General features: G+C 40.1%; 51 protein-coding genes (1 of these 51 running past the window's edge). 30 read left to right on the top strand and 21 right to left on the bottom strand.

Annotated features, from left to right (window positions below):
• On the top strand, positions 1-1,630 hold the 3' portion of the coding sequence (locus H5119_RS00255) for a SurA N-terminal domain-containing protein (protein WP_182700786.1). The gene continues 272 nt to the left of window position 1, outside the view; 1,630 of the gene's 1,902 nt are visible here — the last part of the coding sequence; its start codon lies beyond the left edge, outside the window; its stop codon occupies positions 1,628-1,630.
• Positions 1,631-1,697: 67 nt separating this feature from the next.
• Here H5119_RS00255 and H5119_RS00250 read toward each other — a convergent pair whose 3' ends face one another.
• The 7 genes from H5119_RS00250 to pspF form a co-directional block, all read right to left on the bottom strand.
• Positions 1,698-2,183: a VOC family protein gene (locus H5119_RS00250; RefSeq protein WP_182700785.1), complete on the bottom strand. Its 486-nt coding sequence runs from the start codon at positions 2,181-2,183 to the stop codon at positions 1,698-1,700.
• Positions 2,184-2,272: 89 nt separating this feature from the next.
• A complete protein-coding gene (locus tag H5119_RS00245) occupies positions 2,273-3,034 on the bottom strand; it encodes an ATP-binding cassette domain-containing protein (protein WP_077537401.1) in 762 nt (253 codons plus the stop codon).
• Positions 3,034-4,026, bottom strand: coding sequence for an oligopeptide/dipeptide ABC transporter ATP-binding protein (locus H5119_RS00240; protein ID WP_182700784.1), 993 nt, complete (start codon positions 4,024-4,026; stop codon positions 3,034-3,036). Before H5119_RS00240 ends, H5119_RS00245 begins: the two co-directional genes overlap by 1 nt.
• Complete coding sequence (locus tag H5119_RS00235; protein WP_024612314.1) at positions 4,027-4,920, bottom strand: ABC transporter permease subunit; 894 nt, start codon at positions 4,918-4,920, stop codon at positions 4,027-4,029. It abuts the gene before it with no gap.
• A complete protein-coding gene (locus H5119_RS00230) occupies positions 4,907-5,941 on the bottom strand; it encodes an ABC transporter permease subunit (RefSeq protein ID WP_182700783.1) in 1,035 nt (344 codons plus the stop codon). Before H5119_RS00230 ends, H5119_RS00235 begins: the two co-directional genes overlap by 14 nt.
• Positions 5,941-7,548, bottom strand: coding sequence for an ABC transporter substrate-binding protein (locus H5119_RS00225; RefSeq protein WP_182700782.1), 1,608 nt, complete (start codon positions 7,546-7,548; stop codon positions 5,941-5,943). The genes H5119_RS00230 and H5119_RS00225 overlap by 1 nt, the downstream gene beginning before the upstream one ends.
• Before the next feature lie 17 nt (positions 7,549-7,565).
• Positions 7,566-8,627, bottom strand: a complete 1,062-nt coding sequence (pspF, locus tag H5119_RS00220) for a phage shock protein operon transcriptional activator (protein WP_182700781.1) — start codon at positions 8,625-8,627, stop codon at positions 7,566-7,568.
• Between the two features lie 186 nt (positions 8,628-8,813).
• On the opposite strand from pspF, the gene pspA reads away from it, so the two are divergent.
• From pspA to H5119_RS00180, 8 genes are all read left to right on the top strand, one after another.
• Entirely contained in the window at positions 8,814-9,473 is a 660-nt protein-coding gene (gene pspA, locus H5119_RS00215) for a phage shock protein PspA (RefSeq protein ID WP_077537406.1), read from the top strand.
• Positions 9,474-9,546: 73 nt separating this feature from the next.
• A complete protein-coding gene (pspB, locus tag H5119_RS00210; RefSeq protein ID WP_011328706.1) occupies positions 9,547-9,780 on the top strand; it encodes an envelope stress response membrane protein PspB in 234 nt (77 codons plus the stop codon).
• Positions 9,777-10,178 (top strand): envelope stress response membrane protein PspC, encoded by a 402-nt coding sequence (pspC, locus tag H5119_RS00205; protein WP_182700780.1) that lies wholly within the window; start codon positions 9,777-9,779, stop codon positions 10,176-10,178. The genes pspB and pspC overlap by 4 nt, the downstream gene beginning before the upstream one ends.
• Positions 10,179-10,241: 63 nt before the next feature.
• Positions 10,242-11,660 (top strand): YcjX family protein, encoded by a 1,419-nt coding sequence (locus H5119_RS00200; RefSeq protein ID WP_182700779.1) that lies wholly within the window; start codon positions 10,242-10,244, stop codon positions 11,658-11,660.
• Positions 11,657-12,682 carry a TIGR01620 family protein gene (locus H5119_RS00195; protein ID WP_138584312.1) on the top strand — a complete coding sequence of 342 codons (1,026 nt, stop codon included), beginning with the start codon at positions 11,657-11,659 and terminating at the stop codon, positions 12,680-12,682. Before H5119_RS00200 ends, H5119_RS00195 begins: the two co-directional genes overlap by 4 nt.
• 150 nt (positions 12,683-12,832) lie before the next feature.
• Complete coding sequence (megL, locus tag H5119_RS00190) at positions 12,833-14,014, top strand: methionine gamma-lyase (protein ID WP_182700778.1); 1,182 nt, start codon at positions 12,833-12,835, stop codon at positions 14,012-14,014.
• A 237-nt stretch (positions 14,015-14,251) separates the two neighbouring features.
• On the top strand, positions 14,252-15,049 hold the full coding sequence (gene phhA / locus H5119_RS00185; protein ID WP_077537410.1) for a phenylalanine 4-monooxygenase: 798 nt from the start codon (positions 14,252-14,254) through the stop codon (positions 15,047-15,049).
• A 38-nt stretch (positions 15,050-15,087) separates the two neighbouring features.
• A complete protein-coding gene (locus tag H5119_RS00180) occupies positions 15,088-15,432 on the top strand; it encodes a 4a-hydroxytetrahydrobiopterin dehydratase (protein ID WP_182700777.1) in 345 nt (114 codons plus the stop codon).
• A 61-nt stretch (positions 15,433-15,493) separates the two neighbouring features.
• Here H5119_RS00180 and H5119_RS00175 read toward each other — a convergent pair whose 3' ends face one another.
• The 8 genes from H5119_RS00175 to map form a co-directional block, all read right to left on the bottom strand.
• Positions 15,494-15,931: a hypothetical protein gene (locus H5119_RS00175; protein ID WP_182700776.1), complete on the bottom strand. Its 438-nt coding sequence runs from the start codon at positions 15,929-15,931 to the stop codon at positions 15,494-15,496.
• A gap of 8 nt (positions 15,932-15,939) precedes the next feature.
• Positions 15,940-18,300, bottom strand: coding sequence for an ABC transporter permease (locus H5119_RS00170; RefSeq protein WP_182700775.1), 2,361 nt, complete (start codon positions 18,298-18,300; stop codon positions 15,940-15,942).
• The gene (locus H5119_RS00165; RefSeq protein WP_182700774.1) at positions 18,300-18,980 is read right to left on the bottom strand and encodes an ABC transporter ATP-binding protein; all 681 of its coding nucleotides are present in this window, start codon (positions 18,978-18,980) and stop codon (positions 18,300-18,302) included. Before H5119_RS00165 ends, H5119_RS00170 begins: the two co-directional genes overlap by 1 nt.
• Positions 18,977-20,218: an HlyD family efflux transporter periplasmic adaptor subunit gene (locus H5119_RS00160; protein WP_182700773.1), complete on the bottom strand. Its 1,242-nt coding sequence runs from the start codon at positions 20,216-20,218 to the stop codon at positions 18,977-18,979. Before H5119_RS00160 ends, H5119_RS00165 begins: the two co-directional genes overlap by 4 nt.
• Positions 20,219-20,402: 184 nt before the next feature.
• Positions 20,403-20,744, bottom strand: a complete 342-nt coding sequence (locus H5119_RS00155; RefSeq protein ID WP_182700772.1) for a glutaredoxin family protein — start codon at positions 20,742-20,744, stop codon at positions 20,403-20,405.
• Between the two features lie 613 nt (positions 20,745-21,357).
• Complete coding sequence (gene dapD, locus H5119_RS00150; protein WP_138584315.1) at positions 21,358-22,185, bottom strand: 2,3,4,5-tetrahydropyridine-2,6-dicarboxylate N-succinyltransferase; 828 nt, start codon at positions 22,183-22,185, stop codon at positions 21,358-21,360.
• A gap of 9 nt (positions 22,186-22,194) precedes the next feature.
• On the bottom strand, positions 22,195-24,813 hold the full coding sequence (gene glnD / locus H5119_RS00145) for a [protein-PII] uridylyltransferase (protein ID WP_138584316.1): 2,619 nt from the start codon (positions 24,811-24,813) through the stop codon (positions 22,195-22,197).
• A gap of 81 nt (positions 24,814-24,894) precedes the next feature.
• Positions 24,895-25,680, bottom strand: a complete 786-nt coding sequence (gene map, locus H5119_RS00140; protein WP_077537415.1) for a type I methionyl aminopeptidase — start codon at positions 25,678-25,680, stop codon at positions 24,895-24,897.
• A 271-nt stretch (positions 25,681-25,951) separates the two neighbouring features.
• Here map and rpsB point away from each other — a divergent pair, with 271 nt between their 5' ends.
• The 14 genes from rpsB to H5119_RS00070 all read left to right on the top strand — a co-directional run bounded on the left by rpsB (position 25,952) and on the right by H5119_RS00070 (position 39,316).
• Positions 25,952-26,680: a 30S ribosomal protein S2 gene (rpsB, locus tag H5119_RS00135; protein ID WP_077537416.1), complete on the top strand. Its 729-nt coding sequence runs from the start codon at positions 25,952-25,954 to the stop codon at positions 26,678-26,680.
• 104 nt (positions 26,681-26,784) lie between these two features.
• Positions 26,785-27,636 carry a translation elongation factor Ts gene (tsf, locus tag H5119_RS00130; RefSeq protein ID WP_008168613.1) on the top strand — a complete coding sequence of 284 codons (852 nt, stop codon included), beginning with the start codon at positions 26,785-26,787 and terminating at the stop codon, positions 27,634-27,636.
• Positions 27,637-27,793: 157 nt separating this feature from the next.
• The gene (gene pyrH, locus H5119_RS00125; protein WP_077537417.1) at positions 27,794-28,543 is read left to right on the top strand and encodes a UMP kinase; all 750 of its coding nucleotides are present in this window, start codon (positions 27,794-27,796) and stop codon (positions 28,541-28,543) included.
• A gap of 49 nt (positions 28,544-28,592) precedes the next feature.
• Entirely contained in the window at positions 28,593-29,114 is a 522-nt protein-coding gene (gene frr / locus H5119_RS00120) for a ribosome recycling factor (protein WP_220492750.1), read from the top strand.
• Positions 29,115-29,172: 58 nt separating this feature from the next.
• On the top strand, positions 29,173-29,952 hold the full coding sequence (locus tag H5119_RS00115) for an isoprenyl transferase (RefSeq protein ID WP_182700771.1): 780 nt from the start codon (positions 29,173-29,175) through the stop codon (positions 29,950-29,952).
• A gap of 18 nt (positions 29,953-29,970) precedes the next feature.
• Positions 29,971-30,837: a phosphatidate cytidylyltransferase gene (locus H5119_RS00110; protein ID WP_182700770.1), complete on the top strand. Its 867-nt coding sequence runs from the start codon at positions 29,971-29,973 to the stop codon at positions 30,835-30,837.
• Positions 30,834-32,039: a 1-deoxy-D-xylulose-5-phosphate reductoisomerase gene (gene ispC, locus H5119_RS00105; protein WP_182700769.1), complete on the top strand. Its 1,206-nt coding sequence runs from the start codon at positions 30,834-30,836 to the stop codon at positions 32,037-32,039. The genes H5119_RS00110 and ispC overlap by 4 nt, the downstream gene beginning before the upstream one ends.
• 1 nt (position 32,040) lies before the next feature.
• Positions 32,041-33,393 carry a sigma E protease regulator RseP gene (gene rseP / locus H5119_RS00100; protein WP_182700768.1) on the top strand — a complete coding sequence of 451 codons (1,353 nt, stop codon included), beginning with the start codon at positions 32,041-32,043 and terminating at the stop codon, positions 33,391-33,393.
• Positions 33,394-33,491: 98 nt separating this feature from the next.
• Positions 33,492-35,963 (top strand): outer membrane protein assembly factor BamA, encoded by a 2,472-nt coding sequence (bamA, locus tag H5119_RS00095; protein ID WP_182700767.1) that lies wholly within the window; start codon positions 33,492-33,494, stop codon positions 35,961-35,963.
• Positions 35,964-35,974: 11 nt separating this feature from the next.
• Complete coding sequence (locus H5119_RS00090; RefSeq protein ID WP_077537424.1) at positions 35,975-36,493, top strand: OmpH family outer membrane protein; 519 nt, start codon at positions 35,975-35,977, stop codon at positions 36,491-36,493.
• Between the two features lie 7 nt (positions 36,494-36,500).
• Positions 36,501-37,523, top strand: a complete 1,023-nt coding sequence (gene lpxD, locus H5119_RS00085) for a UDP-3-O-(3-hydroxymyristoyl)glucosamine N-acyltransferase (RefSeq protein WP_182700766.1) — start codon at positions 36,501-36,503, stop codon at positions 37,521-37,523.
• A 27-nt stretch (positions 37,524-37,550) separates the two neighbouring features.
• Entirely contained in the window at positions 37,551-38,003 is a 453-nt protein-coding gene (gene fabZ, locus H5119_RS00080; RefSeq protein ID WP_077537426.1) for a 3-hydroxyacyl-ACP dehydratase FabZ, read from the top strand.
• A gap of 2 nt (positions 38,004-38,005) precedes the next feature.
• Complete coding sequence (gene lpxA, locus H5119_RS00075) at positions 38,006-38,776, top strand: acyl-ACP--UDP-N-acetylglucosamine O-acyltransferase (protein WP_039484358.1); 771 nt, start codon at positions 38,006-38,008, stop codon at positions 38,774-38,776.
• A gap of 147 nt (positions 38,777-38,923) precedes the next feature.
• On the top strand, positions 38,924-39,316 hold the full coding sequence (locus H5119_RS00070; RefSeq protein ID WP_182700765.1) for a septal ring lytic transglycosylase RlpA family protein: 393 nt from the start codon (positions 38,924-38,926) through the stop codon (positions 39,314-39,316).
• Here the strand turns inward: H5119_RS00070 and cydC are convergent.
• From cydC to H5119_RS00045, 5 genes are read right to left on the bottom strand one after another with little or no spacing between them, the layout of a single operon-like run.
• The gene (gene cydC, locus H5119_RS00065; protein WP_182700764.1) at positions 39,299-41,044 is read right to left on the bottom strand and encodes a thiol reductant ABC exporter subunit CydC; all 1,746 of its coding nucleotides are present in this window, start codon (positions 41,042-41,044) and stop codon (positions 39,299-39,301) included. The two genes, H5119_RS00070 and cydC, sit on opposite strands and share 18 nt — an antisense overlap.
• On the bottom strand, positions 41,037-42,830 hold the full coding sequence (gene cydD, locus H5119_RS00060) for a thiol reductant ABC exporter subunit CydD (RefSeq protein ID WP_182700820.1): 1,794 nt from the start codon (positions 42,828-42,830) through the stop codon (positions 41,037-41,039). The genes cydC and cydD overlap by 8 nt, the downstream gene beginning before the upstream one ends.
• Complete coding sequence (gene cydX, locus H5119_RS00055; protein ID WP_182700763.1) at positions 42,820-42,984, bottom strand: cytochrome bd-I oxidase subunit CydX; 165 nt, start codon at positions 42,982-42,984, stop codon at positions 42,820-42,822. The genes cydD and cydX overlap by 11 nt, the downstream gene beginning before the upstream one ends.
• Before the next feature lie 12 nt (positions 42,985-42,996).
• Entirely contained in the window at positions 42,997-44,136 is a 1,140-nt protein-coding gene (cydB, locus tag H5119_RS00050; RefSeq protein WP_182700762.1) for a cytochrome d ubiquinol oxidase subunit II, read from the bottom strand.
• Positions 44,133-45,716 (bottom strand): cytochrome ubiquinol oxidase subunit I, encoded by a 1,584-nt coding sequence (locus H5119_RS00045; protein WP_182700761.1) that lies wholly within the window; start codon positions 45,714-45,716, stop codon positions 44,133-44,135. The genes cydB and H5119_RS00045 overlap by 4 nt, the downstream gene beginning before the upstream one ends.
• A gap of 299 nt (positions 45,717-46,015) precedes the next feature.
• Between H5119_RS00045 and lpxB the strand changes: the two genes are divergently transcribed.
• The 6 genes from lpxB (at position 46,016) to H5119_RS00015 (ending at position 53,958) form a co-directional block, all read left to right on the top strand.
• Positions 46,016-47,173 (top strand): lipid-A-disaccharide synthase, encoded by a 1,158-nt coding sequence (gene lpxB / locus H5119_RS00040; RefSeq protein ID WP_182700760.1) that lies wholly within the window; start codon positions 46,016-46,018, stop codon positions 47,171-47,173.
• Positions 47,163-47,765: a ribonuclease HII gene (gene rnhB / locus H5119_RS00035; RefSeq protein ID WP_182700759.1), complete on the top strand. Its 603-nt coding sequence runs from the start codon at positions 47,163-47,165 to the stop codon at positions 47,763-47,765. Before lpxB ends, rnhB begins: the two co-directional genes overlap by 11 nt.
• A 2-nt stretch (positions 47,766-47,767) precedes the next feature.
• Positions 47,768-51,259, top strand: coding sequence for a DNA polymerase III subunit alpha (gene dnaE, locus H5119_RS00030; RefSeq protein WP_182700758.1), 3,492 nt, complete (start codon positions 47,768-47,770; stop codon positions 51,257-51,259).
• Between the two features lie 16 nt (positions 51,260-51,275).
• Entirely contained in the window at positions 51,276-52,232 is a 957-nt protein-coding gene (gene accA / locus H5119_RS00025; RefSeq protein WP_077537435.1) for an acetyl-CoA carboxylase carboxyl transferase subunit alpha, read from the top strand.
• A gap of 82 nt (positions 52,233-52,314) precedes the next feature.
• On the top strand, positions 52,315-53,619 hold the full coding sequence (tilS, locus tag H5119_RS00020; RefSeq protein WP_182700757.1) for a tRNA lysidine(34) synthetase TilS: 1,305 nt from the start codon (positions 52,315-52,317) through the stop codon (positions 53,617-53,619).
• Entirely contained in the window at positions 53,620-53,958 is a 339-nt protein-coding gene (locus H5119_RS00015; protein WP_077537437.1) for a hypothetical protein, read from the top strand.
• Positions 53,959-54,378: 420 nt separating this feature from the next.
• On the opposite strand, the gene H5119_RS00010 is transcribed toward H5119_RS00015, so the two are convergent.
• Positions 54,379-55,275 carry a GGDEF domain-containing protein gene (locus H5119_RS00010; protein WP_077537438.1) on the bottom strand — a complete coding sequence of 299 codons (897 nt, stop codon included), beginning with the start codon at positions 55,273-55,275 and terminating at the stop codon, positions 54,379-54,381.
• Positions 55,276-55,408: 133 nt separating this feature from the next.
• Between H5119_RS00010 and H5119_RS00005 the strand changes: the two genes are divergently transcribed.
• The gene (locus H5119_RS00005; protein WP_182700756.1) at positions 55,409-57,382 is read left to right on the top strand and encodes a monovalent cation:proton antiporter-2 (CPA2) family protein; all 1,974 of its coding nucleotides are present in this window, start codon (positions 55,409-55,411) and stop codon (positions 57,380-57,382) included.
• Positions 57,383-57,671 lie beyond the last annotated feature (289 nt).

Here is a 57,671-nt window from a genome sequence, read left to right as displayed (position 1 = left end):
CATTGACCGTTTAGTACAACAAGAACTGCAAACACAACTAGCGGCAGAATTGGGTCTTCGCGTAAGCGATGCAAGTATTCGAAAAACAATTTTAGAGTTACCGTACTTTCAAGTAGGCGAGCAGTTTAATAACGACCGTTACTTACAAGTTATTCGTCAAATGAATTTTCAACCAGATGCATTTCGTGAATATCTACGTAAAGATATGACTCGTAGCCAGCTTGTATCAGCAGTCGCAGGTACTGACTTTGCACTAGACAGTGAGCTTAAAAGTGCAATTGCCCTACAACAGCAAACGCGTAGCATTGACTACTTAGTTGTAAACAAAGAAGCATTAGCGGCTGATATCGTAATAACTGATGAGCAAGTATCTGACTACTATGAGCTAAATGCATCGCAGTTTTTGTCGCCAGAGCTTATCTCGGTAAATTATATTGAGCTTAAAGCTGAAGATATCACTGTTGAGTCGGTTACTGAGGATGATGTAAAAGCATACTATGAACAAAATAAAGCACAGTATGTAGAGCCTGAAAAGCGCCGCGTTTCACACATCTTAATTGATAACAGCGAAGATGACGATGCCGCAAAGGAAAAAGCGGATACGCTTTTAGCACAGTTAAAAGAAGGTGCAGATTTTGCTGAGCTTGCACAATCATCATCGGATGATATTGTCAGTGCAGAACTTGGCGGAGATCTTGAATGGATCGAACGCGACGTAATGGATCCTGCTTTTGAAGATGCTACATTTGCTCTTAAAAACAAAGGTGAGTTTTCAGATGTTGTTGTTTCAGAGTTTGGTTATCACATAATCAAGTTAACTGATATTCAGCCACAGCAGGTAAAAGCCTATGATGATGTTAAAGCTGATTTACGTGCAGAGCTTGAACAAGCTGAAAAAGTTGACGCATTTTACGAAAAGCAAACAGAAATGGGTGCGCTTGCGTTTGAAATTTCAGACCGTTTAGATGATGCTGCTGAAGCGGCTGGTTTAGAGATTAAATCAACATCACTTTTAGCACTTAATGCATTACCAGAGCCATTAAATAATGCGTCGGTTATAACCGCGTTATCGTCAGTTGATTTACTTGAAGATAAAGTAAACTCTGAGGTTATAGAGCTTGGTAATGAGCATGCCATTGTTGTTCGTGTTAATGAACACAAACCTGCTACGACTAAACCATTAAGCGAAGTAAGTGAGCAAATTAAAACCCGCTTAGTTAACGAACAGTCATCAACACTGGCTAAAAGTAAAGCACGTAGCTTATTTGCAGAAGTGCAAGCAGGTAAGGGCTTAAATGATGTAGCGAGCGAGCAAAGTTTAACTGTTCGCCAAGAAGCGCAGTTAACACGTCAAAGCTACACGGTATCACCTGCGATTGTGACTCAAGCTTTTAAAATGGCTCACCCAGTAGATTCTGCAGTGGTAGACGTTGTTGATTTAAATAACGGTGATGCAGCGATTGTCGCGCTTAAGTCGGTAACTGATGCACAAGTTGCAGCTGATATTGATCCACAAGCCAAGCAAAGCATTACTATGGCGCAAGCAAATAAAAACTACATGGTATTTATTGAAGCGCTTAAAGCGAATGCTGAGCTTAACTTACCAACGGTTACACAATCTGTTGAGTAATTAACTTTAGCTCATAAAGAAAGGTGCTTTTAAAGCGCCTTTTTTATTGTCTTGAATAAAGTTGGTATTAATTACCTCTGGCAATAAACTCAATCCGATTACCACTAGGCTCCCTTATCATCATATGCTGCGTTGGGCCCTTGCCTAAATTCTCTGGTGCAAATTCAATTTTAACATTACTTTGCGTTTTTAAATGATCGTGTAGCTGCGCTAACTTTTCAATACTCTCAACACTGAGTGCTAAGTGGTGTAAGCCCACATTTTCTGCTCGATTAAACTCCACACGTTTTTGATCATTTTTAACTCGCCACAATGTAATGGTTATTTTATTGTTTGATAAAAAATAAGCGGGATAGGTTGAATCGCTTCCTAGCGTTTTAAAACCAAGTACGTCAGTAAAAAAAGCTTGAGACGAATCAAGGTCTGACACGGTTAATCCTAAGTGGTCAACTCCGCCAACCCAGTTTTTAACGTCTTTTGGTGTATCAGCAATAGCAGAAACGGATAGAAGTAGTAGGGGAGAAAGACTAAGTAATAACGTTTTTTTAAACATGATATCTCTTGTTAATTAAAAGCAGTTAACAATAAGACCTATCTAAATACGGTTATCTCACAAAAAAGGTATAAATCTATAAGCTGCTTTTAGCAGCTCAGTAAACGCTGCGTTACTTTTGACTGTGGGTTTTGAAAAACGACTTCGGTGGCACCGTATTCGACTACTTCGCCTTTGTCGAGCACCACAACGTGGTCGCTAATATGGCGTACTAAACTCAAGTGGTGGGTGATCATGATATATGTCAGTCCTGTATCACGTTGTAACTTTAGTAGTAAATTAACTATCTGCGCACGTATAGAAGGGTCTAATGATGATACTGCTTCGTCGAGTACAACAACCTTGGGATCCAAAATTAATGCACGAGCGAGTGCTACACGCTGTAATTGACCTACGCTAAACATATGCGGATAGTAATGCTGATGATCTCTTAATAATCCAACTTTAGACAGTGTGGTATTTATTTTTTCGATGCGCAGTGCCTTATCAAACTCAGTATTATATAAAAGGCAGTCATCAAGCATATCGCCAATGGTTAATCCTGGATTTAGTGACGCCCCTGAGTCTTGAAAAATCATTCGAATATGACGACATTGATCATCGCGAATGCCGTTGTCTTCAATAATATTACCTTCTAGCAAAATTTGTCCGCTATCAGCATGATCAGCGCCGGCGAGTAACTTAGCTAGCGTACTTTTACCAGCGCCCGTTTCACCAATTACAGCAAGAGTTTCACCTTTACCTATACAAAACGAAATATTTTTGAGTACTTCAAATTTCTTTCGATTAAATAAGCCAGCCCGTACATTAAATGTTTTAGATAAAGCTTGTACTTTTAATACCGGTTGCATTATCTCATGTCCTTAATAAGTGGAAAGTGACACGCATAACTGTGGCCATTGTGCTTGGTAAGTGGAGGGGTAACAACACATGCTTTTTGTGCTTGTGGACAGCGTGGTCCTAGTCGACAACCTATAGGTAAATGCTGCAACGTAGGAATGCTTCCTTTAAGTGCATAAAAAGGCTCTTTATGAGAGAGGCCTTGCTCGTAATCCGGTAAGCTTTTTAATAAAGCTTGTGTATAAGGGTGACGAGGCTGGGTAAAAATTTTGTGAGTAGGTCCCGCTTCGACCATTTGTCCGCAATATAAAACATGAATACCATGCGACCAATGTGCAATTTCTTCGAGTTCATGAGAAATCATCAAAATAGACATGTTTTTTAATTGATTTAAGCTTTTTAATAACCTAAATACTTGTGCACGCGTGGTACTTTCAAGCGCCGTTGTTGGCTCATCTGCAATAAGCAGCTTTGGCGTTCGGGCTATGGCCATCGCAATCATTACTTTTTGGCACACGCCTTCTGAGAGCTCATGGGGGTAACTATCGAGTACGGATTCATGATTTTTAATCCCAACTTTATGGATAAGTGCCTTTACCCTATCTTTTCGCTCGCGATTGCGTTTTAAGAAAAACCCTTTACTTGCGACTTCCGGCAATGTTTCAGCTATTTGATCGAATATTTTTGCGGTTGGGTCAAGGCTGCGACTTGGATCTTGGTAAATCATCGCAATATCTTGGCTCACTGTTTTACGGCGTTGCTCGGGTGTTAAACGCATTAAATCAACACCACGCCAGTGAATTCTATCTGCGGTGATGTCCCAGCGTTCGTTTAAAACACCGACAATGGCTTTTGCTATTAGGCTCTTGCCAGAGCCAGACTCGCCTACAAGTGCGTGTACCTCGCCTTCTTTTAAACTAAAGCTGACTCTGTCTACGGCTCTAATTACCGTTTCCGAGGTGCGTAGCTCAATAGTTAGGTTTCGAACATCTAGTAATTGCATTTAATCAGCCTTACGTTCTTTTAACACCTGTCGCAGTCCGTCGCCCACCAAATTGGTTGATAGTACCGCTAAAAATAATAATACGCCTGGTAACGCAACAGTCCAAGGCGCTAAATAAATCAGGCCAAGGTTTTCGGCTAAAATTGCACCCCACTCTGTGGTGGGAGGCTGAGCGCCTAATTTTAAAAAGCCCAGCGCTGAAATATCTAATATTGCAGTCGATAGCGCCATAGTAAAAATAACAACAATATGTTCGTAAATATTGGGGAATATCCCGCGCGATATTATATGCCAGTTAGACGCACCATCAAGCTTAAAAGCGGTAATGTAATCTTTATTTAATTCATCAACAATCAGGCTTTTTATTGAGTGAATAAATTGCGGTAGCAGAGCTAAAATAATAGCCCACACTGTATTCATTAAACCAGGCCCAAGTACCGCAATAATAATAATCGCTAATAATAAAGAAGGAATAGACAGTGTTATATCAAGTAAATGATTTAAAAAACTTGATCGTAGCCCACGGCTAATACCAGCAAAAGTGCCCACCAGAACACCAATAATAGTGGTAAGGAGCGCCGCTACAACCGACAGTCCGAACGTATAAGTAGCGCCATTCATTAAGCGCGAAAGTACATCTCTACCTAAATCATCGGTACCTAAAATAAAACGTACATCGCCCATTTCTCGCCATGACGGTGGAATAAGCAGTGCATCACTATGCTGTTGGTTTACGCCATAAGGCGCTAAAAATGGTGCGCTGGCGGCAAGCAAAGCAAAGGCTAAAAATATCCACAAACCAACTAATGCAGGGTGATTATTTTTAAACTTTCGCCAAAATCGCGCCAGTGGCGATGTATTCGACTCTTCAGAAAATAAATTAAACTTTGCCATGAGCTTGGTTCCGTGAAATTGGGTCGAATAAGGTGTAAGTAAGTTCGGTAATAATAGTGGCTAAAATAACAAACAACGATACGGCCATTAACCCACCTTGAATCGCGGGAAAGTCGCGCTGATAAATACTATCGATTAACCAACGACCAACACCAGGCCATGAGAATATAACCTCTGTTATCATGGCAAGTGTGATAAGCGTACTAAACTGCAAGCCAATTTGTTTAATGACCGGCAGCAATGCATTACGCAGTGCATGGTGCATTATAAGTTGTCTGCGATTAAGCCCTTTTGCTCGGGCTGTTTTTATAAAGTTTTGGTCCATTACCTTGAGCATTGACTCCCGTGTAAAACGTATTAAAACGGTGGTTGGATACATAGCGAGTACAATAGTTGGCAATGTTAAATGGCGCAGAGCATCTAAAAATGCAATTCCTCGATAAGGAAAGTTGGCTAATGCAATATCAATTAAAATAAAACCGGTTACAGATGGGATTTCGTAAAGTAAGCCCATTCTCCCCGACATTGGAAACCAGCCTAGTTTTAATGAAAATACCATAATGAGTAACAGAGCTAACCAAAAAACAGGCATTGAATACCCAATCATGGCGCTAGAGTTAATGAGCTTATCTGGCCAACGCTTATAATAAACAGAAGCTAAAATACCAACGGGTACGCCGACTACAACCGATACAATAAGTGCATAAATACTCAGCTCTAATGTGGCGGGTAATAAAGCAATAATATGTGTAAATACATTTTGCCCAGAGGCAAACGACACGCCCCAATCGCCTTGTAAAATTCGCCCTAAAAAGGCGAAATATTGCATAAAGTAATTACTGTTATATAAGTATTTATCTTCAAGCGCACTGTGCTGAGCAAAGTTATTACTCGGTATGCCACTTAAGTTACTGAGCGGCTCACCAGGAAATAAATAAGCAAGTGAGAAGGTGAAAACACTGAGCATAAACACCATAAAGACAAGCAAACCAAGGCGTCGAAAAATATAATCTAGAATCATTATTTCTTCCTTGCATTAGCTAATGAAATAGCACCAAACGGGCCCAATGTTATACCTTCTACATCTGCGCTACTTGCTTGAAAACGCAAGCCATGAGCAAGAGGTAACAATGGGAGCTCATCTATAATCATGTTTTGCGCTTGTACGTAGTATTTTTTACGCAGATTGAGATCTGTGGTATCGAGAGCTTGAGTCAGCAGTAAATCAAATTTAGGGTTGCACCAATTAGCTGGGTTTTTACCGCTAAAAGTGGCGGAGCAACTGAGCAATGGACTAAAAAAATTATCCGGATCGGGTGTATCTGCGGCCCATCCGAGTAAAACACTGTCGTGGCGATGCTCGCCAATGCGTTGTATAAATGTATTCCATTCGTACTCTACAATACTGACATTAACACCAATTTTGCGTAAATCACTTTGCATAAGCTCAGCCATTTTACGTGCATTAGGGTTATAAATTCGACTTACTGGCATTGCCCAAATATTCATATCAAATCCATTTGGTAAGCCAGTTTCAATCAATAATTTTTTAGCAAGCTCGGGATCAAACGTAGGCATATTTTTTTGTGACTCGAACGCCCATGATGTTGGCGGTAAGATTGATTGTGCACGCGTACCGTTACCGTAATACACAGCTTGCATTATTTTATCTATGTCGATGGCATGAGCCAGTGCTTGGCGCACCTTTATATTGTCAAATGGAGCACGTTCGGTATTAAAGGCCCAATAACCCACATTTAAATTGGTTTCTTTTTCAATATTAATATCATCACGTTGCGCTAAAATACTCAACTGGGCACTGCTTGGGTGGGCCGTTACATCACATTCTTTAGTCAACATCTTTGCAATACGTGCAGTCCCATTTGGTGTTATATCGTAAACCAACTGCTCTAGTACCACATCGTGTTTCCAGTACAGCGGGTTTCTATAAAAACGCACCAGATGATCGCGGCGATATTCTTTATAAATATAAGGGCCGGTGCCAACAGGGTATTGATCGAATAAATTGGTTTGCTCATTTGCTTTTAACTTCATTGCATATTCTTGCGAGAGCACAACCGCAAAGTCGGTTGCTATATTGGCTAAAAAGCTACTTTCAGCATTAAATAGCTCAAATCGAACTTGATAGTCAGATACTCTAACAATGTTTTGAATAAGCTGGTCAAGGCCTACGCTCTGAAAATACGGATAATTAGCTTCGCCTACAAAATGGTAAGGGTTATAAACATCAAACAGTCGACTAAACGTAAAAATAACGTCATCAGCATTAAAGTCACGAGTAGGAGTAAAGTAAGATGTGGTGTGAAATTTTACACCCTTGCGTAACGTAAACATGATTGATTTACCATCTTTACTGATTTTCCAGTCGGTAGCTAACTCGCTTTGAAACTCTGCTGTAACAGGGTCAATACTAATTAAGCGGTCGTATAACTGGTTGGCAATTATATCAATAGTGGAACCCGTAGTGGTCACTTGCGGATTAAACGACACAGGATTAGCTTCAGCGCAATAAACTAAGCCTTGGTTTTTTTCTTCGATGACTTCTTCTTTACTATCTATGCAACCAACTAATGTAGCCGCTAGCAAAATAAGTAATAATTTATGCACCCGCATAACCTCTACTATTATTGATCCAACAAGTTGTATTTTTTAAGATAACCACGTAATTGATGATACGTTAAACCAAGTACTTCTGCAGTTTTCTTTTGATTAAATTGGCTATGCTCGAGCGCTTTATTAATCATGTTTATTTCAAAGTCGTTTGAGCGCTCTTTGAGATTACACGGAAATTGAATATCAACGGCTATATCAGTGCTCGCTTGAGTAATAGGTGGAGCAATAACAATAGGGTCAGCGTTAACGGTTTGAGTCGCTAGTGGCGCTTTTACACGTGCTTTTGGCCTAAAAGGGCTGTCAAATGGGTCTAAAATAATCTGGTGAACGGGAATATGTTCACTCCCATGGCGATACAAACTACGCTCAACAACATTTTTAAGCTCACGAATATTACCAGGCCAATCATAACTAAGCAGTGTGTCGGTCGCGCTGCGGGTAAAGCCGCTAAATAACGCCCATTCTAAATCTCGCGCCATATTCATCGCAAACTGTTCAGCAAGGAGCATAATATCGTCTTGGCGTTCGCGCAGCGGCGGTAGGGTAATTACGTCAAATGCAAGGCGATCGAGTAAGTCACTTCTAAATTCACCTTGCTCAGCCAAATAAGGGAGGTCTTCGTTTGTTGCACACACTAAGCGTGTATCTACTTTTACAGTTTGTTTGCCGCCAACACGTTCAAACTCACCGTATTCTATAACGCGTAGCAGTTTTTCTTGTACCATAGCGGAAGTATTGGCTAGTTCATCTAAAAATAACGTCCCGCTGTTAGCGCGTTCAAAACGACCTTCGTGGCGTTTACTTGCCCCCGTGAACGCACCGCTTTCATGGCCAAATAATTCACTTTCGAGTAGGTTTTCGTTAAGCGCTGCACAGTTGAGCTTTACGTAGTTTTGCTCCCAACGTTTAGATAAAAAATGTAAGCGTGCTGCGATTAGCTCCTTACCTGTGCCGCGTTCACCAATAATAAGCACTGGCTTATCTAAATTAGCTAGCTGCGATACCTGATCTAATACAGATAAAAAGCTATCTGATTGGCCGAGTAAATTATCCTGTTGGCGGTATTGGCTCATATTTCCTAACTCTTGGTCATTTTTACTAACAGTTAGTGTATTTCATAATCGGGGAGAACTAAAGAAATTTGTATATATAGTTTAACTTAATGAAAATAAAGTGTATTTTATCTTTTAAAAAGTTGGCAAGTATATTGATACTAGTTATAGCAGACTAACTACGTTTTAATTACAGAGGTAAATGTTATGGGAATTTTTTCACGTTTTGCAGATATTGTTAATTCTAATATCAACGCCATTTTAGATAAAGCAGAAGACCCAGAAAAAATGGTTCGTCTGATTATTCAAGAAATGGAGGATACGCTTGTAGAAGTGCGTTCTACTTCAGCTAAAACACTGGCTGAGAAAAAAGAAATTGTACGTCGTGTAGACACTTTAAAAGCGCAAGTAACCGATTGGCAAGAAAAAGCAGAACTGGCTTTAAGTAAAGATCGCGACGATTTAGCGCGCTCAGCATTACTTGAAAAACAAAAGTCGGCTGATGCCGTTGCTACAGTAACAAGTGAACTTGAACATGTAGAATCTCACATAGAAAAACTTCAACAAGAAGTAACGACACTACAAGAAAAGCTAGCAGATGCGAAATCTCGTCAAAAAGCCATTATACTTCGTCAACGTTCGGCTGAGTCGCGCCTTGAAGTGAAAAAAGCACTTGATAGCTCAAAAGTAGAAGATGCACTTAATCGTTTTGAACGTTACGAAACTAAAATTGATGGGCTAGAATCTCAAATTGAGTCTTACGATTTAGGTAAAAAGACGTTAGCGGACGAAATTGCTAATCTACAAAAAAATGAAAAAATAGATGATGAGCTCGCCGAACTTAAAAAGAAGCTAGCTGATAAATAATTGCATATAAAAATAGATGGGGCCATGTGCCCCACTGCTTAAAAACATCAAAACGGATTGTTAGGAGAGGGTTATGTTTGATCCAGAGATATTAGTTGCACCATTTATCTTATTTATGATTTTTGTTGCACCGCTGTGGTTAATTTTACACTACCGTAGCAAAAAACAAGTCAGTCAAGGGTTGAGTGAGCACGAACATCGTCAGTTACTGGAGCTTGCACAAAAAGCCGAAAAAATGGCTGACAGAGTAGAAACGTTAGAAGCACTACTTGATCAAGAGTCACCACAGTGGAGGCGTAAAGTATGAGTACCAAACGCGAATTATTAAGAGACCCACAGCGCGGTAAAATAGCGGGTGTATGTGCGGGATTAAGTGACTACTTTAATATGGAGTTATGGTTAGTTCGCATTATATTTGTTAGTGCGGTACTGCTAACAGGTGGTCCACTATTTGTGGTAGCGTATATTGCTGCTTGGTTTATTTTGGATAAAAAAGAGCCAACTACAGCTAATAATACAAGCTCTGCTAAACATGACGACCCACTAGAAGTAAAATTTAAAGTATGGCAAAAAGGCGAGCCACCGCGCCGCGCTTTGCAAGATTTAAAAGAGCGTTTAACGCGCGTAGATACTCGCCTTCAAGATATGGAGCGCCATATTACTTCAAGCGAGTTTACGGTGAGCCGTGAAATCAACAAACTTTAAAGGATTTAATAGCACCTTATTTGCAGCGTGATAAATTACGGCAAATTAGGTGCAAGACACTTTATGAGCCAATCATTTGCAAAAAAGACCTTTAAAAGCATTAAAGGCAAAGCACAAAAAGCCCTCCATCGTAGTTTAAATCAGCATGTAAAGCTGGCCGTAACGGGCCTAAGTGGCAGCGGTAAAACAGCGTTTATTACCGCGCTTGTTAAACACTTAACAACCCAAGCGGACGATAAAAACTTACCTTTTTTTGATGTAATGCGTGAGCATCGCCACGTTGCCACCAAAGTTGTGCCGCAAGAAGCGTTAAAAGTCCCTACATTTAATTATACACGCGCGTTAAATTCATTATTACCCAGCGATGGCGATCCCTCATGGCCAGCATCAACCGAGCGTATTAATACACTACGCTTGGCAATAAAGTATCAAAGTAATGCGGGGCTGCGTGGGCACTTTTCGCCGCAATCAACGCTTTATTTAGATATTATTGACTACCCGGGTGAATGGCTCCTTGATTTACCTATGCTTGAGCAAAGCTATAGGCAGTGGTGCGAGCAGCAATATCCGTTATTAACTCAGCCTTCGCGCGTAAACACATCAAGTGATTTTTTAATAGCCGTTGAGCAACTTGACTTAAACGCTCCCGTTGATGAAAACGCACTTGCTCATATTGCTCAGCTTTATCAAAGCATGTTAGTCGGGCTTAAAAAAGACACCAAACTTGCCATGTTGCAACCTGGGCGCATGCTTATGCCAGGTGATTTACAAGGCGCGCCATTGTTATTGTTTTTTCCGGTATCGGGTGAGATAAATAGTGACGATGTCGTTGCAGGTTCTAATTTAGCGCATTTAATTAAGCGTTTTAACGGCTATATTAAAGAAGTCGTAAAACCATTTTATAATGAGCATTTTAGGCACTTTGATCGCCAAATTGTACTTGTCGATGTACTTAGTGCATTAAACGAAGGGCACGAAACCCTACAAGAGCAAAGCAGTGTAATAAACCAATTACTCGCGCACTTTAATTACGGTGAGTCGGGCTTTTTTAAACGTTTATTTAAGCCCAACATAGACAAAATATTATTTGCAGCTAATAAATCTGATCATATAAGTGCAAAGCACCATAAAGACTTAGCACTGCTACTAGATTCGCTCGTGCATGAGCAAAGTAATCATTTAAAGTTTGATGGTGTGCAAATAGAAACCATGGCTATGTCTTCAATTACAGCCACGCAGCCACGCCAAATTACCGACAAAGGCCAAACGCTTGATTGCATTTATGGCAAACCTTTAAACGAGTCTGATTGGCTTACGTATTTACCACCGCAACCACCCACGCGAATGCTTAATAAACGTGAGTGGCCGGCACAGGGATTTGAGTTTTTATCGTTTTCTCCAATGCCGAGCCCCGATAAACAACTAAAACACATTCGATTAGATCATGTCATGCAGTACCTGCTAGGAGACAAATTAACATGAGTGAGTCAAGCCAAAAATTTCAAGCAGGGCGTCGTATAGATACGCAAAGCATTGAGCAAAAGGAGCCCGTTTTAGCACCTGCAAAAATTATTCAGCACGGACAAAGTGATTACGAAGAACTTGAAGATGAAGCACTAGAGCCAGAAATAGATCTGGAACCTGTGTACAAAAAGTCAAAGTGGCAAACACTTAAAGGTGTTTTTGCTATTAGTTTTATAGTGCTGGTGCTTTTAGAGTTTGCATACTCGTTAGTATTTGCTTTCGAGCAGTCAATTATTTTAGGCAGTGTTTATTTAACTGCGGTTGTAAGTGGCGTACTGCTAATAGGGCGCTTATTGTGGCGAGAGTACCGAATGCTGCGCAGTTTAAAGCGTAACCAATTGCACCGAGTTGAAGCCGACAGGCTTTTAAACAGCGAGCAAGTAGGAGGTGCACTCCCTTGGCTTGAAAAGCTCAATAAACACCAGCAACTCGATAACTTTGAAACCTTCAAAAACCAAGTAGCTACGCATCACAGCGATAAAGAAATAATGACGCTGTATGCCAATAGTCTATTAATAACTCAAGATACCAAAGCCAAAAAGCTTATAAATCGTTTTGCGACTGAATCCGCATTGCTAGTTGCCCTAAGCCCACTTGCGCTGGTGGATATGATGGCTGTGCTTTGGCGCGGGACTAAGTTAATAGAACAAATTGGTAAAATTTACGGCATTGGTTTTGGCTACGCAAGCCGTATAAAGTTATACCGTATGCTGATAAAACAAGTGATGTTTGTAGGCAGTGCTGAGCTTGTCTCTGACCTTGCTGCAACTGCATTGAGTGCTGAGCTTTTAGGTAAGCTTTCTGGACGGGCTGCGCAAGGGGTCAGCGCCGGTATTTTTACAGCGCGTATTGGTTACAAAGCAATGGAGCTTAGTCGCCCATTACCAAGGCTTGAAAACAAACGCAGTTTATTAAAAGGGACTGTGCAAAGTATCGCAGGTAAAATAATGAGCCGTAAAAAGGCTGAACCAACACACTAGATTAGCAGTGGCAATATTTGTGTACAAACGTGCGCTGCATGGTTTTTACACAAATAGCCATCTGAGCATCCGGCATGCTTGCTGTTTGTAAGCGCATACGTTTTGATTGTTGAATCGCAAAAACATAATAATCAAAAAAATGAGCCTACAATGAGCAAGCATCATATAAACACCCAGTGTATTCACGGACCACAAAAAGCAAACGACCCGCACGGCGCACTCACTTCTCCTTTGTATCAAACCTCTACCTTTCATTTTGAAAATGCCGCACAAGGTGCTGCGCGTTTTGCAGGCGACGAACCAGGCTATATTTATACGCGCTTAGGAAACCCTACAACCACAGAGCTTGAGCAAAAAGTTGCTCAACTCGAGAGCTGTGAAGCAGCAGCGGCAACCGCAACAGGTATGGGGGCTGTATCTGCCTCAGTACTGAGCTTTTTATCGCAAGGAGATCACCTTGTTGCCTCAAGTGCTTTGTATGGCTGTACCTTTGCGTTTTTCTCGCATATGTTGCCGCGCTGGGGGATCGAAGTCACCTTTGTTGATATGACCAACGAGGACGAACTACGCGCTGCCATCAAACCTAATTCAAAAATGATATTTGTAGAAACGCCAATCAACCCCACTATGGCGGTTATTGATTTGGCACTCATTGGCGCAGTTGCTAAAGAGCACAGTTTAATTAGTGTGGTCGACAACACCTTTTTAACGCCGCTACTGCAATCGCCTAAAAAATATGGCATCGATATAATAATGCACAGTGCGACCAAGTACTTAAACGGCCACGGAGACGTAGTAGCAGGTATTGTATGTGGATCGCTTGAGCACATAACACACATTAAAATGACCGTACTAAAAGACATTGGTGCAACCATAAGCCCGCACGACGCATGGCTAATTAATCGAGGTCTAAAAACACTCGCTATTAGAATAGAGCGCCATTGTCAAAGCGCACAAACAATAGCCGAATATCTAGAATCGCATCCACAAGTAAGCACCGTATATTACCCCGGGCTTAAATCGCACCCAGGTTATAAGTTTATTGGTAACCAAATGAAAGCTGCTGGTGGTGTTATTGCATTTGAAATAAAAGGCACGCTACAAGATGGCGCACAATTTATTGATAGTATGAAACTTTGCACACTTGCAGTAAGCCTAGGCGACGCGGAAACACTGATTCAGCATCCTGCATCTATGACTCACTCACCTTATACGCCAGAGGAGCGAGCTGCTGCTGGAATAAGTGATGGGCTGATCAGACTTTCGGTTGGGCTTGAAGATGTTAACGACATTATTAGTGATTTAAACCAAGCTTTTACTAAAATTGGGTAGGTGTATTTAATTGTATACACATAAAAGTGAGCTGCAGGCCTTTATTTAAAGGTCTGTATTTTTATTGTGCCGCAGGTGTAATTTTAAGTTTACGATTTTGATGATCGCACCAAATACTGATGTTAGCCTATCTATTAAACTTTTCTTCACTTTTGCATAGTATGGGGTCATTCGATATTCAACAGGTTTGAGTATCACACTGACACCGATTTAGGGCTCACACCCAAGAAGGTACTTATGGCTAAAGCAAGTAAATACACATCCAAAACACCAGACGAAAATGGTGTTATACATTGGAGTGATGAAGAAAATAAAATTTGGTCTGAGCTTGTAGCACGCCAACTTGCATGTATTGAAGGAAAAGCCTGCAACGAGTACATGCAAGGGTTAAAAAAGATTAACCTGCCACACGATCGTATTCCGCAGTTAAGCGAACTAAATGACGTATTACTCGCCACTACAGGTTGGCAAGTAGCGCCAGTACCTGCGCTTATCGACTTTGATGAGTTTTTTAGACTATTGGCTAACAAGCAGTTTCCGGTAGCCACGTTTATTCGTAGCCGTGAAGAATTTGACTACCTACAAGAACCAGACATTTTTCATGAAATATTTGGCCACTGCGCCATGTTAACTAACCCTGACTTTGCCGAGTTTACGCACAAGTACGGGCAATTAGGTTACGCAGCGCAGAAAAAAGACCGTGTATACCTTGCGCGTATATACTGGTTTACGGTTGAATTTGGTTTAATGCAAACCGAAGACGGTCTGCGTATTTACGGCGGCGGTATTTTATCAAGCCCAGGGGAGACTCAGTACGTATACTCGAATACGCCAGAAATCAGCCCAATGAATGTGCTTGATGTACTGCGTACTCCGTACCGTATTGATATTATGCAACCACAGTACTACACCATAAATTCGATTCATGATCTGTTTGATATATCGCAAATGGATATTATGACTTTGGTTGAGCAAGCTAAAGAGCTTGGTTTGCACGACCCAAAATTTCCACCAAAAGAAAAATTAGCCAGTTAAACATTAATGCTCAAAAAGCTAAAAAGTAAGGATTTAGAATGTCTTCATTAAGTGCACAAAAATGCGAAGCCTGTCATGTAGATGCGCCAAAGGTATCTGACGAAGAGTTAGCGCAATTAATTACTAATATCCCAGACTGGGTACCAGAAGTACGCAACGGCATTATGCAGCTTGAGCGTGTTTATAAATTTAAAAACTTTAAACAGGCTATCGCGTTTACTAACAAAGTAGGCGACATGGCAGAAGACGAAGGCCATCACCCAGGTTTATTAACCGAGTGGGGCAAAGTAACCGTTACGTGGTGGAGCCATTCAATTAAAGGCCTACACAAAAACGACTTTATTTGCGCAGCTAAAACAGACGACGTATTTAACGCGCTTTAAACTTTTTAAAGGTTTAACCTTCGCAACAAACAGCCCGCTAAAGTTATTTAGCGGGCTTTTTTTATATACCGTTGTCACTGGCATTTATGGAAATTGAATGGACCTTTAGCTGCTTATCTGAAAACTTACTTTTAAGCATGTCGATAGTTTTTTCTTGTTGCCTACAAGGCGGACAGGGGCCTACATCTTCATCTATTGAGGTGTAAAACAACGTATACTTTTGCTGGGTAAAATCGGGCAATGTTGTTAATAGCTGCTCTAGATTACTTTTAATCAAATCAGAATCAGGATGGCTTTGATTATTCTTAAAAATGGATAAAATATTAGGTAAATATTTATCAGAGTAATACATCAACTCGCCTTTGCTGTTAAACAAAAACATTTGCGGTGCGGTATTATTAATGGTCGATTTAACTATTTGGTAATGAGAGAAACTGTACTGCTCAGCGTATGTATTTCCACCATATATAAGTAGTGTAGCCAGTAGTAATTTGTACATGCTTATCCTTAAGTTAAGTTATTCCACGAGTTGTTAAGTGTTTTTTTAATCTCTATAGCAATAATACATATAACCGCTAACAAAATGACTAAATGCACTGTAAGTATCGTGTTTAGGTCAAAAACGGATTGTTGAAATAAAAAAGTTTGTAGTTTTTCATGTTGGGTGAAAAATAACGCAATAATAACTATGTGAGTTATCACAAATGCAGTGAAAAAGAGCTTTAAAAATAAATAGCATATTTGGTAGCTGCGAGCTCCCATAGCACGTCTTAATGCAAGCTCTGTGGATGATTTAGCCGTAAGTTGTTTAATACTGCTGTAGTTGTATAAAAACGCAGAGAGTAGAAGAATTGAGGAACACACAACGGTAATTATAAGTAATGCATTTCTAGGGGCTTGCTCATTTTTTACTAAAGACGAAAGGGAGGTAAGTGATAAATCGTTAAAGTTTACACTTAATGCTTTTACTGCCGTTTGGAGTTCATTTTCAACTTGTGTGATGGGCACATAAGTTTTAATTATAATTGTTTCAAAGCCTGTCAGGGCACTTATTACATTATATACAGTTGGCTGAACCGGTGTGTCGGCTCCTTCATTATAAATATCATTAACAACGCCAACTACTTTATGTTTTACTTTTCCAGTATCAAATTGGGCTAATAAATAAGCTTGGCTTAGTTCTGTGCCTGCAAAGTATTGATCCCATAAAGCGCTGTTAACGACAATGTTTTGGTACTGTTGCCATTGCACGCTTTGCCCAGAGATAAGCTTAGCGCCAATAGTTTTAAAGTAATGCGGGCTCACTCTATGGCTTGCGGTACTGGCGCTTTTACCCGAACTGATAGCTTGTCCGGTAACGGTGTACCATGCACTAAAACCACTTCGATCTGATAGGGGCGGGGCTGAGCTAAGTGATACTTCTTCAATAATGGGCAGTGAATTTAATTGCTGAATTAATTGTTGAGCGGAGTTGTTTGCATTAAAGGCCTCGTTAGGTGATTGTGGAAAACTAAAGCTGGCAATTAGAATATTATCTGAATTAAAACCCATACTTTTATTATTTAAATTAATCTGGCTGTAAATAACCAAACTACTAATGTAAACACTTGTAATAGCAAGGCTAGTAAGTAATGAAAGCAATGAGAACACTTGTATTTTTTCGCTTGCTGTTGCGCTTTGGCCGCGTCCAATACTGCTGTGTATCCATCTTCGTTGAAAATAACTAAGCGCCGATAAAAAAGTAATAATAACAATGTAAAATACCGCCAGCGTAAATAATGAAAAAGAGCTGCTTAGCTGATTCAGACTTGGTAATAAAATTGTGCTGATACGGTCGCTCAGTGGATACAAAGCGCACATTACAATAATAAGTAGTAGGCTTGTGAGTGCGATATCAATAATTTGCTGCACAAAAATGTGTTTGTTATTGGCTCCACATAGTTTGCGTATAGTTTCTTCTTGTTGCTTTTTAATTGACTCTGCACAGTAAAATGCACAAAAGGCTATAAAGCTAAATGTGAGTAAAATATAATAAAGTAACTGCAATAAGTTTAGGCGCTTCAATATTTTATTAAAGTGAGTAGGGTTAACGCCAATACCATCACTAAACTTAAGTTCGGTATTATCAAATATGAACATTTCGTTTTGTAAGTGATTATTTATAAAGCTTAAAAAGAGTATTTTATCTTTAACGTCTCCTAGAATATACGTAAATGTATCTGGGGTCAGGCTACTTTCTTGAGGCAAAATACGCTTGAGTTGCGAGTAAGGAATAACGAGTTTAGGTTCATAGGCACGTTTAAAGCTTTTAAACTCTTTTGGCATTACAGCAACAATGTTTATGCTTTTATTATTAACAACAAGCTGTTTGCCAATAATATCAGTGACACCTTTAAAATGAGTATGCCAAAACGAATAGCTAATGGCGGCACTTAGTGCGCTGCCTTGTTTTGGGAAGTCTAATTGATTAAAGCTGCCTAAGGCAGGAATGATACCTAATTGTTTATAACCCCCCGATATAAAGCTTACCTTAACAGACTCACTATCATGATTAACCGAAAGCTTTAATGATAAATCAATAGAACGCTCAAAAACGCCGACTAAATCTTGGTGCAATACGGTTATTTCATCAAAAATGTATTCATCAACGGGTAAGTCATTTTGAGTATCACTTAAGTAAACTTGTTTAATGTTGTGGATGTTATTTATTGCCGTGTAATCGGCAGACAAAAACTGACTATGAATATTACTTATATTTAAAATTAAACATAAAGGAATACTCAGCAACAAGCAGCTAAGCCATAATTTAGTATTTTGCTTAGCATATTTTAGCCAGTTAAAGGTCAGATCAGTAATTAAGTTCAGCATCAAAAACCTTGCGCACTAAGCTGTCCGTCTTGAATATACAAACGCGTTTTTGCTGTTTTAGCATGGTTTTCATCATGTGTTATTAAGCAAATTGTTTTGCCTTCGTCGTTTAGCTTATTGAGTAACTGATATATTTGTTCGCTGTTACTCGAATCTAAATTACCCGTTGGCTCATCGGCTAAAATAACAGAGGGCTCATTTATTAATGCTCTAGCAATAGCAACTCTTTGTTGTTGCCCGCCTGACAATTGGCTTGGCTTTCTATCAATAAATTCAAGCATATTTACTTTATTAAGCGCAGCTTCTACTTTTTTTTGGTAATCCTTTCTAGGCACCGATTTGTTGTAACTGAGTGGCAAAGCCACATTATCAAATACGCTTAAATGATTTAATAAATTAAAGTTTTGAAATATAAAACCAAGTTCTCTGTTTTTAATGGCTGCAATAGAGTCGGGTGTTAAGTCCGCTGTGTTAGTGCCTAAAATAGTGTATTGCCCTTGGCTAGGTAAGTTTAGTAAACCTAAAATAGAAAGTAAGGTACTTTTACCACTGCCAGAAGTACCGGTTATTGCAGTGTAGTCACCACTGTTTATTTTAAAACTTACAGCTTTGAGGGTATCAATTTTGGTATTAGGGTATTGATAAAAAACATTATTAAACTCTATTAACGGATAACTCATTTAAAAGCACCTATTAAATCAAAGTTATTTTTAGTGGCGTAATCAGCAGGCAGTAATAATACATAATTACTCTGTAGCGTTTCATTAAAGCTCAAGGTGTCTTGCTCAGTCGTTTTATAATTTATATTAGTAAGAATAGCTTTACTCGATGGTGTTATTTCGTAGACCTTCCATTTGCTGTAGTTATCAAAATCATTCGGTTTTTTAATATTTTGTACTACTAAAGATTGCTCCAAATAAATATGAGCTTCTATTGCTTGGCTGCTTCTAAGCCATGATGGTGGAGGAGCGTTTAATACTAAAAACACATTAATAGCGCCATTTCTTATTACTGTATCTATATAATCTACCTTAGCTGCAATTGTGCCACTGGGTGTGACTATATCTGCTTTTTGGCCTATTTTTAACTGAGTAGATGAATACTGAGGGACTTGTATTTTAGCCAGTAAGTTGTCGGTCTCTATTAACTCAAACAGCGATTGCCCTTGAGTAACCGCTTGACCTAATTTAGCTAAGTTTTGGCTTACGGTACCGTCAAAGTTTGCTGTGAGTGTTAGTTGATCTTGACGCCTTTGTAAATAGCTAAGCTTGTTTTTTGCGATGTTTACTTTGTTATCAAGCGCAATTAATTGCTGATCAAATGCCTCTTTAAATAGACTAAGTTCACCATTTTTGGCATTAACTTCAAGTTCACTTTGCTTGTAAAGCATTTCGCTTTGTTTAAAGCGAATTGCAGAAATAATACCTTGTTCCATTAAAACTTTATTAGCATTTAATTCAAGCGCTTGTTGCTGCAATGCCATTTTAGCTTTTGATAAGTCGACTTTAATTTGCGAGAGTTTAATTGCTAAATTGCTTTTATCAATAGCCACTTGAGATTCTAAATTAAGCTGCTCATAACTCGCATTATGTATATCTTGTTCCAATTCGTAGTTAGTTAGCTTTGCTAATACTTGGCCTTCTTTTATAGCTTGCCCTTCACGAATTGTAAGTGTGTTGATATTGCCTTTTAGCGGCGCAGACAAAAGCTCTCTTTGTGTAGGCTCTATTGTACCAATCCCTTTTAATACATTGGGTAATGATACTTGAGAGACTAATATTGGCTTTAAATAACGTTCAGGAATATCATTTGAGAAAAGTAGTGTCTTAATTAAATAACCCAAAGCCAATAACAACAATAAAGCCGCAATAGCGATAGGGTATCTACTTTTTTGTTTAACGATTAAAAGTTTTTCCACAGTAAATGTAACCTTCTACAAGATGAGCCTTTATATTGTAAAATTTCAATTTTATTTTTTTGCACAAGATAAAAATATTAAAGCTTAAATAGGCTTAATCAAGTACCTAGCTTATTAGTCAGTCAGTTGAGTAATTGTATTGCTTTCTACATAAGTTAATAATTCGAAATCAAGTTGTGATGAGTTAAATCCTAAAAAAAACCTCTTGATTGAAGATTACTACGGGGATAGTTTTAATATTATTTCTTTTGAGGTGCTCATCAAAAACGGGATTTTCTTCAATATCATGGTTTACATATGTGATATTTTTGTCAGATAAATATTCTTTCAAAGCTTTACAAGCACTGCACCACTTTGCAGTATAAATATTAACGACGGTTATTTCCCCCCAGTCCCCCTTAGTAAATTTCATTGTTTGAACTGCTGATATTATTCTTTTGTTTTCTACATGACTCTCTAAATACAGGTGAGTAACCGAAATTGAGACTAATATCACAATTATATAAAAACATCCTTCCTTAAGCATCACTATTCCTTTAAATAATCATTTGTTTTAATATCGCGAATCTATAAATTATTAATGTCTGTTTTCGCTTTATTCCAATTTGCTTATATATGGGGTCTATTTAACGTTAAAAAATTACGCTAGAACTAGGCAAAAATTTTTGTATCTAGTTGTTCTAAATAAAAAGTTGTTAACAACGTTATAGTGCAATTTAATTCGTTAAATTGATCAAAGATTTATGTAGTTTGGTATTATTTCGCTTAATCAGGGTAGCATACTACTATGGATGCGCATCGTTCTGATGAGCATTCAGTATGTTTTACACAGTTTTTCTTAGCTGCATATGCGATGGAGCTAATTGAGGCTAGCACTATTACAAATGTGATTTTCTTAAGTGATTTTTTTCATAATTTATTCCTTATATTTTTGTGTCGAAAACAGACACTGTATTTATATATTACCCTCGCTTTAATGTAAATAAATTGTTTCAATTTTGTTTTTTTCTGTGTTTCTGAATTAACTTGAGCTGGCTCAATTATTTTAAGAAAGCCAGCAAATGTCAGTTTGAGTAATAAAAAAGTTATAAATATAGAAAGCTTATATCTTCTTTCTTAGATGTTAGCCATTATTTTAATTACTCATCAATTGAGCGTAGTAGGGCGTTGATGCCTACTTTTTCACGTGTTTGCTGATCTACTTTCTTCACGATAATTGCAGCGTAAAGACTATGCGTACCATCTTTTGATGGTAGTGCGCCTGGGACAACTACGGCGCCTGCTGGTACGCGGCCGTAGTGAATTTCACCCGTTTCACGGTCGTAAATACGGGTGCTTTGGCTGATGTAAACGCCCATTGAAATTACTGCGCCTTCTTCAACAATTACGCCTTCAACAATTTCAGAACGTGCGCCAATAAAACAGTTGTCTTCAATGATAGTTGGGTTAGCTTGTAGAGGCTCTAAAACGCCACCTATGCCTACGCCACCAGATAAATGTACGTTCTTACCAATTTGTGCACACGAGCCTACAGTCGCCCATGTATCAACCATGGTGCCGTCGTCAACGTAGGCACCAATATTTACGTACGATGGCATAAGTACGACGTTTTTACCTACAAAGCTGCCTTTACGTGCTACCGCATTGGGTACTACGCGCATACCGCCTTGCTGAAACTGCTCCGGTGTATAGTCGCTAAATTTAAGCGGTACTTTGTCGTAAAACTGGTTTACGCCGTCGTTCATTGGTTGGTTGTCGCGAATACGAAACGACAGTAACACGGCTTTTTTAAGCCACTGGTGTACAACCCATTCCCCCGATATTTTTTCAGCAACGCGTGCTGCGCCGCTATCAAGTAAATCAAGTGCATCAATAATAGCTTGTTTTACATCGCTAGATACGGTGCTTGGGCTAATGCTATCGCGGTTGTCCCATGCGTTTTCGATCATCGTTTTTAAATCTGACATGTGTGTCCTCTATTCTGTTTCGGCGTTGAATTTTTTACGTAATGCCTGATGAATTTTTGCTTGCTCTTCATCGGTCAGCGCTTGGTATTCGTTATTAGATACAACAAAGAAATCTTCAGCACGTTCACCTACTGTTGTTATACGAGCAGCGTGAATATGTAATAAATGCGCTTGGAAAACTTCGGCTATTTTGGTTAACAAACCTTGTATATCGACGGCTTGAATTTCTATTAAACTGCGGTCTTTACGTGCATGTGGGCGCAGAATGATTTTAGGTTTTATATTAAAGTCTTTAAAGCGTTGTGAACGGTTCTTTTTAAAACGTATTTTTTTACGTGGATCGTTAAGTGCTTGTTCAAGTCCTCGTTTAATCGATTGCGCACGGCCGCTGGCGATAGGTTGACCATTTACTTCTAATATTACAAAACTAAACAGTACATAGCCATCTTTAGTGGTTAGAACTTGTGCGTGTTGTATTTGCGCTTTTTTAGAGCCAATCACACTGACTAAACGAGCAAATAATACGCTAGAATAAGGGCTGTATACAAACACTTGCGTTCCGCCATGCATTGCCTTATTCGACACAATAACACTCGGTTGGCTTAAATCAGTACTACTTAATAAGTGCTCACTTTGCCACGATATTTGTTGTTCACTAAAAGCGGTATAATAATTCGCTTTAAAACGGCTCCAAATTAAATCAATCTTTTCTTCTTGATAACCTAAGTTAAGAAGGCGCTGTTTAGCTTGGTGTTTTTTATCGCGAATTTGGTCGCGTTGGTCCATTGGGTTTTCAAGCCCTAAACGTAACGCCCGTTGTGTATGTAGGTAAAGCTCACGCAGCAGGGTGTTTTTCCAATCATTCCATAAGTTGTCGTTGGTTGCACGTATATCTGCAACGGTTAAACAATATAAATAGTCGAGTTGACGCTCTGTTTTTATCCGCGTAGCAAAATCTTTAATAACACCTGGATCGTTAATGTCTTTACGCTGAGCGGTAACCGACATAAGTAAATGATTACTTACAAGCCATGCAATTAACTTTGCATCAGCCGATGAAAAACCATGTAGTTTAGCAAATGCAATAGCATCAACGGCACCAAGTTCTGAGTGATCGCCACCACGCCCTTTTGCTATATCATGAAAAATACCCGCTAAATAAAGCAGCTCTGGCTTGTCCATTCGAGTCACGATTTCACTGCAAATAGGAAACTCGCTAATACCGGTTTTATCAAAGTATTGGTAAATATTTTTGATTAGCTTGTGGGTATGTTCATCTACTGTATATGCATGAAATAAATCAAATTGCATTTGTCCAAATATATTACGCCACTGGGGTAAGTAGGCGGCAAGCATGCCGTGCTTGTGCATGAGCGTAAATGCGCGGCCCATACCGTTAGGGTGCTTAACTAAGCGTAAAAAGGCTTCACGACAGGCCGCGTAGTCTTGTAAGTCTCCCAATAAACGACGGCGAACTTGGCGAATAGTTCTGATGGTGCTTGGGTAAATATGCGTTATTGTTGGGTTATCGGCTATGTGCTCAAACAATACAAAGAGTTGGTCGCGCCTAAAGAATACGGATGGATCTTTTACTCTTATTTGATGGCCTATTTGCTCAAAGTTTCTGTCGAGCTCTACTGCTTGGTTTTCACTATTTTGAGGGCTGATACTTTGCTCAAAGTATGAAAGCAGCATTTGATTTAACTCACGCACGCGACTCATAATTCTAAATAAGCGCTTCATCATACGTTCAACCGAGGCTTTACCATCGCTACCAAAACCCAGTATTTCAGCGGCTTGCGGTTGATGATCGAATAATAAGCGATTCTCAGAACGTTCAGCGGCTAAATGCAGCGCAAAACGAATATTCCACAGATTTTCTCTGCACTCTGAGAGCTCTTGAAACTCTTCGTGAGTAAGGTAGCCATGATTTATAAGCTCTTGCAGGGTCTCGGCTCTAAAGTGTTTTTTGGCAACCCAAATAATAGTTTGTAAATCGCGAAGGCCGCCAGGGTTTTCTTTGATATTTGGTTCAAGGTTATAGGCCGTGCCGTGGCATTTTCTATGGCGTAAATTTTGTTCTTGCACTTTGGCAACAAAAAAGTCACTAGAGCCCCAAACTGGCGTTTCAAGTACAAATGTTTTGAGTTTTTCAAACTCAATATGATTACCAAAAATAAGGCGGCTTTCGAGCAAGCTGGTAGCAAAGGTTACGTCTTCACGCTTTTGTTCAATAGCTTGCTCTATAGTACGCACGCTATGGCCTATCTCTAAATTGAGGTCCCACAGCATGGTGACAAACTGGCCAATTTTTTCGCAAACATTTTCGCTTGGTTGTTGAGTAACAAGCAATAAAAAATCGATGTCTGAGTATGGGTGCAGCTCGCCGCGCCCATAGCCACCAACAGCAATTAGTGCAAGGTCAGGTTCGTGTGCTAAACCATAAACATGGAATAGTTTAATGAGTAGGCGGTCAATAAACTCAGCCCGAGCATTAATTAAATTCCCAACGGGTTGTTTCGAAAATTCGTTATGTAACCATTTATAAAAATAGCTAGAACAATCGCGATAATCACTCAGTTGCTCAGCATCGCTAAGCAACTTCTTTACTTTGTTGGGTAATGCCACGTGGGCTGGCTCCTGTTATTGGACGCATTAACTTTTTAGAATTAAAATTCGTTAAATCTAAAAAGTCACATGCCCTTATTATTAGTGTTCTATGATCCTGTCGATTGTATCATCTGATCGTAGCGTTAAAATTTCAACACCATTTTCAGTCACTAATAAAGTATGTTCCCACTGCGCTGATAAACTACGGTCACGTGTTACTACGGTCCAATCATCTTTAAGAAGCTTACATTGACGTTTACCTGCATTCACCATAGGTTCAATAGTTAAACACATACCTGCTTTTAAGGCTTCACCAGTACCGGCTTTGCCGTAATGCATTATTTGTGGTTCTTCATGAAATCCTGCACCAATACCGTGGCCACAATATTCACGGACAATTGAGTAATTAAAGCTCTCTGCATATTTTTGAATTGCTTCGCCAATATCACCTAAACGCACACCTGGTTTTACCATTTTAATTGCCAGATATAAGCTTTCTTGGGTTACTTCTGCAAGACGTTTGCCTTGAATGTTGGGTGTACCAACGTGGAACATTTTAGATGTATCGCCGTGGTAGCCATCTTTAATGACTGTTACGTCAATATTTACGCTATCGCCATCTTTTAATGCTTTGTCATTTGGAATTCCGTGACAAATAACATGATTAACTGACGTACAAACTGATTTTGGAAAGCCATGATAATTTAATGGAGCAGGGATTGCTTGTTGCACATTAACAATATAATCATGACAAATTGTATTTAGCTCATCGGTGGTAATTCCTGGCACTACATGTGGGCCGATCATTTCGAGTACATCGGCTGCTAAGCGCCCAGCTACACGCATTTTCTCTATTTCTTCAGGGGTCTTGATAATAGCGCTCATTGAGGCTCCAAAGTTGAGTTTTTAACATTTATCGCTGCATAATTTTTGCACGCGATGTTGAGTATTTGTTTTTAATATGGTATAAAGCGCGCCGTCTTTTTACAAATAAATTCTTAAATGATTTTTTGTATTTAAGGCAAACACAATTTGATTTTAACACACACACGTATCGTCACATACACTTGGGTGCATTTGAAGTTTAATTACTTCGGTGTTGGTGCTATGGGATATGTGGAGGCCTAACCCTAAACAACTATAGAGGATCTATAAAATGGCAAACGTTTCAATGCGCGATATGCTTCAAGCTGGTGTTCACTTTGGTCACCAAGCACGTTACTGGAACCCTAAGATGAAGCCTTTCATCTTCGGCACACGTAACCGTGTACATATCATCAACCTTGAGCAAACTGTACCAATGTTCAACAACGCACTTAAGTTTTTAACTGGTGCTGCAGCAAACAAAGGTAAAGTTCTTTTCGTTGGTACTAAGCGCGCAGCAAGCGAAGCAGTTAAAGAAGCAGCTATCGCGAGCGACCAGTATTACGTAAATCACCGTTGGTTAGGTGGTATGTTGACTAACTGGAAAACAGTTCGTCAATCAATCAAGCGTCTTAAAGACCTTGAAATCCAAAGCCAAGACGGAACTTTCGAGAAATTAACTAAGAAAGAAACGTTAATGCTTAACCGCGAAATGGACAAGCTTGAAAAAAGCCTTGGTGGTATCAAAAACATGGGCGGTCTTCCAGACGCGCTTTTCGTTATCGATGCTGATCACGAGCACATTGCTATCCGTGAAGCTAACAACCTAGGTATTCCAGTTGTTGCAATCGTTGATACTAACTCTAACCCAGACGGTGTTGATTTCATCGTACCTGGTAACGATGATGCTATCCGTGCAGTAAGCCTTTACACAAGTGCTGTTGCTACTGCTATCACTGAAGGCCGCGAGAATAACATCGTTGCTCAAGCTGAGAAAGACGACTTCGTAGAAGCTGAGTAATTAGCTGTCATCAAGTCTTCATCTTTTTAAGGTGAAGACTTGCTATTCTTGTAGAGCGGGTAACCCGCTTATCTAAACCAGAATTCAGATTTGAGGATTTACTAATGGCTGTAACTACTGCCCTAGTTAAAGAATTACGCGAGCGCACAGGCGCTGGCATGATGGATTGTAAAAAAGCGTTGACTGAAACTGATGGCGACATCGAGTTAGCGATTGAAAATATGCGTAAAAGTGGCGCTGCTAAAGCTGCTAAAAAAGCAGGTAACATTGCTGCTGAAGGTACTATCATCATCAAGCAAAACGCGGGTGTTGCAGTACTAGTAGAAGTTAACTGTCAAACAGACTTTGTTGCAAAAGACGTAAGCTTCTTAGCATTTGCTAATAAAGTTGCTGACGCTGCAATTGCTGACACTATCTCTATCGAAGACTTACAAGCTAAGTTTGAAGAAGACCGTGTTGAGCTAGTGACTAAAATTGGTGAAAACATCAATGTACGTCGTCTACAGTACGTAACAGGTGAAAACCTAGTTGAGTACCGTCATGGCGATCGTATCGGTGTTGTTGTTGCAGGTGTTGCTGATGAAGAAACACTTAAGCACGTTGCAATGCACGTTGCTGCATCTAGCCCTGAATACTTAACACCTTCAGATGTTCCAGCTGATGTTGTTGAAAAAGAAAAGCAAGTACAAATCGAAATCGCGATGAACGAAGGCAAGCCTGCTGAAATCGCTGAGAAGATGGTTGTTGGTCGTATGAAGAAATTTACTGGTGAGGTTTCTCTTACTGGTCAAGCTTTCATCATGGAACCTAAAAAATCTGTTGGCGATATTCTTAAAGAGAAAAACGCAACAGTTACTAGCTTCGTACGTGTAGAAGTTGGTGAAGGTATCGAGAAGAAAGAAGAAGATTTTGCTGCTGAAGTTGCTGCTCAAATTGCTGCTGCTAAAGCTAAGTAAGATTACTATTTGTGATGCAAAAGGAAATTAGATGCAATTAAAGTACTATTTGGTTTTGCTTCACAGCTAGAAATTCTTTAAAATAACCGCGCTTTTATGTTTAACATAAGCGCGGTTATTTTTTATCCATAATTCAATAAAAGTTGGCCCCAATACTATGACTATCAATCGCAAACCTATTTTTAGACGTGTTCTTCTTAAATTAAGTGGTGAAGCTTTAATGGGAGACGAAGGCTTCGGCATCGACCCTAAAGTTTTAGACCGTATGGCACAAGAGATTAAAGAGCTAGTAGAACTCGACGTAGAAGTGGGTTTAGTGATAGGCGGTGGTAACTTTTTACGTGGTGGTTCACTGGCCGAAGCCGGTATGAATCGTGTCGTTGGCGACCATATGGGTATGCTTGCGACGGTTATGAATGGCCTTGCAATGCGTGATGCGCTACACCGTGCATTTGTAAATTGTCGTTTAATGTCGGCTATTCCGCTTAATGGTGTGTGTGATGCATACAATTGGGCAGAAGCAATTAGCTTGTTAAAAACGGGCCGTGTTGTTATTTTTGCAGCAGGTACGGGTAATCCGTTTTTCACGACTGACTCAGCTGCGTGCTTACGTGGTATAGAAATTGAAGCCGATACCGTAATCAAAGCAACTAAGGTAGATGGTGTTTACAGTGATGACCCTGTTAAAAACCCAGAAGCAACGCTTTATCGCCACCTAAGCTACAATGAAATTATTGAAAAAGAATTAAAAGTTATGGATTTAGCGGCATTTACTTTGGCCCGCGATCACAATATGCCATTGAGCGTATTTAACATGAATAAATCAGGCGCGTTAAAACGCGTAATTATGGGTGAAGAAGAGGGAACCCTTATTTCTTCACAAGCCTCAGATGAAATAATCAAATAATTAGGATTAAACCGTGATTAACGATATTCAAAAAGACGCGCAAGCGCGCATGCAAAAAAGTGTAACTGCACTAGGTAGCCAATTATCTAAAATTCGTACTGGCCGTGCACATCCAGCTATCTTAGATGGCATTATGGTGTCGTACTACGGTGCACCAACGCCTTTAAACCAAGTTGCTAATGTAACAATTGAAGACTCTCGCACACTGGCTATTGGTGTGTTTGATAAGTCTTTAGCGCAAGCTGTTGAAAAAGCGATTATGGCGTCTGACTTAGGCTTAAACCCTATGTCAGCAGGTACTGTTATTCGTGTACCACTTCCTCCACTGACCGAGGAACGTCGTAAAGACTTAATCAAAATTGTACGCGCTGAAGTTGAAGGCGGTCGTGTTGCTGTTCGTAATATTCGTCGCGATGCTAATGGCGATGTGAAAGCGTTATTAAAAGATAAAGACATATCAGAAGATGAAGCGCGTCAATCAGATGATGCGATTCAAAAACTTACTGATAAGTTTATTAAAGAAATGGATACGCTATTAGCTGCCAAAGAAACAGAATTGATGGAAATCTAAGCAGCTAAAATTATTAGTTTTGAAACGCCGTCTGGGGTATACTAGGCGGCGTTTTTTTATGGAATACTCGATATTTATGGCTCTAGACGCTGATACAATTTCACAGCAATGTTTACCTAAACACGTTGCCATCATCATGGATGGAAACGGGCGTTGGGCACAAGCTAGAAACAGACCTCGTGTATATGGGCATAAAAAAGGTGTGGACGCTGTGCGTCAATCAGTTCAGTTTTGTACTAAATTAGGGGTACAATCGTTAACCTTATTTGCTTTTAGTAGTGAAAACTGGCGCCGCCCTGAAGACGAAGTAAATACTTTAATGGAGCTCTTTTTGTTTGTTTTAACAAAAGAAGTGAAAAAGCTTCATAAAAACAATGTAAAACTGACCATTATTGGAGACTTATCACGATTCTCGGAGAGCTTGCGCAGTAAAGTATATTCTGCACAAGAGTTGACTGAGAATAATACGGGGCTGTGTTTGAACGTAGCAGCTAATTATGGTGGTCGTTGGGATATGGCTAACGCTGCGAAACAACTTGCTTTGCAAGTGGCAAAAGGCGAGCTCAATGCAAACGATATTACCGAAGAGCGTTTAGCGCAGCATATGAGCATGGCAGATCAGGCTGAACCTGATTTACTCATTCGTACAGGTGGCGATGTTCGTATTAGTAACTTTTTACTATGGCAAGCAGCTTACGCCGAATTTTACTTTGCCGACACACTTTGGCCTGATTTTAATGAAGCAGCATTTGCTGAAGCCATTGCATGTTACGTTGCCAGAGAGCGACGTTTTGGTTGTACGGGCGAACAAATAAAACAATTACTCGCTCAAAACTAAAAGAATAAGGGTCACATTTTGTTAAAACAACGAATTTTAACCTCACTCGTGCTAGCACCTTTAGCACTGGCTTTGGTTTTTTATACACCGCTTACGTTATTTAGTTATTTTGCTGGTGCAATCGTGTTATTGGGAGCATGGGAATGGTCTGCTTTTATGGGCTTATGCGGTAAGCTTAAAAGAGGCGCGTTTGTTATTTTAGTTGGGGTGTTACTCGCACTGCTTAATTTACATTGGCCAATAGATGCATTATGGCAAAATGGTAAACTTGTTGGGGATGCAAATTATGTATTTACACTGGCATTTGCTTGGTGGATTGTTGCTAGCTATTTAGTATGGCGTTACCCATCGATGGCTAAAGCGTGGAATGAAGGCTTAATGATGCGCGGCATTGCTGGCTTATTGACGCTTGTCCCATTGTGGCTTGCACTTAACACATTACGTAGCGCGCAATATGCAGAGTCGACTCATTTTGGCTCTATGCTTATTTTAGTTGTGTTAGGAATTGTATGGAGTGCTGATGTAGGTGCATACTTTACAGGTAAGAGCTTCGGTAAGCATAAATTAATGCCTAAAGTAAGCCCAAACAAAACAATTGAAGGGTTAGCAGGCGGTGTTGTTGCATCAATTATATTTGTATTAATATTTTGCCATTTTACTGATGTTGATTTAGTTGTTTGGCCTGTGTATGCGATTATGACTGCATTTATAGCTTTATTTTCTGCAGTTGGTGACTTGCTTGAAAGCATGTTTAAACGCGAAGCGGGCCTTAAAGACAGTGGCAGCTGCTTACCTGGGCATGGTGGTATTTTAGACCGAATTGATAGCTTAACGGCTGCGGCTCCAATGTTTGTGATGTGCTACGCGTGGACACTGAGTTTATGAGCCACAGGCAATTACTGGTTATTTTAGGCGCCACGGGTTCAATTGGTTTAAGTACACTTGATGTCGTATCGCGAAATAAAGAGTTATATGATGTGTTTGCCTTAACTGCAGGGCAAAACGTAAAAAAAATGGCTGAGTTGTGTATTGAACATCAGCCTATGTATGCAATTATGGCAACGCAGCAAGCCGCTGAGCAGTTATCTTCATACTTAGCTAATACTCAGTGTCAAACTTTGGTAATGCACTCAGTTCAAGCAATGAGCGATTTATGTGCTCATCCTGATGTTGATATTGTTATGTCGGCAATTGTTGGTGCTGCGGGCTTAATGCCTACATTGAGTGCCGTTGAGGCGGGTAAAAAAGTGTTGCTTGCTAATAAAGAATCATTAGTTATGTCTGGTCAGTTGTTTATCGATAAAGTTAAACAGCACAAAGCCACTTTGCTGCCAATCGATAGTGAACATAATGCAATTTTTCAATGTCTTCCTGCTTCATTACAAAATGCCAAAGGCGATCAACATTTACAACAGCACGGCGTAAGTAAAATTTTGCTTACCGGCTCTGGTGGCCCGTTTTTAACTCGTGATATCAATACCCTTAAAAATGTCACTGTGAATGAAGCGGTAGCGCATCCTAATTGGTCTATGGGTCAAAAAATATCAGTTGATTCAGCCACTATGATGAACAAAGGCTTAGAGCTTATTGAAGCCAAATGGCTGTTTAATTGTGATGCAAACGATATTGATGTGGTTATCCACCCGCAAAGTATTATTCACTCAATGGTGCAATATCACGATGGTTCTATTTTAGCGCAAATGGGTAACCCAGACATGCGTACACCCATAGCGCATGCGCTAGCATACCCTGAGCGAATTGATGCAGGCGTTAAGCCGTTAGACTTTTCTGATATTTGTGATTTTTCGTTTACTAAACCTGATTTTACTCGCTACCCAAATTTACAGTTGGCGATTGATGCGTGTAGTTCAGGTCAAGGGGCAACCACAACCGTTAATGCAGCAAATGAGATTGCTGTAGATGCATTTTTAAACGGTAAAATTGGCTTTACCGATATATACACAATAAATGCAAAGACGCTCGACGCTGCAACGTATACCAATGTGCAAAGCCTAGATGAAATTCTAGAGTGCGATAAGTTAGCGCGCATTAGCGCTTTAGAGTTTATAACAACAGTGGCGCATTAATATGTTTGATTTTTTTTGGAATCTCGGCTCATTTATTCTCGCTCTCGGTATTTTAGTTACAGTGCATGAGTATGGTCATTTTTGGGTGGCGCGTAAGGCGGGTGTTAAAGTACTGCGTTTTTCTATTGGTTTTGGAAAGCCCTTATTGAAATGGCGCGATAAATACGATACTGAATATGTAATTGCCGCTATTCCATTGGGTGGTTATGTAAAGATGCTAGATGAGCGCGTTGATGAAGTAGCGCAGAGTCAACGGCATTTATCTTTTAATGCAAAATCGGTTCAGGCGCGTATCGCTATCGTTGCCGCAGGTCCTATGGCTAACTTCTTGTTTGCTATTTTTGCACTAGCCGTGATGTATGTGGTGGGTGTGCAATCCGTTAAGCCTGTTGTTGGCAGTGTTACTCAAGGCAGTCGCGCAGAGCAAGCGGGCATAATGCCAAGCCAGCAAATTATTAAAATTGGTGATAATGATATAGCAACATGGCAAGACGCCACATTTGCATTGATGTCTAGCTTAGGTGGGCAAAGTGTTGAGGTAACTGTTCGAGATGAAAACCTTCAACCAAGAGTTAAAACGCTTAATTTAGATGGTTGGAAATTAGATCAACAAGATGTGCCACCGTTAAGCTCACTGGGCATAGTGCCCTTTAGGCCACAAGCAACACTAACGATAGCGGCAGTGACTAAAAATTCAGCGGCAGAACATGCAAATTTGCAGGTTAACGATACAATATTGGCTGTAAATGGCGAAACAATAAGCAATTGGCAGCAATTAGTTAATCTTATTACGCAATCGGCTAACAAATCTTTACAATTTAGTGTAAAAAGACAAGATAGTATAAAAGTAATAGCTGTAACGCCTCAAGCTCGTATTGATAATAACGGCATGGAACAAGGTTTTTTAGGTGTAGCCCCAGTCGTTCAGCAATGGCCTGATGGTTACGTAGAGACTAGACAGTACGGTCCACTCGATAGTATTGTTCGCGGCACACAAGAAACATGGCGTTTGATTACCCTTAGCTTTGACATGATAGGTAATTTAATTACAGGTCAGGTTTCGGTTAAAAACTTAAGTGGTCCGGTGGGTATTGCAGTAGGCGCAGGAACTAGCGTAAGCTATGGTTTAGTTGCTTTTTTGAGCTTTTTGGCACTGATAAGCGTTAACTTGGGTGTATTCAATTTATTACCCCTGCCAGTGCTTGATGGTGGACACTTAATGTATTACATAATTGAACTTTTACGTAAAAAGCCAGTCTCTGAAAAGACACAAGAGTTTGGTTTTAAAGTGGGTGCTTTATTGCTCATTTTTCTAACATGTTTCGCTTTGTTCAATGATGTATCGCGTTTGTAGTTGCAACGTGACCAATTACTAATTAGAACTCGATTGTAAAATATCTCTAAGTAGAGGTGTTGAGCGGTAATACAGTTGTATAGGATAAAGATAATAAAATGGCTATAAAAAAACATTTGGCAATGACAAGTTTATTAGGGGCAAGTTTTGCAGCCCTGGGCCAAAACTCCTTTATTGTTGAAGATCTAAAAGTTGAAGGTTTACAGCGTGTAGCACTGGGTGCTGCGTTAACGCATATTCCTATCAATGTGGGCGATAATGTAGATGACTATACGATTTCAAAAACAATAAAGTCACTTTATCGCTCAGGACACTTTGATAATATAAAAGCGCTTCGCGATGGCAATAACGTTGTTTTTAAAGTAACTGAACGTCCAACTATTAGCTTTATAGAATTTGAAGGTAATAAAGATATAAAAGATGAGCAGCTTAATGAGTCGTTAAATCAGCAAGATATTCGCCAAGGTGAACCCCTAGATCAGACAGTTATAGATAATATTGAAAAAGGCCTAGTTGAGTTTTTCCACAGTATCGGTAAATACAACGCTAAAGTTGATATTAGCGTGACTAAACTGCCACGTAACCGCGTTAAACTTAAATTAGAGTTTGATGAGGGTGATGCGGCATCTATCCGCCAAATTAACCTAGTGGGTAATGAACTTTTTTCAAATGAAGATCTGCTTAAACTTGCTGAGTCTCAGCAAGATTTGCCTTGGTGGCAGTTTATGGGTAGTGATCGTTACCAAAAGCAAACAGTTGAAGGCGATCTAGAAAAAATTCGCAGTTTTTATTTAGACCGTGGGTATCTTCGTTTTAATATTGACTCAACACAAGTGTCTGTGAGTCCGGAGCGTGAGTCTGTTTACGTTACAGCCAATTTAACGGAAGGTGTTAAATATACAGTTAAAGGTTTCGACTTTATAGGTGATTTACTTGGCCGTGAAGACTTAATTAAAAGTGTAATTCCACTAAGAGCTGGAGAGTTATATAACGGCTCTGTCGTTACGTCTTCTGAAGAGTTTATTAAGAGTTATTTAGCACGATTTGGTTATGCTAATGCTGAAGTACGTACAATTCCAGAAATTGATGACGAAAAGCAAGAAGTACAGCTAACACTGTCTGTTAATCCAGGTAAACGAGTGTATGTTCGCCGTATAATTGTAGGCGGTAATCAAAATACGTCAGACGAAGTGTTGCGCCGCGAAATGACCCAGTTAGAAGGTGCTTGGTTATCTAATCAAAACCTAGAGCGTTCAAAGTTGCAAATTCAGCGTTTAGCCTACATGGAAAAAGTTGACTTTAATGTAGTGCCAGTACCAGGTGTTGACGACCAAGTTGACGTTGACTTTACTGTTAAAGAGCAGTCGGCAGGCAGCTTTAATGCTGGTCTTGCCTATGGTTCTTACCAAGGGCTACAATTCAACATTGGTGTAACAGAGTCTAACTTTTTAGGTACTGGTAACCAAATTGGTTTTAATATAAATACTTCTAAGGGCTCTGAGCGCGTAAGTGTATCTTACACAGACCCGTACTTTACGCCTGATGGTGTATCACAAGGTAGTAGTATTTTTTATAGTAACTATGATGCAAGCGCATTTAGCCTTATTAATTATAAATCAAAAAGCTATGGACTTGGTACGAATATAGGTTTTCCAATTGATGCAATTAACAGGGTTAATTTTGGAGTGCGGTGGATACAAGAAGAGCTATCGGATATTGCTGAGTACGAGCAAACACGAGTACTACGTGAAACTTTTCTAGACCCAGAGAATCCAGATAAAGGCTTTGACTTTACTAAATATGAGTTAAGTGTAGGTTGGTCTCGTGTTACTGTGAACCGAGGTTTATTCCCAACAGCGGGCTCGCGCCAAACCTTGAACCTAACAGCAACAACGCCTAATTCAGATCTTCAATATTTTAAATTGAACTATGATTCGCGTTTTTACTGGCCAATTTCAAACGATCACCGTTGGGTGTTTTCAACACGTGCTGCACTTGGTTACGGTAATGGCTACGGTTCAACAAATGGCTATGATCAAACTCTGCCATTCCAAGAGTATTTCCGTATTACTGAAATGGAATTACGAGGTTTTGACCGAAATACAATCTTACCTCGTGCAGTATCTCGTGGACCGCTATCGATTCCAGGTACACCGGATCCGGATGGCGTTACAACTGGTAGTATAGGCGGCGCACCTGAGTTTGATGTATTATCAGCTCAAGGTCGAATAGGTGGTAATGCTAAAGCGGTGGCTGGTATGGAATTAATTGTTCCTACACCGTTTTTAGATGAGGATAACACGAGCTCAGTTCGTACGAGTTTCTTTGTTGACGCTGCAAACGTATGGGATACAGAGTTTAACGTCGATCGTTTTCAAAACTTACTATCGGAACAGCGTGCTAAGCTAGATGATTATTCAGATCCGATGCGTTTTAGGATTTCAACCGGTTTATCACTACAGTGGATCTCCCCAATGGGTCCAATGCTGATTAGTTTTGCGTATCCATTGCAAAAAGAAGAAGATGACGATACAAAAACAATTAGTTTTAATATTAGTAATACTTTCTAAAGGAGTTTTTTATGACTAAATTATTTAAATCTACAGCAGTAGCTGTTTTAGCAACGTTAATGATGGGTACTTCTGCAAGTGCACTAGCACATAAAGTAGGCATAGTAGATATGCAAGAAATCTACAAGCAGCTTCCTCAAATGGCTAAAATTGAACAATCATTACAATCAGAGTTTGCAGAGCGTCGTCAAGAGCTTGAAAAATTACAAGGCGATATTCGTTTTGAAGCTGAGAAGTTTAAGCGCGAAAGCACAACGATGAGTCAAGCTCAAAAAGATACACTGCGCGATAAAATTCAAGGCATGCAAAAAAACCTTGCCGAAAAAGGTCGTCCTTTAGAGCAAGAAATAAAAACACGTCAAAACCAAGAACTGGCGAAAGTACAAGGTTTAATTATTACAACGATTGAAGAAATTGCTAAAGATGGTGACTTTGATGAAGTTAAAGTAAAAGACACAACTATTTACTTTAACCCTAAAAAAGTAACAGATCTATCTGATAAAGTTGTAGCAGCTGTTAGCAAGAAATAATCACTCTATGCAAAATTATACGCTTTCGCAAATCGCGAAACTTCTAAGCGCCGAACTTCAGGGTGATGGCGCTTTAGAAATAAAAAAAATAGCGACACTTGCAAATGCCCGTACTGGGCATATTGCATTTTTAGCGAACTCAAAATACCGCCCACAACTGCGAACAACCCAAGCCAGTGCTGTGATTGTAAGTGAAGCCGATGCGCCATATTTTAATGGCAATAAAATCATTGTTGCGAACCCTTATGTTAGCTATGCAAAACTAGCGCAACTAATTGATACAACGCCACGTTCAGCATCTACGGGTATTCATGCTAGTGCTGTTATTCACCCAACGGCTGTAATAAGTCCAAGTGCTGCTATTGGTGCTAATGCCGTAGTTGAAGCGAATGCTGTTATTGGCGATAACGCACAGATTGGTCCGAACAGTTTTATTGGCGAACGTGTTAAAATAGGTTCAGGTACTAAGCTTTGGCCTAGTGTGACTATTTATCATGACGTTGAAATTGGTTCGGATTGTTTGTTTCAAGCAAATAGTGTTGTGGGTAGTGACGGATTTGGTTATGCAAACGAGCGAGGGCAGTGGATAAAGATACCTCAGCTTGGATCGGTTATTATAGGCAACAAGGTTGAAATTGGTGCAAGTACCACAATTGACCGGGGGGCACTCGATGACACCGTAATTCATAGCAATGTTATTATCGATAACCAATGTCAAATAGCACACAACGTTGAAGTTAATTCAGGCACAGCAATCGCTGGCTGCACCGTACTTGCAGGAAGTGTAACCATTGGTAAGAATTGCCAGATTGGTGGCATGGTTGCAATTAATGGTCACATGTCTGTATGTGATGGTGTTATAATTACCGGCATGAGTATGGTGACAAAATCAATCACCGAACCAGGTATTTACTCATCTGGTATGCCCCATACAACTAACAAAGAATGGCGAAAGTCTATTGCTCATTTGCGAAATCTTTCAGACATGAAATCTCGTCTTAAAGCGCTAGAAGCACTGACTAAGTCATAAACGTTGAACACTAATAAGGATGCTATTTTGGCAAACGAATTAAATAGCCTTGATATTCAAGAAATTTTAGCTTTATTACCGCACCGTTACCCGATGCTACTAATTGACCGTGTTATTGATTTTACACCAGGTAAATCTTTGCATGCTATTAAAAATGTTTCTATAAACGAACCTATTTTCACTGGGCACTTTCCAAATCAGCCTATTTTTCCAGGTGTGTTAATTTTAGAAGCAATGGCACAAGCAACAGGTTTACTTGGTTTTAAAACAGTTGAAAACCGTAGCGAAAATGAGCTTTACTTATTTGCTGCTGTAGACAATGCCCGTTTTAAGCAGCCGGTGATCCCAGGCGACACTATGCATCTTCATGTTGAGTTTTTAAAAGAGCGCCGCAATATTTGGAAATTCGCCGCTCAAGCAAAAGTCGATGGCAAATTAGTATGTAGTGCCGAAATTATGTGTGCTAGAAGAGAGTTTTAATTGTGATCCATTCTACAGCAATAATCGAACCTGGCGCGAAACTAGGCAACAATGTCTCAGTTGGCCCATATAGTTATATTGGCAATGATGTTGTTATCGGTGATAACTGTATTATTGAGTCTCACGTTGTTGTGAAAGGACCATCGACGATTGGCTCTGGCAATCATATTTTTCAATTTGCGTCTGTAGGCGAAGCCTGCCAAGACAAAAAATACAACAACGAGCCAACCACATTGATCATGGGTGATAACAACGTTATCCGTGAATGTGCCACAATTCACCGTGGAACAATTCAAGATCAAGGCGTTACTAAAATTGGTAGTAATAACTTATTTATGGCTTATACACACGTTGCACATGACGCGGTAATTGGCGATAACGTAATTTTTGCTAACAATGCAAGTGTGGCCGGCCATGTACATGTAGGCGATTGGGTTATCTTAGGTGGTAATTCGGGAGTTCATCAGTTTTGTAAAATTGGTGCACATGCCTTTATTGGTATGTATTCAGGTGTTAACAAAGATGTACCACCTTTTGTTACTACCATTGGTATGCCAGCAGGTCCTGCTGCTATCAATAAAGAAGGCATGAAACGTCGTGGTTTCGAAAGTGATGAAATTATGGCTGTACGCCGTGCATACAAAGCGTTTTACCGTAAGAGCTTAGGTGCAGACGAAGCGATTGAGTCGCTTAGTGAAGATGCTGCAAAGTATCCTGCTGTGAAGTTGATGGTCGACTTTGTTAAAAGCTCAGAGCGCGGCATCGTAAGATAATTCGCGCGTTTTGCTTTAAGCATTAAAAAACCACCCTAGATGATAAATCGAAGGTGGTTTTTTATTGTCCTGCTTTTAAGCTAATTCAGTTAATACTCAGGCTACTCAAGTTAGTATGCACCTAATTTGTATAATAAAAGTCATCCTATGCGTTTACCTAAGTTAGTCGTCACTCTTTTTATAACTTCAGCTTTAGCCGCTTGTAGTAGCCAACCTATTGTTAAGTCATCTGCTGGAGAAATCACTCAAGTAGGAAAAGCTTCTTTTTATGCTGATAAATATCACGGCAGGACAACTGCTAACGGAGAGCGCTTTAGCCAACAAGTCGCCACGGCGGCCCATTTAGAGTTCGATTTTGGCACTAAGGTCGTTGTTACCAACCTCGTTAATAACAAATCAGTCACGGTAAGAATTAACGATAGAGGCCCGTATGTACGTGGTCGTATTATCGATTTATCAAAGAGTATGTTTAAAAAGATAGCCGACCCTAAAGTCGGCGTTATTGACGTGTCTGTAACGGTGTTAAAACCGGGTAGTTAGTGCCACATAATCAGGATAAGTGCTACTGAGCTCTTTATGAGAGCCTTGCGCAACCACTTTACCGTCTTCTAACCATACGACATTATCCATTTGAGCAAGAAGAGCGGGATCGTGCGTAATTGTCAGCACGCTCGCGTTATTCATAGCATGCATTATTGCTTGCATTACCCCTTGCTTAGATTGATTATCAAGCCCCTCTGTTGGTTCATCAAGAACTAAAATAGCGGGGCTTTTAAGTAATGCTTGCGCAATGGCTATACGCCTAGATTGACCTTGCGATACGTTACGCCCGCCAGTGCCTAATCGTGTTTTTAAGCCTTCTTTTAGCTCATTAAACCATGGGCTTAATTGGGCTAACGAGAGCGCTTCAATCATTTGCTCTTTAGTTGCATTTGGCGCGGCATAACGTAAGTTTTCACTTAATGTGCCATTAAAAATATGGTGCTGCTGGGCGAGTATATTTATAACATTTGCGCGTATATCATTATTTAACGAATGTAAGTCAACAACGCTATTTTGATTGTTTAGCGTTATGCTGCCTTGTTGCAAAGGCCATAAACCAGTAAGTAAATTTACAAGCGTCGTTTTACCGCTGCCGCTTCTACCTACAATCGCTACTTTTTGCTGAGGCATCAGCTCAAAACTAACATCAGTTAGTGCTGTTTGTTCACCATATTGATAGCTGATATTGTTAAGTGCCAATGTGTTATTTTGCGCGCTAAAGTTTTCATCAACGTCTACATGTTTACTTTCAATTTGCGAGTTAGCGGCTTTATCTTCAAGTGTAAACAATCGCTCTGCTGCTTTTAAAACACTTGGAAGCTCTATAAATGCATTGGGTAGTAGCAATACGCTTTCAAAGCTTGCCAGTACAAATAAACTCAACATAGCAAGTTCTACATTTACCATACTGCTTGTGTATACGAGTGGCACTATGGTTACTATGCTAGCAAGCATGGCTAATTGAACAACCAACAAGCTTAACCCATCTGAGTTTGCCAGTGCTTTGTGGCGAATAAATAATTGCTGATTGTACTGCTCGCTTAATTCGTCGCACTTATTAAGTTGCTGCGAACGGGCTTGATAAATACTAAGCTCTCTAAGGCCTGTGAGTGTATCTGAAAGCTCAGAACGAAGTTGTGCACTAAGTTGTGTTTCTTTATGGCTGTTTTTAGTGAGCTTTGCGCTAAGTAGGGCAGGTATAACCACACCAATAAGTATAATGCCAGTAAAGCAAATAAGGGCGACGTTGCCATTATAGGCCGACATAAACAACATGATGATTGGTACACTTAAAAGAGCAACCAGCATAGGCAGTAAAACGTTTAAATAAAATTTGTCGAGTGCGTCTACATCGTTTTGTAATCGGTTAACTAAATCAGCGCTGCGGCTCATTGCTAAATCAACATTGTTAAGCTTGCTTAACGTTGCAAATACATTGGTACGTATTTCACTTAGTAATAAAAACGTGGCGTTATGAGTAACTAGGCGTTCGCCATAGCGCGATGCTGTTCGTACAATAGCTAAAAACCGAATCGTACCAGCTGGAGTGAAGTAGTTCATTTGCACGCCTGCAATACCTGCAGCGGCCATTGATGCTAAAAACCAACCAGATATAGCCAATAAACCCACATTAGCTAATACCGTAATCGTCGCTAAAAATGTTCCCAATAGCATAGCTTTGTAATGAGGAGCACAAAGCTTTAATAAGCGAATAAAATTACGCATGCGCTACCCCTTGTTCAGCCGTTTTTAGTAAGTTAGTAAATGCACCATTTTGTGCTGCAAGTGTTTCAAAGTCACCTTGCTCAGCTATTTTTCCATCGTGCATCACAATGATATTGCTGGCATGTTTAACGGTATTTAATCTATGGGCAATAACTAACACTAAGTTGTTTTTAGCATACTCATTAATAGCATCTTGAATAAGCAGCTCTGTTTGGCTATCAAGGTGTGCTGTGGGCTCATCAAGCACTAAGACTGGTGCTTGTTTTATAAATGCGCGAGCCAGTGCAATACGTTGTTTTTGACCGCCAGAAAGTCCTTCGCCTTGCTCACCTATCAGCGTGTTAAAACCATCTGGTAGGGTATTTATAAATTCAAGCACACCAGCTTGTTTTGCCGCGTGTTCAAGCTCTTGTTGAGTGGCATTTGGTTTGGCCAATTTAATGTTGGCAGCAATGGTGTCGTAAAATAGCGTCGCTTTTTGTGGTATCCATGCAATATTATTTTTCAAGTAAGTAATATCGGTTGTACTTAAACTCTGATCATTAATAGATAGATGGTTAATCACCTCAGGGTGAAACCCTAATAGGCAATCAAACAACGTACTTTTACCTGATCCACTACTGCCCACAACTGCAATTAAGCCTTTATTTGGCAGTGTTAAATTTATATTTTTAATCCCTTCGTTACTATCTGGGTATATAAAATTAAGGTCGGTAATACTTATTGAGTTAATTGTATTTAAAGTTAAATTTTTTTCAGGCTTGGTTGTAGTTACTGATGTGTTTTCGTCACTTGGTAGTGGGGCATTTAAAATCGCAACCATGTCGGCCGCCGCACTAATACCTTGTAAGCGTGCATGATAATGACTCCCCAGTTGGCGCAATGGCAAATAAAATTCAGGCGCTAAAAGTAGCACCACAAAGCCAGTAGCAAAATCAAGAGTGCCAAAAAACAATCTAAAACCAATAATTACAGCAACCAGTGCTACGCTAATGGTGGCTAAAAACTCAAGTGCAAATGATGATAAAAACGCGATTTTTAAAACATCGAGTGTTGCGTGTCTAAAATCATCTGAAATTTTAGCTATTTGCTTAAGCTCGGTACGTGTTGCATTAAATAGTTTTAGTTGTGTTAAACCTTGAACGCGGTCAAAAAAATAATTGCCCAGCACAGCAAGTTGCTTCCAGCGTTTTTGGTTTAAAGCTTCGGCTTTAGAGCCAACTAAAATCATGAAAAAAGGAATGAGCGGGGCGGTTAATAAAAATATTAGCCCAGCTTTATAATCTGTCGGAAAAATAACAACCAATATTGCCAGCGGAATAAGCGCGCTGTAAGCAACACCTGGTAAGTATTTAGCATAATAGTCGTGGAGTGCTTCTACGCCATTATGTAGGGTATTTAATGTAGCACCTTGGCCGTGTTGTTCTATATAGCTCGGCCCAAGTAAACTGAGCTTATTTAGAAGTGTTTGGCGCATAGCCGACTTTATTTTAAGTGCAGCAAATGCACTCAAACGTTCACTTAGCGCCAAAAACACTGCGCGTAGTAAAATAATACCTGCTAAGGGCCATAATAAATGAGTAACTTGGGTTAAGCTATTACCTTCAAACATAACGTTGTGAATAGTTTGCGCAAGTAAATAAGCACCTGCAATCATTAGTAATGCGTTAAAAGTACCCAATGCAATGCTTAACTTTAACCACACTGCAGCGGGTTTACTTTGACGCTTTAAAAAAGCGCGCAGTGATTGCTGCTGCGCGCGATCTGGTCGGGGGTTAGTCGTCATCTTTTGTGTTGTTAGCATCGTTTAATAAATCATGCATAACTTGCTCATCATCTGCAATACTGTTTTTATTTTGCTGAAACTCGTACCACATTACATTTATTACACCTAAGGTACAGGCCAAAAGTACACCTAAAATCCAAGCGAAATACCACATAGTTTAGTCTCCTTAGTAGCTACCGTGAGTGTTGTTTTCAATTTCTTCAACCGTTACTCTGCGCCACATTTTTACATAACACCAAGTGGTGTAAGTTAAAATAAGTGGAACAAAAATACACACTGCAACAAACATTACATTGAGCGTTTTATGGCTCGATACCGCATCCCAAATTGTTAAGCTAATATTTGGATTATTGCTTGATGGCATAATAAATGGGAACAGTGATACACCTGCCGTCATAATTACGCCAATTAACATTAAGCTTGTTGAAATAAGCCCAAGTGCAGGTTTGTTCAATTTAGAAAACACAAGTGCACTTAATGCCATTGCAAACGCTAAAATAGGGAAGGTCATTGTCCACGGACGAATGTTATAATTACTTAACCACGCACCTTGCGCTGTTGTGACTACTTTAGCTAAAGGATCTGCATGACTCTGTGTATCAGCCATAGATACAATTTGGTAACCGGTTAAATTAGCAACCCAAAAACCAGCAGCAGCAAATAATACAATAAATACAATCAGCGAATAACGACCATACTGACCCGAACGCTCTGCGACTGCACTTGCTGTACGAAGTTGTAACCACATTCCCGCATGCGCAACTAACATGGTAATACTCACTAAACCTGCAAGTAATCCAAATGGGTTAAGTAAGCCAAAAAATGAGCCTTGGTAGCTAACACGCATTAGGTTATCAATATTAAATGGCACGCCTAAAAATAAATTACCAAACGCAATACCAAATACTAATGCTGGAATTGCGCTGCCTGCAAGCAAGCCCCAATCCCAGTTATTGCGCCAGCGTTTTGAGTCTACTTTACTGCGGTAATCAAATCCAAGTGGTCTAAAAAATAAGGCAAAAAGTACCAGCATCATGGCAAAGTAAAAGCCCGAAAATGCGGCAGCATAAACCATAGGCCACGCTGCAAATAACGCCCCGCCCGCAGTTATAAACCATACTTGGTTACCATCCCAATGCGGGCCAATAGTGTTTATTACTGTGCGGCGCTCTGAATCTGTTTTACCAACGAGGCGAAGCAACATAGCAACGCCCATATCCATGCCATCGGTAATAGCAAAACCAATAAGCAGCACACCAATGATCAACCACCAAAGCATTTTTAACGTTTCATAATCAAAAATCATGATTGCTCTCCTTCAGTTTTCTCAGCTTTATTTGGTAATTCAAAATGATATTTACCAGTATGTAGCGAGCTTGGTCCTTGCTTAACAAACCGGATCATCAGCCAGCCTTCCACAATGGCTAGACCAGTATAGAAAACAATAAACCCAGTTAAGCTAATTAAAATATCATTTACTGTCAGTGACGATGTCGCTAAAAAGGTCGGCAGTATTTCAGATATAGCCCAAGGTTGACGGCCATATTCAGCAACTATCCAGCCAAATTCAATCGCTATCCAAGGTAGTGGAATGCTTAATACGGCAGCCCATAACAACCAGCGTTTTTGCTCAATAACGCGATGTGCGTTGTAGTAAAATGCTAAAATAAATACCGCGAGCATTGCCACGCCACAGGCAACCATAATCCTAAATGACCAAAACATAGGGCCCACTTTTGGAAAGGAGTCCTTAACGGCTTTTTGAATGTGCTCTTCTGTGGCGTCTACAACATCAGGTGTGTAGCGCTTAAGCAATAAACCATAGCCCAAGTCGTCTTTTAGGGTATCAAATTTGGCTATGTTCTCAGGTGTATCTTCGCCGTTTCTGAGTTTTGTAAGGTATTCATAAGCAATCATGCCGTTGCGAATACGCACTTCGTGTTGTTTTTCTAAGTCGTTAATTCCCGTTACTTGCTCATCGAGTGAGCGCGTAGCAATTACACCAAGCGCATAAGGTATTTTAACTGCGGCATGGGTAACTTGCTCTTCTGAGTCAGGAAAACCAAACGCAGTAAATGCAGCGGGGGCTTCTTCTGTGTGCCATTCTGCTTCAATTGTGGCAAGTTTAACTTTTTGAACTTCGCCGACTTCGTACCCTGATTCATCACCTAGTAAAATTACACATAAAATAGACGCTAAACCAAAACCAGAAGCGACCGAAAATGAGCGTTTAGCAAAGGCCAAATCGCGACCTTTTAATATGTACCAACTACTTATGCCCAGTACAAACATCGAGGCAGCTACGTAACCTGCTGATACGGTATGAATAAACTTAACTTGCGCTACAGGATTAAACACAAGCTCTGCAAAACTGGTCATTTCCATACGCATAGTTTGATAGTTAAATTCAGCACCTACTGGGTTTTGCATCCAACCGTTGGCAATCAAAATCCACAGCGCCGACATATTTGTTCCCAACGCCATTAAAAAGGTTGCCCCTAAATGTTGGCGCTTAGAAAGCCTGTCCCAACCTAAAAAGAACATCCCCACAAAGGTTGATTCTAAAAAGAATGCCATTAAGCCTTCAATAGCCAGCGGGGCACCAAAAACATCACCTACGTAATGGGAGTAATAAGACCAGTTAGTACCAAACTCAAATTCCATGGTAAGGCCTGTGGCCACACCAATTGCAAAGTTAATACCAAACAATTTTCCCCAAAATTTAGTCATATCACGGTAAATTTCGCGACCGGTCATAACATAAACCGATTCCATGATAACTAAAATCCAGGTCATACCTATAGTTAGAGGTACAAATAAAAAATGAAAGAGAGCGGTAACAGCAAACTGTAATCGCGATAGATCCACAAAGGTTTCATCTATCATTATTAGCTCCTTAAAAGTGACGGATTAACAGGGCAATATAATAATTGGCAAAGTTATGTTTTTATCTTTCAGTAATTACTGAAAGTTTGTAATATTATTTACGTTTGTGCAATTTTTGTCAATACGTATATTAGCAAAACTTAATATATATTTCATATGCTACATGAGCATTAAAAATAAATAATTCAATAAATTAAATTTGCTTATAAAAAACCAGTTATTTAAAGCGTTTAATCAAACACTAAAACACGGTAAACTAACAAGCATGAACGCTTGGTTTACTTGTGAAATAAAATCAAATGAATAAAGATAAAAAACAACTACGTATTGGTATTGTGGCAGGTGAACTGTCGGGCGATATTTTAGGCGAAGGCCTAATAAAAGCGCTTAAGCAACACTTCCCTAATGCTATTTTTGAAGGAATAGCGGGGCCTAAAATGCAAGCGCAGGGCTGTAAAACCTTGTTCGATATGGAAGAGCTTTCGGTAATGGGGCTTGTTGAAGTGTTAGGGCGTTTGCCGCGTTTACTTAAAATCCGTAAACAACTCGTGCAGCACTTTGTTGATAACCCACCTGATGTATATATTGGCATCGATGCTCCCGATTTTAATTTACGAGTAGAAAAGCCGCTTAAAGATGCGGGCATTAAAACGGTGCAATACGTCAGTCCATCGGTATGGGCATGGCGCGAAAAGCGTATTCATACCATAAGTGCAGCGACTAACTTAGTGTTGGCGTTATTACCATTTGAAAAAGAATTTTACGATAAACATCAAGTACCGTGTACATTTGTGGGCCATACCTTGGCTGACGATATAGCACTTGAGCACAACGACAGCAAAGCCCGTGAAGAATTAGGTTTAAGTCTTGATGACAAAGTACTGGCATTGCTGCCTGGTAGTCGAGGCTCTGAAGTTGGTTTACTAAGTGAAACTTATATTAAAACGGCTGCAGAACTGCAAGCGCAAAACCCCAATCTTAAAATTGTGGTGCCACTGGTAAACGAAAAACGCAAAGCGCAATTTATCGCTATTTTAAATGCCACAGCACCAAGCCTAAATGTTAATCTGCTTGATGGGCAATCAAAATTAGCGATGCAAGCCGCAGATGCTATTTTATTAGCGTCGGGGACTGCAACACTTGAAGGCATGCTTTATAAAAAACCTATGGTAGTGGGTTATAAAATAAAGCCTTTGAGCTATTGGATTTTTAAAACTCTATTTACGTTTAATATTAAATACTTTTCGCTGCCTAATTTATTAGCCGACGAAGAGCTAGTGCCTGAGTTTTTACAAAGTGAGTGTAACGTGACTAACTTAACAAATGCGCTTACTCCTATGCTCAATACTGATAACAAAGCGCTAAAAGCACGCTTTTTAGCTATTCACGAAAAAATTAGATTAAATGCCAGCGAACAAGCGGCCAACGCTGTGGCGGAGTTAATAAATGCAAATTGATAGACCCAACGTAGCCTTAATTGCCGGTGTTGACGAAGTAGGGCGCGGTCCACTTGTTGGCGATGTGGTCACTGCCGCCGTTATTTTGGATCCCACTAAACCTATTGCTGGCTTAGCGGATTCTAAAAAATTAACAGATAAAAAACGCCAAGCACTTGCTATTGAAATTAAAGAAAAAGCATTGTGTTACGCCTATGGTCGCTGCAATCCGACAGAGATTGATGAATTAAATATTCTGCACGCAACGATGCTTGCCATGACCCGCGCAGTAGAGGCGTTAAGCACACAACCTGAATTTGTATTTATAGATGGAAACCGCTTACCAAAACTCACTATGCCAGCGCAAGCTGTTGTTAAAGGCGATAGCCTAGTGGCAGAAATTTCAGCCGCGTCTATTTTAGCTAAAGTAGCGCGCGATGACGAAATGATTGAACTTGATAAACGCCACCCTGAATATGGCTTTGCAGGGCACAAAGGGTATCCAACTAAAGCGCACTTTGCAGCGCTTGAGCAGTACGGCGCAATTGACGAGCATCGTAAAAGCTTTAAACCTGTGCAGCGTGTATTGGCGCAAGCCAATGGTGAGGGTTAAGCATGGCTGCTCCTGATTTTGTTCATTTAAGGGTTCACTCTGACTTTTCGATGGTTGACGGCCTTGCTAAAACAAAGCCAATAGTTGCTAAAGCGCAAGAGCTGCAAATGCCCGCTATTGCGATTACCGACCAAATGAACTTTTGTGGTTTAGTGCGCTTTTATGGCGCAACGCATAACGCCGGTATTAAACCTATTGTGGGTGCTGATTTTTGGGTTCGTAGCCCAGAATTTCCAGACGAGCCAAGCCGCTTAACCATATTAGCCAAAGACAACGACGGCTATAAAAACATTACCTTATTAATATCTAAAGCGTATCAACGTGGGCATGTGTTTCATCGCCCAGTGATTGACCGAGAATGGCTGGTGGAGCATAAAACGGGCTTAATTATTCTCTCGGGCGCTAAAGACGGTGATTTAGGTAAAGCGTTATTAAAAAATAATCCAAGTGTTATTGAATCAGTAGTTAGTTTTTACAAGCAGCATTTTAGCGATAACTACTACCTTGAGCTTGTTCGCACCAATCGCCCTTTAGAAGAAGACTACTTGCACATGGCGGTAGAGCTTTCAGTTAAAGAGCAGTTACCTGTTGTAGCCACCAACGAAGTGGTATTTTTAAAGCCTGAAAACTTTGAAGCGCATGAAATTCGCGTTGCTATTTTTGACGGTTACACACTTGATGATAAACGCAGGCCGAAACGATTCTCTGAAGAACAATACCTAAAAACACCAGAGCAAATGGCAGAGCTGTTTAGCGACATTCCAGAAGCCCTACAAAATACGGTAGAAATAGCTAAACGTTGTAATGTAACGGTTCAGCTAGGGACTTACTTTTTACCTGATTACCCAACTGGCTCACTCAAGATTGATGAGTTTTTAGTTAAAGTATCAGAAGACGGTCTTGAAGAGCGACTGCAGTTTTTATTCCCCGATGAAGAAGAGCGAAAAGTAAAACGTGTTGAATACGATGAGCGACTTGATATAGAGCTTGGCGTAATTAACCAAATGGGATTCCCAGGTTACTTCTTAATCGTAATGGAGTTTATTCAGTGGAGTAAAGATAACAATATTCCGGTTGGACCAGGTCGTGGTTCAGGTGCAGGTTCGTTAGTTGCGTACGCACTTAAAATTACCGATTTGGATCCGCTTGAGTTCGATTTACTTTTTGAGCGATTTTTGAATCCTGAACGTGTATCAATGCCCGATTTCGACGTCGATTTCTGTATGGATAGACGAGACGAAGTAATTGATCACGTGTCTGCTTTGTATGGGCGTAACGCCGTATCGCAAATTATTACCTTTGGTACTATGGCTGCAAAAGCGGTAATACGCGATGTAGGGCGAGTGCTTGGGCATCCTTATGGATTCGTTGATCGTATTTCAAAAATGATTCCAGGCGATCCTGGGATGACGCTTGCAAAAGCGTTTGATATAGAGCCACGCTTGCAAGAAGCCTACGATGGCGACAATGAAGTAAAAGATTTAATCGACATGTGTCGCATCCTTGAAGGGTGTACACGTAACGCCGGTAAACATGCGGGCGGCGTAGTAATATCGCCAACCACTATTACTGACTTTGCTGCGCTTTATTGCGATGACGAAGGTAAGTTTCCGGTCACGCAGTTTGATAAAAACGATGTAGAAACCGCAGGCTTAGTTAAGTTCGATTTCTTGGGCTTGCGTACACTGACTATATTGCAGTGGGCGGTCGATATGACCAATGTGCGCATGGAGCGCCAAGGTAAAGATCTAGTTGATATAAATACCATTCCACTGGATGATAAAAAAAGTATCGAGTTACTACTTCGCGCCGAAACGACCGCTGTATTCCAGCTAGAATCGCGCGGTATGAAAGACTTAGTACGTCGACTTAAGCCCGATTGCTTTGAAGATATGATTGCGCTTGTGGCCTTGTTCCGCCCAGGTCCGCTGCAATCAGGCATGGTAGATAACTTTATCGACCGAAAGTTGGGCCGAGAAGAAATCTCATACCCAGATGCGCAATATCAGCACGAAAGCTTAAAACCAATACTTGATCCAACGTACGGTATTATCTTGTATCAAGAACAAGTAATGCAAATTGCGCAAGTATTAGCAGGTTACACGCTCGGTGGTGCCGATATGCTTCGCCGTGCAATGGGTAAGAAAAAACCCGAGGAAATGGCAAAACAGCGTTCAACGTTTGAAGATGGCGCACGAAATAACGGCATTGACGGCGAGCTCGCGATAAAAATCTTCGACTTGGTGGAAAAGTTCGCAGGTTACGGCTTTAATAAATCTCACTCGGCGGCGTACGCACTGGTATCGTATCAAACGTTGTGGATGAAAACCCATCATCCTGCAGAGTTTATGGCTGCGGTAATGTCGGCCGATATGGATAACACCGACAAAATAGTTATTTTGGTGGATGAATGTGAAAACATGAAGCTCACCTTATTGCCACCCGACGTAAACGCAGGCGAATTTAAATTTACAGTAAATCTGCAAGGTGAAATTGTTTACGGCATTGGCGCGATAAAAGGCGTGGGTGAAGCACCGGTTGAAGCTATTTTAGAAGCGCGTGCAAAAGGGGGCCCATTTAAGGATTTATTTGATTTTTGTGCCCGCGTTGACTTAAAACGCTTAAATAAACGTGTTACTGAAAAATTAATTTACTCAGGCGCACTGGATAATTTAGGGCCAGAAAAAACCCAACCTGGGCGTGCTACGTTATTAGCTAGTTTAAAAAGTGCGATGCGTGCGGCCGACCAACACAACAAAGCTGAGTTATTAGGGCAAAGTGATTTGTTTGGTTTATTAGCCACCGAACCAGATGAAGTTGAACAAGCCTTTATTAAAGCCACAGGCCTCACCGATAACGAATGGTTAGATGGCGAAAAAGAAACCCTAGGCCTTTATTTAACAGGGCATCCGATAAATCAGTACCGCCGTGAACTTAAGCATTACACCAGCGGAAAAATAGTTGATTTACAGCCAACTAATCGCGACGTGTTCGCAACGGCCGCTGGTTTAGTGATTGCTTCTAGGGTATTAATTAATAAAAAAGGAAATCGTTGGGCCTTAGTAACTTTAGATGACAAGAGTGCACGCATTGATGTACGCTTGTATTCAGACGAGTTTGAAAAGTACCAAGATATGCTGCAAGTTAATAATATCTTGGTAATATCTGGACAGGTCAGCTTTGATAACTTCTCTGGTGGTATTACAATGACCGCTAGAGAAATAAACACCATAGCTCAAGCGCGTGAAAAACGTATTAAAGCGATTAAAATGACGCTGAACATGGTGCAAGTCGAGGCTGGTTTCTTCGATAAATTACAAAAAGTACTCGAACCATACAAAATGGGAACGTGTCCGATCAAAGTTTATTACCAACGTCCAGATGCGTTGGCGCAATTAACTCTTGGTATCGAATGGTGTGTTACGCCAAGTGACGACTTAATTCATAAGTTATCGCTAATGGCGGCGCAAGATGTAGAACTAGAATTTAACTAATTAGGTAGTTTAGAGCATGAGCCTCAATTATCTTGATTTTGAGCTTCCGATTGCAGAATTAGAAGCAAAAATTGAAGAATTACAAAATATAAGCCGCGCTGGCGAATTAGACCTTGAGTTAGAAGAGGAAGTCAGCAAATTAAAAGAAAAAAGTGCCAAACAAAAACAGGAGATATTTTCTAATTTAGGTGCTTGGCAAGTATCACAGTTAGCACGTCATCCGTTGCGTCCTTACACTCGAGATTATATCGAGCGCATTTTCACGGAATTTGATGAGTTTTCTGGCGATCGTACTTTTGCTAACGATCCTGCTATTTTAGGTGGTATAGCGCGTTTAGATGGCGAACCAGTTATGGTTATCGGCCAACAAAAAGGCCGTGATACGGCTGAAAAAATTAAACGCAACTTTGGTATGCCAAAGCCAGAAGGTTACCGTAAAGCATTACGTTTAATGGAAATGGCTGAGCGTTTTAAAATGCCAATCATGACCTTTATCGACACGCCAGGTGCATACCCAGGTGTTGGCGCTGAAGAACGTGGACAATCTGAAGCAATCGCGCGTAACTTAAAAGTAATGGCGACACTTAAAGTGCCGACAATATGTACGGTGATTGGCGAAGGCGGTTCAGGTGGTGCATTAGCGATTGGTGTAGGCGACAGAGTTAATATGTTGCAGTACAGCACTTACTCTGTAATTTCGCCTGAAGGTTGTGCGTCTATTCTTTGGAAAAGCGCTGATAAAGCACCGCTTGCAGCAGAAGCAATGGGTGTAACCGCAGAGCGCGTTAAAGAATTAGACTTAATCAACAACTTAGTTGATGAGCCTCTTGGTGGCGCACACCGCAATTACGATGCTATGGCACGTAATTTAAAAGTTCGCCTTAAACGTGACTTAGCAGACTTACAAGCACTTACGCTTGAGGAAATGCTTGATCAACGTTATAAACGTTTAATGTCGTTTGGCTATTGTTAAGCACATTTAATGTTAAAAAAAGCCGCTTATGCGGCTTTTTTGCTTTAAAATACCCAGAGTTTTTATATAAAAGTGCGCCCATATGCATACATCAGCAATTTATCAGCAATTAAAAAAATCACTAAATAACTATATTGAGCAAGGCAATACTGATTTTACTGTGGCGCTCTCTGGTGGGGTTGATTCTGTGGTGTTGCTGTATTTAATGGGAGCTTTAAAAGCAGATACCCCTGCACTTAATGTATCGGCTATATATGTTAACCATGGCTTGAGCCAGTATGCTGATGATTGGCAAGACTTTTGTAAAAACGTATGTATTGATCTTGAGGTGCCTTTTGAAGCTGCGAAAGTTGTTATTAAGTCGCAGACGCGCACCAGCCTTGAAGCCCAAGCACGTGATGCCCGTTACAAAGCACTTGATGAGCTAAGCCCAAAAGGGAGCATTATTTTACTGGGCCAACATTTAAACGACCAAGTAGAAACGTTTTTACTGCGCTTAAAGCGAGGTTCTGGTTTAAAAGGGCTTGGTGCTATGCATAAAGCGCGTTTGCTGCAAAGTGGGCGCACATGTTTTAGACCATTATTAAATGTAACGCGCAGCGATATAGAAGCGTTTGCAGCGCAGTTTAATATTAAGCATATCACTGATGACTCAAACACAGATGAACGCTTTGATCGTAATTTTTTACGCTCAAAAATAGTCCCTGTTTTAGCTGAGCGCTTTAATGGGTTTGAACAATGTACAGCACGAAGTATTGAGTTACTACAGCAGCAACAAACACTACTTGATGAATACACTCAGCTTGATTTAAATAAGAGTATTAACCAACATCAAGCACTGTGCATTAGCAAAATAAGCGAATACAGCCCAGCGCGCATTGCAAATATAGTACGTACATGGCTTGCACTATTTACACAAGTGATGCCATCGCAAAAGCAACTTGAGCAAATTATAGATCAAGCAATAAATGCAAAAAACGACGCACAAATGCGTATTGATTTGCTAGATGGTCAAATACGTCGTCATCAAGGGGATTTGTATTTTGTAACACCAAGTGAAGTATTAACAGATGTCGAGCTTAATCATTCAGAGCTAGCACTTGCAGACGGGCGCTTATTAATTAAAAGCATCGGTTGCGGACTAAGACCTCCATACTCTAATGAGCAAGTAATAGTGCGCTTTAATTGCAATAGCGCGCGTATAAAACCACTTAAAAAGCCTGGTAGTAATACAGTTAAACATTGGTTTAAAGATGCAAAAATAGCGCCGTGGCTTCGCGCCAGTGTGCCGCTTATTTTTTATAATGATGAATTAGTTCAAGTGGTTGGTTATTTTATAAGTGCTAACCATATTGATGAAAATGGTGTTTTTTGGGAGTGTAAATAAATGAGTAAGCAGCCGCATGTTGGTTTATCGTTGATAACTAAAGCGCCAATGGGTATGTTAATTACAGCTATAATTGCAGTTATAGCCAATGTTTTACTTGAGTTGAATGTTATCACCTTAGGTTATGCAATTGCTGGTGGTGCTCTCTCAGCAATGCTCTTATTAGCTTATTGGCTAGGCAAAGGTGGGTTGTTTTTTATTTTAGGCGTAAGCCTGCCATTGCTGCTGGTTTTATTTACACCGCTTGCTGGAATTACTGCACTGCTTAATTTAGTGAGTGGTTTCTTTTTTGGTTTTTGCGCGGCGTTGGTTGCTTATAAATTATACCAATGGCATTAAATTAATGAATCTATTTTAGCGACAAGAAAATAGCTCAGTAACAAGGCTAAAATTATGATATATAGTTGTTATATATAAATAATTTTTAACGTAGTTGATGAGTTATTTAATACGCTAAAGTGATCATGTTTTTAATGAAATTGGTATTACTACTGGTAAAGCCAATTTCTTATACCAATCTGCTTATATATGGGGTCTATTTAACGTTAAGAAAATTACGCTAGAACTAGGCAAAAATTTTTGTATCTAGTTGTTCTAAATAAAAAAATTTTAACGACGTTATAGTGCAATTTAATTCGTTAAATTGATCAAAGAATTATGCAGTTTGGTATTAATCACATTTTTGGCTAAACACGCACCAATAAAAAGCCTAGCGGGGGAAGCTAGGTTTTTTATTGAAAATTGGTTTAGATGCTGCGACTAATAGGCTTTTGCGCAGTTTCTGCCAGACGCTTTAGCTTTGTATAAACCTTTATCCGCACGAGCAAATATCTCATTTTCGCAATCTTTGCTGCTTGCTAATGTAAAGCCAATACTGGTTGTTACTTTATATTGCAACATCATACTTGAGTGCCTAACTAGGCGCATAATACGCTCAGCGATTACTTTATTGGTAGTAAACTCTGGATCTTCAATTAATATTGCAAATTCATCGCCGCCAAATCGAAATACAGAGTCGGTGCCGCGAATACTGCTGCATAAAATCTTAGAAAACTCAATGAGTGTGTCATCGCCAATTTTATGACCAAAGTTATCGTTTACTTGTTTAAAGTTATCTAAATCAAGCAACATAAGGCTGAATGGGCGTTGATAACGTCGGCAATTTTCAAGCTTTTGTAATAAAATGTCATTAAATTGACTACGGTTGTTTAACCCTGTTAATGCATCTTTTGTCGCGAGTTTTAACACTCGGCTATACATCATTGCATTACGAAGTGGGTAAACAAGGGCTGCGTGCAAAGCTCGTAGTTTTCTTTCAATAACAGCATTAAGCGGATACTGGCTAAAATATATCAGCTGTCCTAAATGCTCTTTGCCAATACTTAAATCGTAAAAATATGGCGTGCTTGTAGTACTGCTATCTGATGTTTGTGTAGTACCAAGCGTTGATTGAAACTGTAGCCCTGAAAAGTTCAGCAACTTTTTTGCAAACTTTGCATACATAGCCAAAATATCTTCAATGATTAAACTAGTTTGTAATTCAGTAACAAGCTCATGCGTTGCCGTAGGCTCATCTAAACGTGTAGGTTCGGCTGAAAACGGCAAAAAATCACCGCGACCAGTTACACGTTGTGTCAAAATATGGACATTTTCCATTCTATTCTCCCCCGAGGGTGTTGCTTTGCACTTAACAAGCTATTTCTATGCCATATTTTAAAACTGGCTGAAAAACAGATGCTTGCTATATTTAAAGTAAGTTCCACTGTTTAATTAGCGCGAGAGGCCGTACTTGCAGAGTATTAATGTTCAAATTTTTGGCTTATTGGTCGCAGCGGTTCTTTTGGTGTGGTTTTTTAAGCGTATTGGTTTGCCGCCTATTTTGGCGTACTTAGCAACTGGCGTTTTAGCGGGTAGTCATGGTATTGGTTGGATGGCGCAAACGCACGAAATCGACTTTGTGGCCGAGCTTGGTATTGTATTTTTGTTATTTAGTTTAGGGCTCGAATTTTCTATTTCACGTTTAATGGCAATGCGAAATATTGTGTTTGGTTTAGGCTCCTTACAAGTTGTAGTAACCAGTTTTGTGTTTATTATTACGCTGTATAGCTTAAGTTTTAGCTTGCTCACCAGCTTTACCATCGGCGTTATTATGGCGCTTTCTTCTACGGCGGTAGTGGTTAAGTTATTAAAAGAAACAGGGGAGCTTAATCAGCGCCGAGGGCAACTTGCCATCGGCGTGTTGTTATTTCAGGATATCGCGGTTGTTCCTCTGCTTATTATTCTTCCTTTACTTGCCACAAGCGACTCGCAAAGTATTAGCTGGGCGTTCGCTTTTGCTCTTTCTAAGGGCGCATTTGTGTGTTTATTGTTATGGGCAATAGGCAAATGGGTGCTTCCCAAAGTATTTAATGAAATAGCGCTAGTGCGTACTGATGAGTTATTTGTACTTACCACATTATTGGTTGCTTTATTTGCAGCACTTTTAACGTACATGTTTGGCTTATCGATGGCTTTGGGCGCTTTTTTAGCTGGCATGATGCTAGGGGAGAGTCATTATAGGCATCAGCTAGAGGCTGATATAAGGCCTTTTCGCGATATTTTAATGGGGTTATTTTTTGTAACTGTAGGTATGCAGCTCGATATCCTTTATGTGCTCAGTAATAGCTTGTTTATTATTGGCGCGTTGCTTGGCTTATTAATTTTAAAAATTGCCGTTGTTGCAACCAGTGCACAGTTTATGGGAGAGCGAAAGCAAGATGCATTGGCATGTGCAATTATGCTTTGGCAAATGGGCGAGTTTGGCTTTGTGCTTATTGCTTTGGGCAGTCAGCAGCAACTATTAACTAGCGAACAAGCCTCATTTTTAATTGCACTGGGTGTACTTTCAATGGCATTTACACCATTTTTGATTGATAAAACTCCATTTATACTAAAACGTTTAGGTGTACTTGATAGAGCAATCATGGCTTGGGAAAGCGAGCCTAAAAGCAGCACGCTTTATAGTAATCATGTCGTTATTTGTGGTTTTTCGAGAGTAGGGCAAACAATTGCACGGTTTTTAAAGCCTGAGGCAATCGAGTACGTTGCCATTGAGAGTAATCCAATACTTGTGCAAGAAGGCAAAGCCGCAGGTGAGCCCGTGATATATGGGCATGTTAAACAAAAAGATATTTTAAAATGTGTCGGTGTAGAACGTGCGCGTCTCGTTATTATTACCTTTACCGAGTTTGAGCAAACACAAGTAGTAATAGATGCCATTAAACAAATAGCGCCCGAGGTTAAAATACTTATACGCACACGAGATGACAGCCAGCTCGAAAAATTGAAAGAGTTGGGAGTAACCGAAGTTGTGCCCGAAACGTTAGAAGCAAGCTTAATGCTTGTGTCGCATGTATTATCTATGTCGGGCGTGCCTATGAGTCGAATTGTTAGGCGTGTAAGTAAAGAACGCCGTAACCGCTATCAGTTTTTACAACGTTTTTTTACAGGTGAACATATTGATGGCGATGAAAATAGCAGCGACAGATTAGAGTATTTACACGTTATAGCCTTGCCCGATAAAGCATACGCCGTAAATAAAAGTATTAGTGAGATTAACTTAGCAAAACGAAAAGTGTCGATAAAAGCGTTGCGCAGGCAAGATCGTGAAATTGATGCCCCATCAGATCAAACTTTGTTATTGGCAAACGATATTTTAGTTTTGCAAGGTAAGCCACGTCGTGTTGAGCGGGTAGAGCACTACCTGCTCGACGGAATCGAATAGTTGCTTAGGTTGGGGCGTGTTGACCTTTCGTGATTGATTTTGCAGCAGTACGTTTGGTATTTAGGCAAGACAGAGCCTGTGATGTGTGGTCATTCCCCATAAATAGGCGATAACGCAGCATAAATACCAAACATGCGCTGTCCGAAGGATTCTACCTAGGGGCAATTAACTCTTTGTTGCTCGGTTTTTACTTATTCTTACAGGGATGTAAGCCATTAGAGTAACGCAGGAGCAGTTACCGAGCCCACTCGATTACAAACCTCGCGCCGCGATTAAATCGCCCCTAGAT

Source organism: Pseudoalteromonas sp. SG45-5 (assembly GCF_014164085.1).
GTDB classification, from domain to species: Bacteria; Pseudomonadota; Gammaproteobacteria; order Enterobacterales; family Alteromonadaceae; genus Pseudoalteromonas; species Pseudoalteromonas aliena.
This window is presented reverse-complemented; position numbering and strand designations above follow the sequence as displayed.

What these genes read in the sequence shown, in the direction of transcription:
- H5119_RS00250 (WP_182700785.1), bottom strand. Translation starts at nt 2,183, where the DNA reads ATGTTTAAAAAAACGTTATTACTTAGTCTTTCTCCCCTACTACTTCTA.
- H5119_RS00245 (WP_077537401.1), bottom strand. Translation starts at nt 3,034, where the DNA reads ATGCAACCGGTATTAAAAGTACAAGCTTTATCTAAAACATTTAATGTA.
- H5119_RS00240 (WP_182700784.1), bottom strand. Translation starts at nt 4,026, where the DNA reads ATGCAATTACTAGATGTTCGAAACCTAACTATTGAGCTACGCACCTCG.
- H5119_RS00235 (WP_024612314.1), bottom strand. Translation starts at nt 4,920, where the DNA reads ATGGCAAAGTTTAATTTATTTTCTGAAGAGTCGAATACATCGCCACTG.
- H5119_RS00230 (WP_182700783.1), bottom strand. Translation starts at nt 5,941, where the DNA reads ATGATTCTAGATTATATTTTTCGACGCCTTGGTTTGCTTGTCTTTATG.
- pspF (WP_182700781.1), bottom strand. Translation starts at nt 8,627, where the DNA reads ATGAGCCAATACCGCCAACAGGATAATTTACTCGGCCAATCAGATAGC.
- pspA (WP_077537406.1), top strand. Translation starts at nt 8,814, where the DNA reads ATGGGAATTTTTTCACGTTTTGCAGATATTGTTAATTCTAATATCAAC.
- pspB (WP_011328706.1), top strand. Translation starts at nt 9,547, where the DNA reads ATGTTTGATCCAGAGATATTAGTTGCACCATTTATCTTATTTATGATT.
- pspC (WP_182700780.1), top strand. Translation starts at nt 9,777, where the DNA reads ATGAGTACCAAACGCGAATTATTAAGAGACCCACAGCGCGGTAAAATA.
- H5119_RS00200 (WP_182700779.1), top strand. Translation starts at nt 10,242, where the DNA reads ATGAGCCAATCATTTGCAAAAAAGACCTTTAAAAGCATTAAAGGCAAA.
- H5119_RS00195 (WP_138584312.1), top strand. Translation starts at nt 11,657, where the DNA reads ATGAGTGAGTCAAGCCAAAAATTTCAAGCAGGGCGTCGTATAGATACG.
- megL (WP_182700778.1), top strand. Translation starts at nt 12,833, where the DNA reads ATGAGCAAGCATCATATAAACACCCAGTGTATTCACGGACCACAAAAA.
- phhA (WP_077537410.1), top strand. Translation starts at nt 14,252, where the DNA reads ATGGCTAAAGCAAGTAAATACACATCCAAAACACCAGACGAAAATGGT.
- H5119_RS00180 (WP_182700777.1), top strand. Translation starts at nt 15,088, where the DNA reads ATGTCTTCATTAAGTGCACAAAAATGCGAAGCCTGTCATGTAGATGCG.
- H5119_RS00175 (WP_182700776.1), bottom strand. Translation starts at nt 15,931, where the DNA reads ATGTACAAATTACTACTGGCTACACTACTTATATATGGTGGAAATACA.
- H5119_RS00170 (WP_182700775.1), bottom strand. Translation starts at nt 18,300, where the DNA reads ATGCTGAACTTAATTACTGATCTGACCTTTAACTGGCTAAAATATGCT.
- H5119_RS00165 (WP_182700774.1), bottom strand. Translation starts at nt 18,980, where the DNA reads ATGAGTTATCCGTTAATAGAGTTTAATAATGTTTTTTATCAATACCCT.
- H5119_RS00155 (WP_182700772.1), bottom strand. Translation starts at nt 20,744, where the DNA reads ATGCTTAAGGAAGGATGTTTTTATATAATTGTGATATTAGTCTCAATT.
- dapD (WP_138584315.1), bottom strand. Translation starts at nt 22,185, where the DNA reads ATGTCAGATTTAAAAACGATGATCGAAAACGCATGGGACAACCGCGAT.
- map (WP_077537415.1), bottom strand. Translation starts at nt 25,680, where the DNA reads ATGAGCGCTATTATCAAGACCCCTGAAGAAATAGAGAAAATGCGTGTA.
- rpsB (WP_077537416.1), top strand. Translation starts at nt 25,952, where the DNA reads ATGGCAAACGTTTCAATGCGCGATATGCTTCAAGCTGGTGTTCACTTT.
- tsf (WP_008168613.1), top strand. Translation starts at nt 26,785, where the DNA reads ATGGCTGTAACTACTGCCCTAGTTAAAGAATTACGCGAGCGCACAGGC.
- pyrH (WP_077537417.1), top strand. Translation starts at nt 27,794, where the DNA reads ATGACTATCAATCGCAAACCTATTTTTAGACGTGTTCTTCTTAAATTA.
- frr (WP_220492750.1), top strand. Translation starts at nt 28,593, where the DNA reads ATGCAAAAAAGTGTAACTGCACTAGGTAGCCAATTATCTAAAATTCGT.
- H5119_RS00115 (WP_182700771.1), top strand. Translation starts at nt 29,173, where the DNA reads ATGGAATACTCGATATTTATGGCTCTAGACGCTGATACAATTTCACAG.
- ispC (WP_182700769.1), top strand. Translation starts at nt 30,834, where the DNA reads ATGAGCCACAGGCAATTACTGGTTATTTTAGGCGCCACGGGTTCAATT.
- rseP (WP_182700768.1), top strand. Translation starts at nt 32,041, where the DNA reads ATGTTTGATTTTTTTTGGAATCTCGGCTCATTTATTCTCGCTCTCGGT.
- bamA (WP_182700767.1), top strand. Translation starts at nt 33,492, where the DNA reads ATGGCTATAAAAAAACATTTGGCAATGACAAGTTTATTAGGGGCAAGT.
- H5119_RS00090 (WP_077537424.1), top strand. Translation starts at nt 35,975, where the DNA reads ATGACTAAATTATTTAAATCTACAGCAGTAGCTGTTTTAGCAACGTTA.
- lpxD (WP_182700766.1), top strand. Translation starts at nt 36,501, where the DNA reads ATGCAAAATTATACGCTTTCGCAAATCGCGAAACTTCTAAGCGCCGAA.
- H5119_RS00070 (WP_182700765.1), top strand. Translation starts at nt 38,924, where the DNA reads ATGCGTTTACCTAAGTTAGTCGTCACTCTTTTTATAACTTCAGCTTTA.
- cydC (WP_182700764.1), bottom strand. Translation starts at nt 41,044, where the DNA reads ATGCGTAATTTTATTCGCTTATTAAAGCTTTGTGCTCCTCATTACAAA.
- cydD (WP_182700820.1), bottom strand. Translation starts at nt 42,830, where the DNA reads ATGACGACTAACCCCCGACCAGATCGCGCGCAGCAGCAATCACTGCGC.
- cydX (WP_182700763.1), bottom strand. Translation starts at nt 42,984, where the DNA reads ATGTGGTATTTCGCTTGGATTTTAGGTGTACTTTTGGCCTGTACCTTA.
- cydB (WP_182700762.1), bottom strand. Translation starts at nt 44,136, where the DNA reads ATGATTTTTGATTATGAAACGTTAAAAATGCTTTGGTGGTTGATCATT.
- H5119_RS00045 (WP_182700761.1), bottom strand. Translation starts at nt 45,716, where the DNA reads ATGATAGATGAAACCTTTGTGGATCTATCGCGATTACAGTTTGCTGTT.
- lpxB (WP_182700760.1), top strand. Translation starts at nt 46,016, where the DNA reads ATGAATAAAGATAAAAAACAACTACGTATTGGTATTGTGGCAGGTGAA.
- rnhB (WP_182700759.1), top strand. Translation starts at nt 47,163, where the DNA reads ATGCAAATTGATAGACCCAACGTAGCCTTAATTGCCGGTGTTGACGAA.
- dnaE (WP_182700758.1), top strand. Translation starts at nt 47,768, where the DNA reads ATGGCTGCTCCTGATTTTGTTCATTTAAGGGTTCACTCTGACTTTTCG.
- accA (WP_077537435.1), top strand. Translation starts at nt 51,276, where the DNA reads ATGAGCCTCAATTATCTTGATTTTGAGCTTCCGATTGCAGAATTAGAA.
- tilS (WP_182700757.1), top strand. Translation starts at nt 52,315, where the DNA reads ATGCATACATCAGCAATTTATCAGCAATTAAAAAAATCACTAAATAAC.
- H5119_RS00015 (WP_077537437.1), top strand. Translation starts at nt 53,620, where the DNA reads ATGAGTAAGCAGCCGCATGTTGGTTTATCGTTGATAACTAAAGCGCCA.
- H5119_RS00010 (WP_077537438.1), bottom strand. Translation starts at nt 55,275, where the DNA reads ATGGAAAATGTCCATATTTTGACACAACGTGTAACTGGTCGCGGTGAT.